Annotated in this window: 45 protein-coding genes (2 of these 45 cut by a window edge); 1 reads left to right on the top strand and 44 read right to left on the bottom strand. The window is 39.5% G+C overall.

From position 1 onward, the window contains the following. The 8 genes from G601_RS22830 to G601_RS0110110 form a co-directional block, all read right to left on the bottom strand. On the bottom strand, nt 1–513 hold the start of the coding sequence (locus G601_RS22830; RefSeq protein ID WP_051205733.1) for a glycoside hydrolase family 1 protein. It extends 810 nt beyond the left edge of the window; the window shows 513 of its 1323 coding nt (coding positions 1–513); it begins with the start codon at nt 511–513; the stop codon falls past the left edge of the window. 81 nt (nt 514–594) lie between these two features. After that, nucleotides 595–2004 carry an MFS transporter gene (locus G601_RS0110145; RefSeq protein WP_051205732.1) on the bottom strand — a complete coding sequence of 470 codons (1410 nt, stop codon included), beginning with the start codon at nt 2002–2004 and terminating at the stop codon, nt 595–597. Nucleotides 2005–2267: 263 nt separating this feature from the next. Next, nucleotides 2268–2408 (bottom strand): hypothetical protein, encoded by a 141-nt coding sequence (locus tag G601_RS26120; protein ID WP_155834510.1) that lies wholly within the window; start codon nt 2406–2408, stop codon nt 2268–2270. Between the two features lie 145 nt (nt 2409–2553). After that, nucleotides 2554–4341 (bottom strand): ABC transporter ATP-binding protein, encoded by a 1788-nt coding sequence (locus tag G601_RS0110130; protein ID WP_026665270.1) that lies wholly within the window; start codon nt 4339–4341, stop codon nt 2554–2556. A gap of 3 nt (nt 4342–4344) precedes the next feature. Further along, nucleotides 4345–6129 carry an ABC transporter ATP-binding protein gene (locus G601_RS0110125; RefSeq protein WP_051205731.1) on the bottom strand — a complete coding sequence of 595 codons (1785 nt, stop codon included), beginning with the start codon at nt 6127–6129 and terminating at the stop codon, nt 4345–4347. 157 nt (nt 6130–6286) lie between these two features. Then, entirely contained in the window at nt 6287–8680 is a 2394-nt protein-coding gene (locus G601_RS0110120) for an HD-GYP domain-containing protein (protein WP_026665268.1), read from the bottom strand. Between the two features lie 101 nt (nt 8681–8781). Next, nucleotides 8782–9744, bottom strand: a complete 963-nt coding sequence (locus G601_RS0110115; protein ID WP_035790621.1) for a methyl-accepting chemotaxis protein — start codon at nt 9742–9744, stop codon at nt 8782–8784. A gap of 19 nt (nt 9745–9763) precedes the next feature. Continuing rightward, nucleotides 9764–10822, bottom strand: a complete 1059-nt coding sequence (locus G601_RS0110110) for an FIST signal transduction protein (protein WP_026665266.1) — start codon at nt 10820–10822, stop codon at nt 9764–9766. A 204-nt stretch (nt 10823–11026) separates the two neighbouring features. Between G601_RS0110110 and G601_RS24995 the strand changes: the two genes are divergently transcribed. After that, on the top strand, nt 11027–12085 hold the full coding sequence (locus G601_RS24995) for an acyltransferase family protein (RefSeq protein WP_051205730.1): 1059 nt from the start codon (nt 11027–11029) through the stop codon (nt 12083–12085). A gap of 176 nt (nt 12086–12261) precedes the next feature. Here the strand turns inward: G601_RS24995 and G601_RS22820 are convergent, their stop codons facing one another. The 36 genes from G601_RS22820 to G601_RS0109925 all read right to left on the bottom strand — a co-directional run. Further along, nucleotides 12262–13836 carry a bifunctional metallophosphatase/5'-nucleotidase gene (locus G601_RS22820; RefSeq protein ID WP_035790620.1) on the bottom strand — a complete coding sequence of 525 codons (1575 nt, stop codon included), beginning with the start codon at nt 13834–13836 and terminating at the stop codon, nt 12262–12264. A gap of 65 nt (nt 13837–13901) precedes the next feature. Next, a complete protein-coding gene (phnE, locus tag G601_RS0110095) occupies nt 13902–14711 on the bottom strand; it encodes a phosphonate ABC transporter, permease protein PhnE (protein ID WP_026492570.1) in 810 nt (269 codons plus the stop codon). A gap of 15 nt (nt 14712–14726) precedes the next feature. After that, nucleotides 14727–15548, bottom strand: coding sequence for a phosphonate ABC transporter, permease protein PhnE (phnE, locus tag G601_RS0110090; protein ID WP_026665265.1), 822 nt, complete (start codon nt 15546–15548; stop codon nt 14727–14729). Nucleotides 15549–15553: 5 nt separating this feature from the next. Next, on the bottom strand, nt 15554–16342 hold the full coding sequence (gene phnC / locus G601_RS0110085) for a phosphonate ABC transporter ATP-binding protein (protein WP_026492572.1): 789 nt from the start codon (nt 16340–16342) through the stop codon (nt 15554–15556). Between the two features lie 108 nt (nt 16343–16450). After that, nucleotides 16451–17584 (bottom strand): phosphate/phosphite/phosphonate ABC transporter substrate-binding protein, encoded by a 1134-nt coding sequence (locus G601_RS0110080; protein ID WP_026665264.1) that lies wholly within the window; start codon nt 17582–17584, stop codon nt 16451–16453. A 180-nt stretch (nt 17585–17764) separates the two neighbouring features. Next, on the bottom strand, nt 17765–18130 hold the full coding sequence (locus tag G601_RS0110075; RefSeq protein ID WP_026492574.1) for a DUF1667 domain-containing protein: 366 nt from the start codon (nt 18128–18130) through the stop codon (nt 17765–17767). Between the two features lie 3 nt (nt 18131–18133). Beyond that, complete coding sequence (locus G601_RS0110070) at nt 18134–19396, bottom strand: NAD(P)/FAD-dependent oxidoreductase (protein ID WP_026665263.1); 1263 nt, start codon at nt 19394–19396, stop codon at nt 18134–18136. Further along, complete coding sequence (locus G601_RS0110065) at nt 19393–20841, bottom strand: NAD(P)/FAD-dependent oxidoreductase (RefSeq protein ID WP_026492576.1); 1449 nt, start codon at nt 20839–20841, stop codon at nt 19393–19395. Before G601_RS0110065 ends, G601_RS0110070 begins: the two co-directional genes overlap by 4 nt. A 100-nt stretch (nt 20842–20941) precedes the next feature. After that, nucleotides 20942–22441 carry a glycerol kinase GlpK gene (glpK, locus tag G601_RS0110060; protein ID WP_026492577.1) on the bottom strand — a complete coding sequence of 500 codons (1500 nt, stop codon included), beginning with the start codon at nt 22439–22441 and terminating at the stop codon, nt 20942–20944. 98 nt (nt 22442–22539) lie between these two features. After that, on the bottom strand, nt 22540–23697 hold the full coding sequence (locus tag G601_RS0110055) for an ROK family transcriptional regulator (RefSeq protein WP_026665262.1): 1158 nt from the start codon (nt 23695–23697) through the stop codon (nt 22540–22542). 22 nt (nt 23698–23719) lie between these two features. Then, the gene (locus G601_RS0110050; protein WP_155834508.1) at nt 23720–23980 is read right to left on the bottom strand and encodes a hypothetical protein; all 261 of its coding nucleotides are present in this window, start codon (nt 23978–23980) and stop codon (nt 23720–23722) included. A gap of 8 nt (nt 23981–23988) precedes the next feature. Beyond that, a complete protein-coding gene (locus G601_RS0110045; RefSeq protein WP_026665261.1) occupies nt 23989–24216 on the bottom strand; it encodes a hypothetical protein in 228 nt (75 codons plus the stop codon). Nucleotides 24217–24558: 342 nt separating this feature from the next. Next, entirely contained in the window at nt 24559–24801 is a 243-nt protein-coding gene (locus tag G601_RS0110040) for a hypothetical protein (protein WP_026665260.1), read from the bottom strand. A gap of 102 nt (nt 24802–24903) precedes the next feature. Beyond that, nucleotides 24904–26301, bottom strand: coding sequence for a serpin family protein (locus G601_RS0110035; protein ID WP_081673484.1), 1398 nt, complete (start codon nt 26299–26301; stop codon nt 24904–24906). A 42-nt stretch (nt 26302–26343) separates the two neighbouring features. Further along, on the bottom strand, nt 26344–26970 hold the full coding sequence (locus G601_RS0110030; RefSeq protein ID WP_035786642.1) for an NUDIX hydrolase: 627 nt from the start codon (nt 26968–26970) through the stop codon (nt 26344–26346). Nucleotides 26971–26972: 2 nt separating this feature from the next. Then, complete coding sequence (locus tag G601_RS0110025; RefSeq protein ID WP_026492584.1) at nt 26973–27671, bottom strand: metallophosphoesterase; 699 nt, start codon at nt 27669–27671, stop codon at nt 26973–26975. Nucleotides 27672–27802: 131 nt separating this feature from the next. Further along, the gene (locus G601_RS0110020; RefSeq protein ID WP_026492585.1) at nt 27803–29167 is read right to left on the bottom strand and encodes a transglutaminase domain-containing protein; all 1365 of its coding nucleotides are present in this window, start codon (nt 29165–29167) and stop codon (nt 27803–27805) included. Nucleotides 29168–29303: 136 nt separating this feature from the next. Further along, nucleotides 29304–30833 (bottom strand): hypothetical protein, encoded by a 1530-nt coding sequence (locus tag G601_RS0110015; RefSeq protein ID WP_026665258.1) that lies wholly within the window; start codon nt 30831–30833, stop codon nt 29304–29306. 37 nt (nt 30834–30870) lie between these two features. Continuing rightward, nucleotides 30871–32388 carry an O-antigen ligase family protein gene (locus G601_RS0110010; RefSeq protein ID WP_026665257.1) on the bottom strand — a complete coding sequence of 506 codons (1518 nt, stop codon included), beginning with the start codon at nt 32386–32388 and terminating at the stop codon, nt 30871–30873. 126 nt (nt 32389–32514) lie between these two features. After that, nucleotides 32515–33090 (bottom strand): leucine-rich repeat protein, encoded by a 576-nt coding sequence (locus G601_RS0110005; RefSeq protein ID WP_026665256.1) that lies wholly within the window; start codon nt 33088–33090, stop codon nt 32515–32517. 212 nt (nt 33091–33302) lie between these two features. Continuing rightward, a complete protein-coding gene (locus G601_RS0110000) occupies nt 33303–35099 on the bottom strand; it encodes a DUF6020 family protein (RefSeq protein ID WP_026665255.1) in 1797 nt (598 codons plus the stop codon). Nucleotides 35100–35102: 3 nt separating this feature from the next. After that, the gene (locus G601_RS0109995) at nt 35103–37112 is read right to left on the bottom strand and encodes an HAD family hydrolase (RefSeq protein WP_155834507.1); all 2010 of its coding nucleotides are present in this window, start codon (nt 37110–37112) and stop codon (nt 35103–35105) included. Between the two features lie 16 nt (nt 37113–37128). Beyond that, nucleotides 37129–39294 carry a hypothetical protein gene (locus tag G601_RS0109990; RefSeq protein ID WP_026665253.1) on the bottom strand — a complete coding sequence of 722 codons (2166 nt, stop codon included), beginning with the start codon at nt 39292–39294 and terminating at the stop codon, nt 37129–37131. A gap of 14 nt (nt 39295–39308) precedes the next feature. Then, nucleotides 39309–40532: a glycosyltransferase gene (locus G601_RS0109985; protein WP_196808857.1), complete on the bottom strand. Its 1224-nt coding sequence runs from the start codon at nt 40530–40532 to the stop codon at nt 39309–39311. 47 nt (nt 40533–40579) lie between these two features. Next, nucleotides 40580–43381, bottom strand: coding sequence for a YfhO family protein (locus G601_RS0109980; protein ID WP_026665251.1), 2802 nt, complete (start codon nt 43379–43381; stop codon nt 40580–40582). Nucleotides 43382–43444: 63 nt separating this feature from the next. After that, nucleotides 43445–45688: a hypothetical protein gene (locus G601_RS0109975; protein WP_026665250.1), complete on the bottom strand. Its 2244-nt coding sequence runs from the start codon at nt 45686–45688 to the stop codon at nt 43445–43447. Then, the gene (locus tag G601_RS0109970; protein WP_026665249.1) at nt 45685–48249 is read right to left on the bottom strand and encodes a YfhO family protein; all 2565 of its coding nucleotides are present in this window, start codon (nt 48247–48249) and stop codon (nt 45685–45687) included. Before G601_RS0109970 ends, G601_RS0109975 begins: the two co-directional genes overlap by 4 nt. Before the next feature lie 87 nt (nt 48250–48336). Then, on the bottom strand, nt 48337–50151 hold the full coding sequence (locus G601_RS0109965) for a glycosyltransferase (RefSeq protein ID WP_026665248.1): 1815 nt from the start codon (nt 50149–50151) through the stop codon (nt 48337–48339). 78 nt (nt 50152–50229) lie between these two features. Continuing rightward, complete coding sequence (locus tag G601_RS0109960) at nt 50230–50979, bottom strand: ABC transporter ATP-binding protein (RefSeq protein WP_242834406.1); 750 nt, start codon at nt 50977–50979, stop codon at nt 50230–50232. Nucleotides 50980–50993: 14 nt separating this feature from the next. Beyond that, complete coding sequence (locus G601_RS0109955; RefSeq protein ID WP_035790619.1) at nt 50994–51758, bottom strand: ABC transporter permease; 765 nt, start codon at nt 51756–51758, stop codon at nt 50994–50996. A gap of 116 nt (nt 51759–51874) precedes the next feature. Next, the gene (locus tag G601_RS0109950; RefSeq protein ID WP_026665245.1) at nt 51875–52441 is read right to left on the bottom strand and encodes a hypothetical protein; all 567 of its coding nucleotides are present in this window, start codon (nt 52439–52441) and stop codon (nt 51875–51877) included. 16 nt (nt 52442–52457) lie between these two features. Beyond that, nucleotides 52458–53612 (bottom strand): hypothetical protein, encoded by a 1155-nt coding sequence (locus G601_RS0109945; RefSeq protein WP_026665244.1) that lies wholly within the window; start codon nt 53610–53612, stop codon nt 52458–52460. Further along, a complete protein-coding gene (locus G601_RS22815; protein ID WP_051205728.1) occupies nt 53609–54424 on the bottom strand; it encodes a polyprenol monophosphomannose synthase in 816 nt (271 codons plus the stop codon). Before G601_RS22815 ends, G601_RS0109945 begins: the two co-directional genes overlap by 4 nt. 166 nt (nt 54425–54590) lie before the next feature. After that, on the bottom strand, nt 54591–56000 hold the full coding sequence (locus tag G601_RS0109935) for a hypothetical protein (RefSeq protein WP_026665243.1): 1410 nt from the start codon (nt 55998–56000) through the stop codon (nt 54591–54593). A 1-nt stretch (nt 56001) separates the two neighbouring features. Further along, on the bottom strand, nt 56002–56814 hold the full coding sequence (locus G601_RS22810) for a glycosyltransferase (RefSeq protein ID WP_035790616.1): 813 nt from the start codon (nt 56812–56814) through the stop codon (nt 56002–56004). A gap of 53 nt (nt 56815–56867) precedes the next feature. Next, on the bottom strand, nt 56868–57671 hold the 3' portion of the coding sequence (locus tag G601_RS0109925; protein WP_035790614.1) for a glycosyltransferase family 4 protein. Its footprint extends 333 nt past the window's final position; only the last 804 of its 1137 coding nucleotides appear in the window; the start codon falls outside the window, past its right edge; it ends in the stop codon at nt 56868–56870.

Genomic DNA, 57671 nt, shown 5'->3' with positions numbered 1-57671 from the left:
CATGGCCTGACGAATATAAATAGAAATAAGATTACCCATGTTTGCTTCATTTATGGTGCAGATATATTTGATATCTTCATTTGACAGATTTTTGGCAACATACCTGGTGTAATTGACAAATGCATCTATTACTTTCTCTGATTCCCAGCCGCCCTTTTCAATAAGCCACTTGGGTGATGAAAAATGGTGAAGTGTTATCACAGGTTCAATTTTGTTTTCCTTGCAGAAGTGAACCATATCGAGATAGTGCTGCATTTCCCTTTCATCAAAAATACCTTCTGAAGGTTCAATCCTTGCCCACTCGAAGGAAAAACGATAAGCATTAAGCCCTGCCTGTTTTAATAAAGAAATATCTTCCTTATATCTGTTGTAGTGATCTGCAGCGACCAGGGATTTTTCAGGATATCCACCATACTTCATCTGCTCCATAGCCCAAATGTCACTGTTTGTATTATTTCCTTCAACCTGATGTGCCGCAGTTGCTGCACCAATTAAAAAATCTGAATTTCTCATTTTAAACCTCACTTATATTATTAAAAAGTTGCCTACAGCTATTTTGCGTGCTGCAAGCAACTTTTATTGCTGACATTTTTATCACACTGCTTCTTTATTAACTACTTCTTCTGAATGCATTTTTCTTTTCATCTCTTCGATCTCATTCTTGTACTTCTTGATAGGTCCGAAAACTACGCATGCGATTACGATAAGACCTGTAATGCAGGGAGCTCCGAACTTGATGAAGTTAAGTGCAAACATTGCTGACTCAGGCTGCTGTCCAACAGCTCCTGCCACATATCCTGACATAGCAAGTATTGCGAGGATACCTGAATTAGTTACTGTGTTACCGCACTTCTGAGCAAAGCCCTTGATTGATGAAACCAGGCCGTTTGCTGACTTTCCTTCCTTGTACATAATGAAGTCGATTGTGTCGTTTACAAGGATGTTGACAAGTGCGTTCTGCATAGCGCCTGTAACTGAACCAATGAATGTAAGTACGCACAGGAACGCAAAGTTAGATTTTCCAAAGAAAAACAAAATCAGGTAAGTCACGATTGTTGCTGCCTGTGAGAAGCAAAGAGCTCTCTGACCTGTCTTAAAAATCTTAAGCACGATAGGCATTGCAACTACCATTGAAATAAGAGCACCGATTGAGATAACACCCATGTATACAGGAATGAGATCAGGTCTCTCATAGTAGTACATCATGTAATAAACAGATGATGCGAACATAAGTCCGTAACCAACTGAAGCCATAACCCAGGCGATAATGTTGGGATAAACCTCCTTGTGCTTAAGCACCATTCCGATTCCTTTCATGGGATTTTTTTCAGGCGCTGAGAGATATCTCTCCTGTCCCTCTGATGTCTTGAAAAGTCCCCAGAAGGATACAAATGCCAGAACTCCGCAAACGATCATGAAAGGAATATATCCGTTTGAAAATCCAAGTCCGTTAAAGAAGCCTGTAATATTCTGTGTGAAGGTATTACCGATTGTGAATGCGAATGCGCAGCATCCTGCACCCATGGTAATGATCTTGTTTCTCTCCTGATCCTTCTTAACAGCAGCAGGGAGAATTGCCATCTGCGGCATTGTGTACATGGTAACTGTCATTCCGTAACCGATGTACATAACAAGAATATAGATTGCTTTTGCAGCACTGCTTGTAAATCCCCAGTCTATCCAAACCATGGTAGCAAAAAAAGTAAGCAGTACCGGTGCAAATAAGAAATAAGGTCTGTAGCGACCGATCTTTGTGTGAGTGTTGTCTGCGATTACGCCCATGATAGGATCATTTATCGCATCCCACAATGTTGCGATGAACATGATAAGCGAGCAGGTAGCTGCAGGTATTTTCAGATTATCCGTCATGAAAGGTGACAGATAGCTCGCCAAAACTGCAGCTATCATCATTGCTCCGCCATTTACTGAAGTAGCATGGAACCAGCTAAAGGCCTTGCTCACTTCCGAAGTATTTTTAGTTTTTGCCATTGTATTATTCCCCATTGTCCTTCTCCTTTATTACAATGTGTTTTACTGGATAAGGGAATAATATCATCGGACGTTTTATGTCTCCATGTAATATCTTTGACAACATCCGACATTTTTTAGATGAATTATTTATCAAATATAGATAAGGCGCCCCTCTTCAAAGCCCTTGATTCCCATTCCGGGTTCATCCGAAACTGTAATTACTTTCAATACGAACATAAAAACGAGCAGTGTACTTTAATTTGTACACTGCTCATAATTATTTTTATATCATCTCCTTAGTTAAACTTCAGAGAATCGATAATTCCTGCAAGCGCATCAGATACCGGCGTATCAATCTCATCATCACCGCATCCTGTCATAGCGAGCATTGCTGCAAATGTAAAAGCGATTCCGATTTTTGAAATGTTCTTTCTCATATTTTTTATCCTCCTCAGATAAGAAAAACTGTTTTATTTAACTTTCTGAGTTCAGTATAAACACCCCTGTCCAACAAATGTCCCTCAAGGATAAAAATATTTTCAAAATTTTTTATCGCCCTGAAAAGGCGCATATATCTGTTTCTTACGCGGAATGTGCCATATCCCCAATCTGTGCGGTATACAGATGATAATAATCACCCTTCTTTGCCATGAGTTCCTCATGGGTTCCGCACTCTGTAATTCCGCCATCGTTTATGTACATGATCTTGTCACAGCCCGTGATGGTGGATAATCTGTGGGCGATAATGAAGCTTGTTCTGCCTGAGAGCATCGCATTAAGTCCGCGCTGTAAGTCCTTCTCAGTCTGAACGTCTATACTTGAGGTTGCTTCGTCAAGAACCATAATCCTGGGATCAGATATCAGAGTTCTCGCAAAGGATATAAGCTGCTTTTGTCCCTGTGACAAAAGTGCACCTCTCTCCTTAACCTCTGTGAGGTACCCCTTACTTAAGCCTGTTATGAATTCGTCAGCGCAGACAGTTTTTGAAACCTCTTTAATCTCCTTATCTGTGGCATCGAGCTTACCATAGCGAATATTGTCCTCAATGGTTCCTGAAAAGATGAAGCTGTCCTGAAGCATGATTCCCATCTGATCACGAAGTGATTTAAGGGTCACCTTGGAGATGTCCTGTCCGTCGATCAGAATCTTTCCACTGTCCACGTTGTAGAACCTTGAAACCAGGCTTACGATCGTACTCTTACCTGCCCCTGTGGGACCAACAAGAGCAACTGACTCACCGGGCTCTACAGTAAAGGACACGTCGTGTAGAACCTCCTTACCCGCTTCATAGGAAAAGGATACATTCTGAAATTCCACTCTGCCTTCTACGGGCTTCAGTTCAACAGCACCGGGTTCATCCTTAACTGTCACAGGCTCATCCATGGTCTCAAAAATTCTCTCAAGGTAAGCGATATTATTTATAAAGCCGTTAAAGATATTACCAAGGTTCATGATAGGCTGCCAGAATCTTGAAGCGTAGCTCGATATTGCAACGATGGTTCCAAGGCTCTGATGTCCGTTTGCGAATAACACAAGTCCGAAGAAATAAATAGCTGCTCTTACAAACACAGATATAGTGTCGATTCCGGGCCACACCAGAGTACTGTAGTAGATGGCCTTCATCCAGGTCTTTCTGCAGTCATCGGAGAGACCTCTGAAAATTTTTGCATTTTCATCCTCTCTTGCAAATATCTGTGTGATCCTGGCACCCACGATATTCTCCTGAAGATAAGCGTTCAGGTTGGAATTTTTATTGGACACCATCTGCCATGCCCTTCTCTGTCGGTTCTTGATCCAGAACATGAAAACCATAAGAATCGGAACACCTGCCATTACCACAAGGCTAAGCTGCACATCCACAAGGAACATGAAGATTATGATAAATATCAGGTTCAGGAATTCCAGCACGATATTTATAAGTCCGTTACTTAGCATATCCGAAACGGAATTTACATAGTTTACTACTCTTACAAGAATCTTTCCGTGAGGTCTGTCGTCGTAGTACTGAAACGGCAGTTCCTGCAGGTGCCTGAACAGATCATTTCTTATCTGGTAGATGATATCCTGACTCACATTCACCATGATTTTGGATCTTATCAGTGAAAAGAGCATGCTAAGCACATAGAGTACAGCGGACAATATCACCAGCTGGAACAGCATCTGTCTGTTACTCTGAGGTATCGCTTCATCAAGCGCTTTTCTTACTATGACCGGATTTACCAGTGCCGTGATTCCTGCAATCGCAGATAACACCAGTGCCACGATCATAGCTCCCAAGTGTTTCTTAATATATCCCGAAGCCCGAAGCAAATGCTTTATGTCAAAGGGCTCCTCCAATAATTCATCCTGTTTATATGTATTTCTGGCCATTTTTTATGCCCCCATCTGAAGTTTTACAAGCTCAGCGTAGTAGCCGCCTTTTTCAATAAGTTCCTCATGTGTACCACGCTCAGTTATCTCACCGTGCTGCATGATAAGTATCTGGTCCGCATCCTTGGTGGTGGATATTCTCTGGGCGATTATTATCTTGGTGCACTTAAAATCAAGATCTCTGAGGCTGTCCTGAATAGCTTTTTCAGTCTCAAGATCAACCGCTGATGTCGTATCATCAAGTATCAATATCGAAGGTCTGACAGCAAGAGCTCTCGCAAGAGATATTCTCTGCTTCTGTCCGCCGGATAATCCGACTCCTCTTTCGCCGACTATTGTTTCGTAGCCTTCCGGCATTTTGGCGATAAAGTCAGAGGCCTGAGAGTACTTTGCATACTTCATGACATCCTCCTTGCTAAGAAGCTGATCACCGTAGGCGATATTGCCGTCGATGGTGTCTGAGTAAAGGAGCACGTCCTGAGTAGCCAGTCCTATGTTTCTCCTAAGCTGGTGCAGAGAAATGTCCTGAACATCAACGCCGTCCACAAGGACCTTTCCTCCTGTAGGCTCGTAGAATCTTGGAATAAGGTGAATCAGTGATGTTTTACCACAGCCTGTCTCACCCATGATAGCGATGGTCTGCCCCGGCTCAGCGGTAAATGAAATGTTCTTAAGAACAGGGAGCTTACCATCAGAGTACTGGAAGCTCACATCCCTGAACTCCACCCTGCCATCGAATCTGTTGGGCATAAGAGCTGTATACTCCTTATCCACGATCTCAGGCTCTGAGTAGTAAATTTCCATAACCTTAACTGATGCTGCGGAGAATCTCTGGAACTCGTTCATTACGTTACCGAGCTGTCTCATAGGGTTGGCAATAGCCCAAATCAGACCTGAAAAGGCAACGTACTCACCCATTGTCATCTGACCGCCCATGAGGAAAAGTCCGCCCACCAGAAGAAGGATAACGGGAAGCAGATTTGCAAAGGTCTCTATAACAGGGAAGAACTTAAGCCATATCATGGCTGTTTTCTTATTGGTGTCCCTGTAATCCCTGTTGCACTCGTCGAAGGTCTCTATCTCGTAGTCCTCCTTGGCAAAGGCCTTAACAACACGGTTACCAGATATGTTTTCCTGAGCCATGGTGTTCATCTTCGCAAGCTTTTCCCTGAGGAGTGCATGCATGGGAGCAACCTGCATCTTAAAGGCCATTATTACAAAGAAAATAAACGGAGCGACTGCAAGAAGGCACAGTGCCATCTTCCAGTTCATGAAAATAAAGTAGATGCCCACAGCAAGAATCAGAGAAAATGCTTCAACAACCATTCTCACAACCCATGCGATCATGTGTCTTACAGCATCAAGGTCTCCGGTAACTCTTGTCATAAGGTCACCTGTCCTGTAGGTGCTGTAAAACTTCATGTCCTGTCTTTGTATTTTGTCGTAAATGAAATTCCTGATCCTAAACAGAACTCCCTGGGATACCTTCTCATATCCCACGCAGTCCACGTACACGATGATTACCCTGAGCAGGGTAAAGGATATCATCATGAAGATCAGTCTGTAGAATTCATCGGAATGCGAGCCAAAATAAGCCCTCGCCTCCGGCCCGGACAGAAACTTATCAACTATCTGTGCGGAAAAATAGGGAACTGTAAGCTGCATCATGTTGTAGACAAATGTACCTGCTACAGCCAAAATATAAATCGCCCTGTAGCCCTCCATATTGTCCCACAGCCACTGCAGTCTGGTTCTCGGAAACTGCCAGTTTTTATCAGCGCTTTTCATAATTCTCCTCCAAAACTTTTTTAGCGTTAAAGGGTATTTAATCACGCTACAAGACATAATTCTAACCATTTTTTGTCATGCCATAATCAATTTTTGTCGTATTATTAGCAAAAAACACCATCGAGAGGGTATTCCTTACCTCGATGGTGTTGTATTTTTATTCGTATCTGATATTAGTCAGTGCTACCTGGTCACCTGAAAGTGCAACATATATCTCTTCCTGAGTATCAGGAACGATAGTCACGTTTCGTATTGCAATTCCGCCATTTTCTGTGGTAATCGTAACCTTATTGCCTACGCGCTTAAAGTTAACCTCACAGTCATAGCCCTTCTTATTAATCTCCTTCCAATCATCCCAGGATTCGAAATCATCCAGAAGGTTAGTAACCATTTTATTTTCAGATGAGCCATTGGATGCCCAGTGTTCTCCATCAAGTCTGACAAGCGAAAACTCTCTGTAGTTTCCTCCATCTACCTTTGCATCATCTGAGTAAAACAGAATGATGTGCGGGCAGTGCCATACTCGTCTTGAAGTCGGAAGACTCATGGTGTGGAACTTGAGCTTCATACCATCTGTAACTGCATGGCCATCGGTAATTGCAGAATGGTAATCATCAACCTGAATGCTGGGTACATCGCCCTCAGGGCCATCAAGATAGCTGATCTCCTCAGCAATTCTGGGAATGTAGGTGCTTCCAACCTCCTCCTCTGACTGGTCGATCGATACATCTGTTATGTGGCAGTGCTCGCCAGTAAGTGCCAGGTACAAAAATCCTGATGAATCAGGAAGCGCTACAATAACTTCAACCGTTCTGTATCTGCATACGATTCTTATAAGGGCATGATCCTTATACTTAACAGCTTCGACAACAAATTCTGTCTCGCCTTTTTCCTTCTTAAGAAGATCAAGCTTTTCCTTATCGAAATTCCTTACCTCGGTTCTCATATCTCTGGCATTTCTGCAGACTGTTTTGCCGTCAAACCAGATATCACCATATTCGTGATAATTAAACAGCACTATCTTCTTTTCATTGGTGTAAATATGTCCGTCAAGTGAGTCAAACAGGAGAAGTGCCGGCATTGTGATCTGACCTTCCTGAACATCTCCCGGTCGGCAGTTCATGTGAATCTTAGTTGTCTTCTTGGTAATAAGTATTCCGTCTGAAATATCGCTTCTGTATTCCTCGGGATTAAGACCGCTTTTTCCGGAAAGCTCCTTAACCTCTGCTCTCTCCTTCATCTGATAGTTGGAATCCATGTCGATAAGATAGAGCATAGTCTTGGCAAACCTGGGGTCAAACTGAGTTCCGGTTCCCTTTATTATCTCCTCGCGAACCTTCTCCTGTGGAACAATATCCTTATATTTTCTTGTGGAGGTCATGACGTCATAGGCATCTGCAACCGCAATAATTCTTGCAATTTCAGGAATGTCATCACCCCTCAGGTTATCAGGGTAACCCTTGCCGTCATATCTCTCATGGTGATATCTTGCACCGATACGAAGATACGGGAAGCCTGTGATACTCGCCAGGATGTCATCACCGATGAGAACATGCTGCTGGATTTCCTCGTATTCATCATCTGTAAGCTCACTGTTTTTCAAAATGATCTCGTCAGATATTCCTATCTTACCAACGTCATGAAGAAGTGCTGCGTAGTAGACTTCGTCGCATTCCTTCTCGCTCTTTCCGTTCAGCTCAGCAATTTTTCTGGCGTACTCAGCCACTCTGGAGGAATGTCCGTGGGTATTTTTATCCTTGGCATCGACTGCGTTTACCAGAGCTCTCGCCGTCTGTTCAAACAGGGTCTGCATACTCTCACGCTCATTTTTCAGGTATTCGATCTCTAAGGTATTGGCGCGGTTAGCCGTCTCGTAGAGTTCCATCAGTGAAAAGGTGTAAACTACCACGATCATCAGCGTGCAGGCGATATTTATAAGAGCAAGTCCATACAGGAAAATCTGCGCAATAGCAGCAATAATCGGAACTATCGGGAACAAAAGAAGGGCAACTCTTACGCGTTCACCGAAGTATTTGTAATAGTGAATGATAACCGTCATCTGAATCACCAGCGACAGTATAGGGAACAGGAAGCTTAATAGAAATCCCGGAGCCCGCTGGTAGCGGTTAAACTCATCCACTGTATAATAAAGTCCTGTAAACTGGGAAATTATAAGAAGAACTTCTCCAACAGAAATGAAGATTTCTACAAATCTCAAACGGAGGGGTGCGTCTTTAAGTCCGCCCTCAGTTTTAAGCATATTGGAAAGATACAGATTAAAAGCGTGAACGATGGAAATTGTAAAGAAATAAACTAGGAAATTACATACACGCACCATCCAGAACGCCAGGGTGGACTGATCTCCGCGGTACATATATGCAAATCTGTCAGCCAGCAAAAGAAGCATTCCTGACAGGGACAGATACACAACATAGCCCTTTCTTCTGCGAGGCATGTTCTGCGACATCATTGAAAAAAAGGAAATAATTCCGCAGATTCCACTTAAGAAAAGCATTATATCCTGTTGGTTCGCCCTAAAAAACTCTATCATTACCATACTCTCCAATAAAAATAATCCCCTATCTATGAAGTATAGAGGATTATTCTTAATTTTTAAAGGAGTTATGTATGTAAATTCAACTTATTTTTAATTTATTTCTTATCTCTGACAATAGGCTCAATCTGAGATGTCAGATTATCGATGTGCTCGAATACGCTACTCTTTGTCGTTCCAAGAGCATTTACTCTCTCAAGCTGGCTTACAAGGGCATCATACTTATTGTTGATATCCGTGAAGCTGTTGCCGATTCTTCCAAGCTCATCGGATGCTGCGTCAGCTGTATCAGCAATCTCCTGCTGAACTGCATTTGCTCCGTTTGCACTCTCGATGATCTCATCGAAGGTTGCATTGGTCTCCTCAACCTCCTGGATACTCTTATCCATGGCAGCGATTGAATTCTGGATGTTTTCAGAGAGTCTCTCACTTTCCTGTCCTGCTGCATCTATGGAAGCATTAACCTGGCTGATCATTACCTTGATCTCATCTGCCAGCTCTCTAACCTCTGTTGCAACTACGGCGAAGCCTTTTCCTGCAGCACCTGCTCTTGCAGCCTCGATTGAAGCATTAAGGGCGAGGAGGTTAGTCTGTGTTGCGATTCCGATGATCTTTTTCATGTAATCGGAGATCTGATCAACGGCGTTCTTGAAGTTTTCATAGCTCTGGGTCATCTCATCAAAGGTTGCTCTAACCTCATTGGAGCTGTCCTTAAGCTCTGCTACCTTGTTCTGTGCATTCTGAACGCTGTTAAGAATATTTACCTTAACATCCTCGAATTTGCCTGCGCTTTCATTGACAGCTGCAAACATCTCATTGAAGGCATCCATCTCGCTTCTCAGCTGAGTGTTACTCTCAATTACGTTCTCAACGGCTTCTCCCATATCATGGATTTCCGTAAGAGCAGTAACCTCATTATGTACAAGCTCTTTCTGGAAGTTCTTTATAGAATCGGCAATATAGATAAGGGAATCTCTTTTTTCCGCATCGATTTCTCCCTTTACCGGCTGGACTTCGGCTATCGGTTCTTCTGTTTTCTTTTTAAAGATATCTGTAAGCATATTATTCTCCCTCTGTATATCATTCAAATACAACGCATGTCATCGTCTGATTTACGAACTGGCTGTTATAATGCTCTCCAAATCCGATAAGTCCGCAGGATGGTCCAAGGGATGCTACCTTATTAAGATAAGTATTCATCTCGCCTCGTCCATTTAATACAAGATAACGGAATATGCAGTTTACGGAATAAATGCCTGAAATCCTGCTGAAATCGCTCCTGATCCTGTCTATGGTATGCTGAGCAACTTCCATGGGTTCCTTCATCTCAAGGAGTGTGAGAATGTCAGAGTCATTGATCTGTCTGTAAAGTATAAGTCCGCTTCCTGAAACGTCCTTAATAGAGCATATGCACACGTCTTTTCCGATCATCTTTCCAAGAGGATTCTGGAAGGTCTGGTCTATGATCTCCTTATCGGTTTTTACTCCGGTGAGATCCATATAAACCTGCTTTGCAGAACGGCCATTAAGCTCTCCAAGATAATACTTTGCCTTATCTGTCTTGGATGCAACCAGCTGTCTGTTATCCTTGGGCTCGTAGATATTCTCCTTATAGGTCTTAACCTTTCCGCCCTCATTTTTGATGACTGCATAGGTCATTGCATCTTCATATACCTTACCGTTAACGGAAACCTTGCCGGCATCACCAGTTGCTCCCATAACCTGAAGACTATATTTATCAATAAGTCCTCTAAGGGTTGTAAGAACAGCAGCATCATTTCCTGCACAGAAATCAATTATCGCTGTATTCTCCTTACCGGGCTTAATCTCTTCTATATTCTTCTGCAATCTGTGGATATAACGGGCAGGCATTTTTGATACGTTCTCAAGGACTCCAGTCTTCACCTTTACGCCTTCAGTAAAAGCGGTAACTAAAATGCCCTTCTCGAGCATAGCTGAATCATACGACATTCCGACACAGCCGATACTGGGAACACCTGGGAATTTCTTTTCAATCTCTGCTACGCTGGCATCAAAATGGTCAGCGTCACAGGTAAAAATAAGTAACTTTGGTGCCGTCACTCCTTTTACAGCTTCAGCCACATTTGCTGATGCACTTTTTCCGTTTATCATTTTCATAAGGCATTTTCTCCTATAAATTTGGAAACACTGCATATGCTAAAAATAACGCTTACTCCAATAATAATTTTATCATCATTATATTATGAGTAACAATGCCCTAAAAACTATATTTCATTAAACAATCTCTTAAAATTTCATAAATTCACCCCAAATGTGGTAAAATTATAGTGTAAAAATTTAATTATTAGGACTATTTAAGCTATGCCAAGAAAAGACAACAATGCTTTTTACCTAATTAGATATTTCGCTGCCTTCTGCGTGATGTGCCTGCACTTCACCGGATACATGCGTATTCGCGTGCCTGATCACTTCGGTACCATCAGTGTTTTCAGGTCTGCAATCGACTTTTATCAGCCAACAGTTATCCTGTTTGCGATAAGCGGTTTTCTTATATCCGCATCGCTCGAGCGCTCAGGTCCTGATGCTGCAGCCTTCTTCAAAAAGAGGTTCCTTCGTCTGTACCCGGAGCTATGGCTCAGTATGGCTGTTTATCTTGGTGTGCTGTTTCTGGTTGTTCCAAAGAAGTTTGATCTATCAATAATTCCCTGGATTTTCATTCAGGGTGTAGGCTTTGCCCAGACGCCCTATTGTATGGAGAAATTCGCCACAGGCAGCATAAATGGCCCCATATGGTACATTACAGTCATTATCCAGCTCTACATCCTTATATTTTTGTTTAAGCTTATTACGAAAAATTCGAAGTCACCACTCCTATACGGAGTTACCTGCTTCATCCTTTCTCTGGGTAATATAGCTGCCTTCTTTTGCAAGGATTCGCTCTCAGAGATGGGACAGAAAATCCTTGAAAGAAGCTTTATTCCTTACGCAGTGTGGTTTTTCATAGGTGTCCTCTGTCAGACCTTAAGGCTCTATAACAGGAACTATACGAATCTGGTTCTTGCTATTTTGTTAATGCTCCACTCCGTCATAAGAATCACGAGATTTGGAGATCAAGGCTACTACACAGGACTTATAACAGGCATGGCCGCAGCAGCTATTGCTGTCCTTGCAGCCCACCTCATTCAGCCTGACAAATTCAAGCCCTTTATAAAAAAGCTCCTAAGTCCTCTGGAAAAAATTGATATAACCTACGGCATGTATCTTTATCACTGGCTTTTCCTGAATCTCCTTCTTCACTATAAGCTCTACGATAAATACCATTGGACTGTATGCTTTTTAATGTACCTTGCGGCAACTCTTATATTTGCCTATGCTTCCCACAAGGTTTGCAAAGTAATAATGAGTTCCATAAAAAGATAAAAGCTTCCCGTATCTGATATGTGATTCAGATATGGAAAGCGTTTTAATATCATAGGAAATTGCTTTCCTATGATATTAAAACGCTCCGCGTGGATGCGCACTCGCGCGAATGGAATATGTTGCATTCTGCAACCGCGCTCGGCGCGAGAATTTCGCATGCGAAATTCTTTCTTGGTTTACATTATGCACTTAAATCTGCTGTTTACTACTTCTTTAACAGGAGTATTTCTTCTGACAAAGTCTATTACGAGATCAGGCATCTCCTCAGGATAGGTCCTGATGGTAGGACAGTTACCGATGCACTCATATCCGCCTGTTCCTGTAGCTCTGTAATTACTGGTTACAAGCGTGTATTTATCGGTATCTGACAGCTCTGTTCCGTCTATCTTTTTCATAACCACAACTCTGTCTCCCACAGGTCTTCTTAAATCAAACTCATACCAGAGACCTGCATAGAAATCGTAGTTATAATGCTCTACCTTGGGCTGAAGGAACACATCTGAGATCTTAACCTCACCGCTTGCTTCATCATAATCGAAGTACTCGGCGCATCTCTCTAACGCTGCCTTAAGGTCAGCCTTGGTAACCTCCTTGACCTCCTCGGTGTTGGCAAACTGGTATATTCCAAGAACATCCCTTACAGTGATCTCCTTGTGAAGTCCAAGGGGCTCATTTGCAAGGCTTGTGCATGAAAAATCAGCACCAGTGAGCTCTAGCTGAACCTGATTGAAAATTGATGCAACCTTACTTCCGTAAAGGGCTGCGTCAAGCTTTGCCTCGGGCAGTATCTCCTCTTCAAGGCAGCCTATGGGCTCATCAAGCCACACCTGAAGTTCTCTGTTCATATCCTCCATGAAGCTGTGGTCACCTATTATCTTCTGATATTCTTCAGGATCCTCACAGACTGTAACGAGATCTGATGTTACAACATAGCCGTTTGTTGTAAGAGCTGCTCCCTCTTTGCTAATAGCTTCATCAGCCTTAGTAACTTCCATCACACAGTACTTCATAGCCTTGTCCGGAGGCTGTACTCCATAGGTTCCATCCAGCATTACACCATCTACAGACATGTGCTGATGTCCCGTGAGAATGATATCAAAATCAAGCTCTCTTGAAATTTTGCATGCAAGGTTCTCTTCAGTCTCTGAGAGCTTCTCACCTGACTTAAGGTCCTCCTCGAAGCCGCCGTGATAGATGCAGACAGTGATGTCTGAGAGAGGCTTTAATTCCTCAAGTTCCTTTGCAAGTGCGCTTACAGGGTCTGTTATAGTAAGCTCAGTTAAGTTCTTCTCCTGCTCCCAGACATTTACATAGCCTGTGACAGCGCCGGTTATTCCAACCCTTGTGCCATCCTCCAGAGTGTGAATCACATGTTTCTTAATTCCAAGCTCTCCTCTCTTATCCTCTACGTTTGCGCAGATAAGAGTTGCCTTCATAGCCTTTGCAAAATCAGCGATGGCATCGTAGCCAAAGTTAAAATCGTGATTACCAAGAGTGTAGTAGTTAAGTCCCATGGCATTGAAGCCCTCAGCCATAGGATTAAAATCGTACTTATCCATTCTTCCAAGATAGAATGCCATGAGCGGTGTTCCCTGAAGGCTGTCACCACCATCGATAACAAGAGTATTGCCGTCGATCTCATTTTTTATCCTGGATGCTATACGAAAAAGTCCTGAATTCTCCTCTTTATCGGTAGCATAGTTTATTGGATATACATGTCCGTGTGTATCTGATGTAAAAATAATCTTCATTGAATTCCTCGCCTAAGTCCAGTTAACGCCTTCCCTATAAAGAGAAGGCGTTAATATTTTAGTTTTTATCCTCTTGTAAGCTTAACTCTAATCTTGGTTGAAATGAACTCAATTACAAGAATGAGCACGATAAGTCCTGCCAGGATCGCACCTGCTTCGTTCCAGCGATAAGCGTTCATCGCGAAGATAAGAGGCGCACCGAAACCACCGGCACCAACCATACCAAGAATAGTTGCATCTCTTAAATTGATATCAAATCTATAGATAGCTGTTGATGCAAAGTTAGGAAGAAGCTGAGGAAGGATTCCGTAGCGGATCTTCTGCCAGGTATTGCAGCCTGCTGCATCAAGAGATTCTACAACGTGTGTATCAAGGTCCTCAATAGCCTCAATGTACATCTTACTGATCATTCCGACTGAGCAGACACCCATTGTAAGAAGACCAGCGAAGGGTCCGGGGCCTGTAACACGGATGAACATAAGACCGTAAACAACTGCAGGGATGGTACGAACAGCCATGATGATTATTCTTCCTGCAAAGGCAATCGGCTTGGGAGTAAGGTTTGATGCTGATATAAATGCAAGCGGAACTGAAAGGATCGCACCTACGATTGTTCCAAGGAACGCAATACATATTGTCTCAAGCATCAGGTAAGGAACTCCCTTAGTGGTAAAGTCAAAAAGGAATGAAAGATCAGGATTAAAAATACCTGCCAAAACATTCAGCGCTATCTGACCGCCATCCATTGTGGTTCCTGCCGTCTCAACAGCGGTACCACTCCATACCATAAGACCTACAAAAATAATTGCAATAGCAAGGTGATATATCCAGGTCTGGGGACGTTTATCATATGCTTCTTTTATTCTCTGATTCATATTTACCTCCCCTCCTTAGACAAGCTTCTTTCGAAGCATTCTGCTGATTGATTCGATAATAAATACAGCGATAAACAGCGCAACAAGTACTGTTCCAACGCTTGAATACTCTCTCCAGGAAATCTTCTCGTTAAGAACAAGTCCGATACCGCCGGCTCCAACATAACCAAGAACTGCTGCGTATCTTACGTTACCCTCAAAGTTGAAGAGGCAGTTTGAGAGATAGAAGGGAAGAACCTGAGGAACTATAGCTGAGATAAATGCTCTCGCTTTGGTAGCTCCCATAGCTTCCATAGCCTCAAAAGCGCCCATATCTACTGTCTCTATCTCCTCGTAGGTAAGCTTACCGATGTAAGCGAAGGAGAAAACAGCAATAGCGAAGGTACCTGCCAGGGTTCCAAGTCCGAACACGAGAGTTGCTACAAGAGCGGTAACCAGTGTAGGAAGAGTTCTGATAAGTGAAAACATAACTCTTACAACTGATACGACTACCTTGTTAGGGCACACATTTGTACTGGCAAGCATCGCAAAGGGAACTGAAATAAGAGCTCCCAGAACAGAACCAAGAAGTGACATCTTGATTGTATCAAAGAGAGGACCCATAACCTTTTCAACAAAGCCCATGTTAGGTGGGAACATCTCACCGAGAATTACGAAGAACTGCCCTATTCTCTGTGATAATATCTTCATGTCAAAGCCTGTGACTTTAACTGAAAGTATGCACATAAGAAGAATCAGTATAAAGTAAATCGGCATTCTGGATGCCTTCTTTTCTACAGACTTTCCATTAGGCAGTGTATATACTTTAGGTTTAAAAATCTTATCGTATACACTCATGCTGATCACCTCTTTTCATTATGGTCATTTGCATCGAGAACGTTGCCTTCGTCATCCACCTTACCGTTATAGATAGAAGCCAATACGTCCTTATCTACTTCAGATGCAGGTCCGTCGTAGACGATCTCACCTTCTCTTATTCCCACAACTCTTGTTGCATACTTAAGTGCAAGATCAACGTGGTGTATGTTTATGAGGATTGTAATTTTCATCTCCTCATTGATTCGCTTAAAGTCGTCCATTACCTGCTTAGCTGTAACAGGATCAAGAGCTGCAACAGGCTCATCAGCAAGAATAATCTGAGGATTCTGTGCAAGAGTTCTTGCAAGGGCAACTCTCTGCTGCTGTCCACCTGAAAGCTGATCGGCACGAACAAAGGCCTTTCTTAAAATGCCCACTTTATCAAGGCACTCAAGAGCCTTCATCTTTTCTTCCTTTGTATAGATACCGAAAGTGGATCTGAACCAGGACATATCAGGAACGAAAGCTGTAAGTACATTCTTTATTACAGTTGTTCTTGTGATCAGGTTGAAGGACTGGAAGATCATACCAATCTTTCTGCGAAACCTTCTGAGCTGCTTTCCGGACAGACTCATCACATCAACACCATCCACGGTGAGTTTTCCACTGGTAACATCGTGCATCCTGTTGATGGTACGAATGAGTGTGGATTTACCTGCACCTGAAAGTCCGATAATTGCTACAAATTCACCCTGCTCAATAGTAAGGTTTACATGCTTTAATCCCTCAAATCCGTTGGGATATCTTTTTCCTACGTCTTCAAACTTGATCATTGTAATTCTCCTGGCGATAAAATAAAGTTTTTGCTCCTATATAAAGGGGAAGGTATTTGATCACCTTCCCCTTAGTTTAAAAATTATTATGACTGAATCGGTGCTGTATTAGTTCATTGACTTGATGAGCTCCTGAGCAGCTCTCTCTGAATCATAATCTGCTGAATTAGCCTCTACATAACCGTTGTGGTTGTAGATAGAGATAACTTCCTTACCTGCGTCTGTGTTACCGATGTTGATGAATGCCTGTGAAAGTGCAGCCTTGAAAGCATCGTCCATAACAGGTGAAGTCTTGCTCACACTGATTGTGTCATTATAGATACCGTCTGTAACGCCGATAACGTTTGTCTCATCCCAGATGCTGGCTTCTCTGCCGTACTCTGAAGTCCACTTGTCCTCGTTGTCACGTCTTGCGTCTGCATAGCAGCAAAGAACGTCGATCTGACCAGAAGCAAGTCTTGCGAAAGCATTACCATAAGAATCAGCCTGAACAGCATGTGAAAGGTCTGTTACGTGCTTCTCATAGTTAGCCTGAAGCCAAAGTGAGGGATAAATATATCCTGCTGAAGATGAAGAGTTCATTACGCTCCAGTTAAGACCATCAAGATCTTCCCATGTAATCTCCTCGCCTGCGTTAACCTTAGCAGCTACAGCCTGACCAGCCTCTGAGGGACCTGCAATAATAAGTCCGCGGTAGAAAGTTACCTGCTCATCTGTGGGCTCTGTGGGCTTGTTGTCGTTCCAATCCTTAGCATTAGGGCTCTCGATTGAAAGACCGTCTCTTGTTGCTGTAAGAAGAACATCGCATCCGTCCTCGTAAAGTACATAAGTACCACCAGGGATAAGACCTATATCAATAGTACCTGCTGAAAGGCCCTCACCAACTGCTTCGTAGCTGGTTCCAACTGTGATGTCAACCTCGCCAACCTCGTAACCAAGTGTAGCAAGCTCGTCTGTAAGAAGTGCCTTAAGGGGCTCTGTAGCAGTTACGATCTCATCGGGCTCACGTGAAGGTACGAAACCAATTGTAAGCTTGTCAATCTTAACTGCCTCAGCGGGTGCCTCAGTAGCCTCTGCTGTCTCCTCTGAAGCTTCCTCTGTTGCAGCTGCATCTTCTGTAGCCTCAGTTGTCTCAGCAGTCTCTGTAGCCTGCTCTGTGGTCTCTGTGCTCTTTGCGCCGCATCCAGCGAGCATTGATACACAAGAAACGCCTGCGATCATCATTGCGAATAATCTCTTCATAATTCCTCCTACGAAAATTATAAAATTTTGCTCATAAAAAGAGCCCTTGCGGAATTCCACAAGAGCTCCTACAACTACAGATGAAATTATATTTGACATGAAAAATTATGTCAATGCGGCGTAGTAAAGCAAAACTTAAGAAATTCTTAAGTTTCCTCACCGTTGCTGAAAGTAGCGGTTTTACTTAACTCCAATCTCCCTTGTTGCGATAACATCAACTCCGGTTCCCGCAACATTTTTTACAAGAACGTCGCCTATATGAACAGGTGCCTTGGCAACAGTACTGTCGATTTCCTTCATGGCATCGAATATCTTATCCTTTGGGATGTTGCCTGCAGTTTTAACAGATACGCGGGGCTTATCGCCGCCCTCTATAACTGCAGTTGTTGTAACTGTACGCTCAGGATGTGTTACTTCGTTTCTGGCATATTTATCACCGATGGCGCAGGTGTTACCCTTTACGGAAATAACTTCACCATCCTCTAATTCAACTGTGATCTGGCAGCCCATAGGGCAGCCGATACATGTAAGATCTCTCTTTTCCATGGTTTACTCCTCCGCCTCGATTTTAATTGTTATCTTCTTAGGCTTTGACTCCTGAAGCTTTGACTTCTGAAGAATTACCTGTTCCATTTCTCCGGGGGCCATAATGCGCTTTTTATTGTGCATTACACGCTCGTCATCGAAGAATACACTCACGTATGAGTTCTTGAAAACTTCACCGACACGGAATCTTACGGTTAAGAGATCATCCATGCGATCTACGTTTATGGTTGAAGGAACTGTATAACGAGCACCGTCTGTAGCGAAGAGTTCAATCACTTCGCCGCTCTTTGCCTCGCCTTCCTTGACGAATTTTGCTGCGTTAGCACCTGCTCTCTTTGCTTCCTCGGAAACATAGTCAACCAGGTCATGAACGTGAAGAACGTTACCGCAGGCAAATACGCCGGGGATGTTGGTCTCAAGTGACTCATTTACAACAGGGCCTGAAGTAACAGGGCTCATCTTAACGCCAGCTGACCTTGAAAGCTCATTCTCAGGAATAAGACCACATGAGAGAAGGAGTGTGTCACAGGTATACCTGATTTCTGTTCCCAGAATGGGCTTTCTGTCAGGGCCAACCTCAGCTATAGTAACTGCTGTAACATGATCTTTTCCTTCAATGTCAACAACAGTGTGAGATAACTTAAGCGGAATTCCATAGTCATCAAGACACTGAACGATGTTTCTCTTAAGGCCTCCTGAATAAGGCATAAGCTCAGCCACTACCTTAACCTTAGCGCCTTCAAGAGTCATTCTTCTTGCCATGATAAGTCCGATATCACCGGAACCAAGGATGACTACTTCACGACCGGGCATATATCCCTCGATGTTAACAAGTCTCTGTGCTGTACCAGCTGAGAAAATGCCTGCGGGTCTGTATCCGGGAATATTGAGGGCTCCTCTGGGCCTCTCTCTGCATCCCATTGCAAGAATTACTGCCTTAGCAGGAATCTGGAACATTCCGTCTTCTCTGTTCATTGCTGTAACTGTCTTGTCTGCTGCTATATCCATAACCATGGTGTTGAGCTTGTACTCGATACCAAGATCAAGGACCTGTTTGATAAATCTGTATGCATACTCAGGACCTGTGAGCTCCTCCTTGAAGGTGTGAAGTCCGAATCCATTATGTATGCACTGGTTGAGGATACCACCAAGCTCGTGGTCTCTCTCAAGAATAAGAATACTGTCGTTTCCAGCCTCTTTTGCTGCTACTGCTGCTGCAAGGCCTGCCGGTCCGCCTCCGACGATTACAATGTCATATGTTTTCATGAGTGGCTTACCTCCCCTTTAGTTCTCTCTAAAATAATATTGGATTTTCCGCCGCTCTTTGTAATCTTCTCATACGGAAGTCCTAATTCTCTGTTAATTATTTCCATGGTTCTGGGGCTGCAGAAGCCTGCCTGACATCTACCCATTCCAGCTCTTGTTCTACGCTTTACACCGTCAAGTGAACGTGCTCCAAGAGGTCTGTGGATAGCATCAAGGATCTCACCCTCTGTGATGGATTCACATCTGCATACGATTGTTCCATAAGCGGGATTCTCTTTAATAAGAGCGTTCATCTCTTCTATTGAAAGACCCTGAGTACTCTTTATTCCCTTTCTTGTAGCGATCCAGTCTGCCTTTTCCTTAAGTCCCATCTTGTCCCTGAGCATGTTGCCTACCATCTTGCCAATAGCGGGTGAAGCTGTAAGTCCGGGAGACTCGATTCCTGCTACATCTATAAAGTCAGGAGCGTCCTTAACCTCCTCGATCACGAACTCGTGTCTCTCAAGGTGAGCACGAAGTCCCGCGAAGGAAGTGATGACATTTCTCAGAGGAAGATTCTTTACACTCTCATTAGCCTTGGCTGTAACTTCACCAAGTCCCTCTGCTGTTGTGTTGTTTCCTTCCTTATCCTCAATGTCGATAGCTGTAGGTCCAACAAGGACATTGCCGTGAACTGTAGGGGTTACAAGAACGCCCTTACCATACTTGGTAGGCTGCTGGAAAACTGTGTGAGAAACAAATCCGCCTACCTCTTTATCAAGAAGAAGATAATCTCCTCTTCTCTCGATGATATGCATCTTGTCCTCGCTTACCATGTTATGAATTCTGTCTGCATAAACACCTGCAGCATTTACAACTACGCGGCTCACATACTCACCGTTATTGGTTCTGATGTGCCATAAGCCATCCTCGCCCTTTTTGATATCTTCTACTTCAGTGTTAAATCTGAAATCAACGCCGTTCATGTTGGCATTTTCAGCCATAGCGATGTTGAGCTCGAAGGGACATACGATTCCACCTGTGGGTGCATAGAGAGCTCCGACAACCTCATCTGAAAGGTTGGGCTCCTTCGCAATGGCTTCCTCTCTTGTAAGGATCTCAAGACCCTTAACTCCGTTCTTAACACCTCTGTCATAGAGTGTCTTAAGTCCGTCTATCTCTTCCTCGTGTACACATACAACAAGGGAACCGTTTCTCTTAAAAGGAATGTCGAGATCCTTGGAAAGCTGATCCATCATCTCGTTTCCTTCAACATTCAATTTTGCCATAAGGGATCCTTCAGCTGCGTCAAATCCGGCATGTACAATTGCTGAATTAGCCTTGGAGGTACCCTCACATACGTCTTCACATTTTTCAAGCACACATGCAGATACGTCATATCTGGAAACTTCTCTTGCTACAGCGCTTCCGGAAACACCTGCACCTATGATTACGACATCATATATCATTTTTGTTTATTCTCCTTCTCTCTAATGGAAGTTCTGGTCTCAGGCTAAAGCCTTCGACAGAACAAGCTTCGATCACGCAAATTACAGATTTGCTATCTTAGCTTTTAGCCCAGCCTCTTGTTGAAGCTACTGCCTGCTTCCAGCCTGCGAGCTCTTTTTCTCTCTTCTCACTGTCCATAGTGCTCTTGAATTCCTTATCTACGGACCAGTTATTAAGAACGTCTTCCTTGTTCTTCCAGTAGCCTACTGCAAGACCTGCGAGATAAGCAGCACCCATCGCTGTTGTCTCTACGTTACTGGGTCTTACAACGCTTGTATCAATGATGTCAGCCTGGAACTGCATAAGGAAATTGTTCCTGGAAGCACCACCGTCAACTCTGAGACTTGTGAGCTTTTTACCTGTATCAAGCTCCATAGCCTTAAGTACATCTGCTGTCTGGAATGCCAGGGATTCAACTGTCGCCCTTATGATGTGGTACTTATTAACGCCTCGTGTAAGTCCAACGATCGCACCTCTTGCGTAAGGATCCCAGTAGGGAGCACCAAGTCCTGTAAATGCAGGAACAACGTAGCATCCGTTTGTATCCTTAACTCTTGTTGCAAAGTACTCTGAATCGGGAGCTGAGTCTATTGCTCTGAGCTCATCACGAAGCCACTGGATAGCAGCTCCTGCCACATACACAGAACCCTCGATTGCGTATGTAACCTCTCCGCCGATTCCCCATGCGATTGTTGTGAGCAGGTCATTCTTGGAATAAACAGGCTTGTCACCTGTGTTCATCAGCATGAAGCAACCTGTCCCGTATGTGTTCTTTGCATCGCCTTCCTCGAAGCAGGTCTGTCCGAAAAGGGCTGCCTGCTGGTCTCCTGCTGCGCCGGCAATTTTGATCTCGCCACCGAAGAACTCAGGATCTGTCTCTCCGTAAATGCAGCTTGAGGGCTTTGCCTCAGGAAGCATGCTCATGGGAATATCAAGGATCTCGCACAGCTCCTTGTCCCACTCAAGTGTATTGATATTAAAAAGTAATGTTCTGGAAGCATTAGAGTAATCTGTTACGTGAACCTTACCCTTTGTGAGCTTGTAGATGAGCCAGGAATCAACCGTACCAAAGCACAGCTCCCCATTCTCTGCTCTCTGTCTTGCTCCTTCAACATTATCCAAAATCCATCTTATTTTTGTTCCTGAGAAGTAAGGATCGAATTTAAGTCCTGTCTTCTGCTGGAACTTCTCAACGATGCCGGGAACCTCTTCCTTCATCTTCTCTGCGAAGTCTGCAGTTCTGCGGCACTGCCATACAATTGCATGAGATATGGGCTGTCCTGTTTTTCTGTCCCATACAATAACTGTCTCACGCTGATTGGTAATACCGATTGCTGCGATATCCTCGAATGTTGCATCTATCTTGCTCATAGCCTCACGAGCTACAGACAGCTGCGTCTGCCAGATTTCGCTGGCATCATGCTCAACCCAGCCGGGCTGAGGGAAAAACTGCGTGAATTCCTTCTGTGCACATGAGCAGATCTTGCCCTTCTGATCGAAGAGGATGCATCTGTTACTTGTTGTGCCGGAATCCAGCGCCATTACATATTTTGCCATTACTGTTGTTACCCCACCTTCAAGTTTTTACTAAATTTTATCTCGTTTTACCCTTTAATACTTGTCATATTCCACAAAAAAATAAGCATTTTAAACTACTAATTCTGTGTCAAAAGCACCTCGTTCAGGAAAACCGCAAGTCCCTCTGTATGGTCTATGCTCTCTGAAAGAGTACTCCTGACGAAAAAGTCATCCGATACCAGAGGATCGTACTGTTTATATGCTTTTATAAAGCGCTCCACACATCCCGAAATCTCAAACATGTAGCCAATAAGAACCACATTCTTAGGATCCAGCATGGTGATGACGTTTCTGATATTTCGGGCAAGCATGTCAATCTTGTCATCTATGATATCGCTGGCCTTCGGATTATCAAAAAGCTCTGAATTGAAAACACTGTCAACGTTCTTACCAAAAACGCTCTTAAGCTCCTGCTTTATCGCCTTTGTAGATACATAGGTTTCAAGGCAGCCCTTTCGCTTGCAATTACAGTCACGACCATCCTTAATGGCAATCATATGCCCTATCTCAGCTGCCATCTTGTTTGAACCCTGGTATATTTTTCCATCAATAATGATTGATGCACCAACACCGGGTCCCCACTTAAGGACGAAAAGATTGTTGACTGTTCTCCCAAGTCCGAAATAGATCTCTGTCTGGGCGTAGGCCTTAAGGTTATTCTCAACAACTACAGGAATTCCAAGCTCCTTCTTAATATAAGAAGCAACCGGTATGCTCTCTGTCCAGATGTTGTAGCTGTTAAGGCTTACTCCATTTTTCCTGTCTACGCTTCCTGGAATAGTCACAGCAGCTCCAAGAACCTTTTCCTTGACGATGCCGTTTTTCCAGAACAGCTTCTGACATTCATCAGTGATGTTCTTGAAGAATTCCTCAGGATCGATCTCCTTATCTGTCGGAAGTGAAGTGTTGCAAAGTACCTTTCCCTTCATGTCGGTAACAGCTATATACGTGACATCTGATTCTATAGCTATGCATAATACACTTCTGTATCCCGGATTGATATCGACAAGAATCTTCTTGCGGCCTGCTCGCTTTTCTTCGTTCGCTTCGCCAAGTTCGACTATCAAACCCTCTTCCATCAGCTCTGAACATATTAATGTAACAGAGGCGGCTGTTAAGCCAACCGTCTCTGCTATATCTTTCCTTGACATCGCCCCACTATTGTTGAGCAATAGGAGGATGGAAGAACGGTTACTCAGTTTTACGTTTTCTAAATTTATCCCCTGATATTTCATAAACTAAATCGTATAACACTCATTAGTAACGTACAACTTCTACATCAAGCATATTGCCCAATTTTTCGAGCTCTTCTGCAATATTCTTGTAAATTACTACGTAGTGCGGCTCCCATCCGTTTTTGATTGTTTCTTTAACAATTTTCTCTGCAGACTCGTTGGTCTGAACTACTATTGATGCACCGTTGAACTGCTTGGGCTTATCCATTACATTTCCTTCAGCGATGAAGAATCTGAACTTGCTCCGAATAGTTCTCTCCGCATCCGTAAATATGCTCGTCACGAGAGGTTTTAAAGGTAAGCCAGAATCTGTTTATCTTTGAACTCCCCCCCCGCATCTGATGTAAGCTCAGCTACGGTTTTACCTGAAACTGTCGTAACCTTAAGTGTCAGCAGTTCTCCGGTTTTGTCACATCTGTATACAAGACTTTCGCCATCATCTGTCTTAGCAGTTTCTACCAGGTTGCATTCCTGTTTCCAATTAATTTTATGCTTATATTTAAAGCTCCCACGCTTCATGGTGAATCTATTTTCGCCATTACCTACTGTTAGAGCAATCCTGCTAAAATCTATTGTTATCTCCTCCCTATTAAAAACAAACTAGAGGTTGATTAATTCTCTTAATCAACCTCTATCATTCTAATGTATGTATTTTGTTTTCTCAATTGTGAATATATAAAGAAAAAAATCCATGTAAATTGTGCATAAATAACATCCGCATATCCAGTAAATATGCGGATGTTCGAATATGCTCATTTATTGGTTAAATGTAGGAACAATTCAACAAGGAAGTTCTGCTCTCGGGCTATGCCCGAGACAGAACAAAGTAGTACACCGGCTCGAAAAGACCTCGCCTGTTGATTACTTTTTACTATTGTCAGCCATCATAGCGAGACTCCTTGCAATGGAGTCAAATGTATCATGTGTATTTGCTGAATCTCTGTCAGCGATCATAGCAAGGGTCTGGGAGATATCATTGAGAGCCATAACGATGTTCTCAAGGGAAGCCTTGGTAATCGCAGACTCATCACCCTTTTTTACTATCTGATCATATTTTAACATTCTTGCCTGCTGTAATCCGGATACTTCAGATACTCTGCTCATAATTCAAACCCCTTTCACTAAGAAATAAGTTACTAAGTTAATGATAATCCAACACATTGAAAAAAACTATTAAATAAGAATTATCTATTATTAAAATATGTATTACTCAACTATCTGACCGTAGAACAGGACCTCCTTTACATTTCCGGAGGTCATAATGTAATACTTGAAGGGCTTGGTGGCGAAGAATTCCTTAGGCGGATTCTCATCAATATCAAGAGCCGCTCCAACCATGGCCATTTCCGTATCCGCTGAAGCTTCAACACCATTTTCATCAGTAATGATCTTCGTCTTCTGGATGATATCAGAAACGAAAAATCCCGAATCACTACTCATTGCAGAAAAATCCGCCTCCGGTGCAAATGCACTCTTTGCGCCTCTGCTCTGAAGGAAATGAACAAGCTCCTTCTTTTCAAAGGAGGTCTCTGTCTCAAACTTGGGTAGCATCACATGAACCTTTTCATCCGATGCCTTAGACAGCTTGCCCTGGAAGCCTTCGGTATCACCAAGAATGCAGGCCATCTCCACGTCTCCGCTTAAGCTCATAACAAGAATCTTGGACTTGGGATCCTCGTAGAATTTGTAGTGATCTGTCTTATCCATGAATTCCTTCTTGATGCAGCATCCGTCATAGGACATAAAGTCGTCCTCCCCGGTAGCCTCCTTCTCGAACTTCCTGATCCATGATGACTTCAGATAAAGTGTATTCACAAGGACTAAATCCTTTTCAGACAGATCATTTGCAATCGTGGGAATAAGGCCATCTGTTCCTTCGTTTACCCAGTTGTTAACAGCGTCTGTGATTTCATCAGCGGCAATATCCTGAGCCTCTGCCCCATAGTGATTCTTAATATAATCCTTATAATCAGGTGAGAGCTCACCCTTAAGCTTACTATTGTGCCACGCGGAATTCAGCATCTTAAAGGCAAAGTCATCAGCAGAGGTATCAGGCGCATTCACCATGGCGTTGTACCACATATTCATCTCTGCTTCATTCGAAAAACCGGCAGCCTTAAGCAGCTCTGACTTAGTATCTGAATCAGCACCCGCCACAGCAAGCCCGATAACCGCTCTTAGGGATGCAGGTGAAACCATATAATTCTCGTTTCTGTAGCCTTCATCCTCAAGAAAATTGATAAGTCCGCGGTCAAATTCAGACAGCTTAAGCTCACCATTTCCCGTGCTGAAAGCTATACCGGCAGTCTCTTCCTCCTCTTTGGGCGCAGGTTCCTCGGCAAGCTCTGCAATAGCACTCATATCTATTTCATCCGGATCGGAAGTCTCCTCCTCAGCCGGCTTTACAGGCTCAGGCTTTACAACCTCCATTTTGGACTCAGGAGCTTTAGCCTCATCTGCATTATTTTCGGCTTCTTCAGAGGTCTCTTTTTCCTCATCCTCTTTTAATTTATGACCCAGATATATGATGGTTACGAACGTTGCAAAAACCAGGCCGCCACAGGCCGCTACAACCAACAGCCACTTTAGAATTTCGGTCATCATTTTCCCTCCGTTTTTTCATCTGACAGCTATCTCCTCGGATGTTTATTCCCCTCTTTTTTCCTTTGCCAAAAGCCACGCCATAATGTGCACGCTCTGCTGAAACTCTCCTCTTTTTATGATTTCTTCAAGATTCTCTCTTGTGTTTATTTCAACGTTTAAAAATTCCGTATCATCAAGATTTTGACCCGACACCTTTTTGCAGTTCGTTGCCATATAAACATAGGCATAATTATCTGCTATCGTCGCATTGGAAGGTACCGTTAACAGATGAGTCCATTCATCTGACACATAGCCCGTCTCCTCAGTAAGCTCGCGCTTTGCAGCATCAAGGGCAGCCTCACTGTCCTCAGAATCATTACCAAAGCTCCTGGCTGTCTTAGCAGCATTATCCCTGTACTCTTTTCCATCGTTTCTCTCAATGCCGCCTGCCGGAAATTCCGTGGTCACTTCACGAATCCCCTGTCTGTACTGACGCACACAGATAAGATTCCCCTCAGTATCAAAAGGAACAATTACCACATAATCTCTTCTGCTGTAGCTGTAATAGGGCTCAAACTCTGAGCCATCCGGGAATCTGAAGGCAGACTCCCTGAAATCAATCCATTCATTCTGAACAAGATGCTTTGTTCTTACCTCTTCCCATGCGAGGTCTTCTCTTTTTCTATCCATAATCAGTCTAAAATCCTTTGCGGCATAAAATCTAAATAATCGCCCGAAACCAGGCTGTACTTTATTCCATCAACTTTTCCCAGAAGGCTGTCGTGGAACCTCTCTTTTCCGTGACAGTGAGCATATATCACCTGCTCTGCACCATAGGCTCTTGCCATCAGTGTGAATCTGCTCTGCCTCTCACCTATTTCAGTGGGCGGGTAATGCAGGAACACGATGAACTTCTCGAACCCTTCAGCCCTTGCAGCTTCGAATGAAGCTTTAAGTCTTTTGGCCTCGCGCTCTATCAGCATGTCCGCGTGCTCCCTGGTATCAAAGCCCTCATAGCAATAACCCTTTGTTCCCACTATCGCATAGTCCTTGTAAGGATAAAAATTGTTTTGCAGGAAAAACAGCCTGCCCTTATATAAATCGTTCAGCTTCTGGGTTTTCTTTGCATTCCAGAAGTTATCGTGATTGCCTCTTATAAGTATTTTTCTGCCGGGGAGATTCTCAATAAATCTAAGGTCCAGCTCGCACTGCTCAAGTCCCTTTCCCCAGCTGTGATCCCCCACAAGAACAAGGGTATCCTCTTCAGTCATTATTTTATTGCAGTTCTTTTCTGTTTTTCTCTCATGACCTCTCCACGCCTTGCCAAAAATATCCATCGTCTTATCCGACTGAAAGGCAAGATGAAGATCGCCCAGTGCATATAACGCCATAACTACTCCGGTTCTACACATTAAACTAAATCCGGGTAGTACATCCTGAACCACCCGGATATAAGTTATTATCCAATATAATTATGCACGTGTCAAAAGGTCCTACTGCGAACTTAAATCCGCTTGTTTTCTCACTCTGCAGCTGCTATAAAGGTGCCTTCATTGCACGCCGGAAGATATACGGAATTGAACATTCTCTTGTGCATATAGTTATCTGCATCCGAGAGGTTATAGTAGTCATAAACCGTAGGATCCTGGTCATCCCAGGTGCAGTCTACATTGTAGTAATTGCCATCGAGCTTTATGATATTCCAGGCATGGAGCTCTCCCGCGGAGCCTGCGCAAAGGTATGTGGGAACACCCAGCCTTTGCATCAGATACTGGAAGGCTTTTGCATAGCCAGCACATACTGTATTATTGCCAACTATGGCGCTGTAGGCACTCTGATCCAGCGGATTGTGCTTATAGGTAAGCTTATTAGCCAGAAAATCGTGGATATACAGCTCCTTGGAATAATTGTCAGGAAGCCCTGCTGCCCCTGCAACAATAGCCTCTACCTGTGACTGGAACTCCCGATTGGCTGCCGGTATGTTGTTTATTCTGTCATAGTATCTAAGTCGCAGCTTTATCGCTGCTCCGTTGTAATCAAACTCCTGATAAAAAGTGGTATCAAGCCAGAAGAGCTCCGGATGATCAAACACAACGCTAAGGATTATCATCTGCATTGTATTCATATTCACCTGCTCTATCGGCCTGAAGGTTGTATTCAGATTAAGGGTATTGGCATATATCTGTCTGTAAAGAGCTTTTCCCGTATCATTGAGCATGTGGTAATAGGGATAGTACTCCGTGCTGAAGTCAAACTCATCACCGAGGTATCCATAATCTGTACTGTTGATCGCCTGATTGGCAAGTCCCGGATCAGTAAGCTCTACAATATCAGGTTCAAAAGCTGCATAACCGCTTTTCCCAGCAGGTATTCCAGGTGCGTAAACGGGAGTCATCTCTTCCTCTGATGCCTTTACGTCATCCGATGATTTCGTCTTGGTTGATTCAGTCTCAATACTAACTGAGATTTTCTTTTTGCCTTTTCCTGTAACGGCATTGGCAATGGCATCAGCAGCATTCGCAACATCCTCAACAGTAACATCTCTCTCTGCGAGGTTATCCACATTTGTTGCTTCCAGCTCATTTATCGCATCTGATAATCCGTTTACCGCATTGGTTATCATCGCGCCAATTCCCGAAGCATTCTCGGTTTCCTCAACCTCTACCTTCTCTTTCTTTTCTCTCACACCATATATATAGTCCCAGTCAGGAACCTCTACATAGTATTTATTCGAGGTATCAACCTTTACCTCTTCCTCGTCAGCAGGCTGCAGTAGCTCTCCTACCCACACGCCAATATCGGGGTTTGCAACACACGCAAGTATCGCCATAACCCCGGCCGTAATAAGCCCTAATATTCCATAAGCTAAGCTCTCAACTACCTTCATAATAATCACATCCTTGTGTATGAAATGTTAATCCGTTAACCGTAACCCCTCTAACAAAAAAGGGAGCAATATGCCCCCTTTTCACTATTATTATATGAAATTACGTATTCCTTTGATATTAAATTACTATAAAAAATCACTTAACCTTTTTATACAGATAGTAGTTAAATTCCATACCATCCCACCCATAAACCTCTTTGTCAATGCACTCGTAGTGGTCGTTTATGGAGGCAGGGATGTGATCGCGGACGAGGACGTAATCTATAAGTCCCTCACGAACGTATCTCTCCTGCTCAAGGTATGGATTATTTTCAGGTTCCTCAATGCTCAAGGTCTGTGTCTGGAACCAGCGGCAGCTGGGAACGATATCGCATAAGGTATAGAGGCCTGCATCAAGACATCCCACATTCAGGAGCGTCGGATTCTCATTTTCCATAACCTCATCACGGAAGCGGTACATAAAATAATCATCCCGGCTCACCTTCCTGAAGGGTACATTCATTGAGTTAACATCCACGAAAATCGTAGCAAGTGACATGCATATCAGAGCAGTAATAAATCTCATGCCAATTCTGTCACTTCTTGTTCCCTTTTCAAGAAGGTGCTTCGCAGCAAGTCTTCCTAAAAGAGCAAAGCCCATCACGGCAAAAACTGAAAGCGGCAGTGAATAATAGGGAAGGTCCCTTCCACCTCCAAAGAATCCAAGGAACATGAACACAAACAGTACCGGTACAACCAGTCGTGAAAGCAGTTTTTGTCCCTTATTCAAAATGCCATACACCATCCCAACTATCACGAATACGAAGTATTGCCAGTCATCAATGATAAGCCAGTACAGGGTTTTGATAAGATACATGACTCTTCCCATTATGCCCGCATCTGCTCCTTCAACCTTGGTATATACAAAGACATTCACATAGACGTAGCCCCAGTACCACTCATAGAGTCCGCCCTGAACACCGAAGTAGATTAGCCACGGTACAAATGGTAAAAACATTCCAAAGAGGAAAACCAAGCAGGCCTTGATGCCCCTTACAATCTCCTTATGTGCAAGGTATGAAAAGAACACCATCATCATCCATGCAAAGTAAAATCCAAGTCCGGTGAATTTGATATTTGCAATAAAACCTGCGAGAATACCGCCAAAGAAAACCGCCTTAAAGGGCATCGTTTCTTTATTGTATCGATTTTTAAAATAGTCCAGAATCAGATACAATCCCCACACATAAAAGGGAAGGCATATTTCCTCAGCTGCACCGCCCCACCAAAAGCTTCTGGAGCAGACAACTGTTGCAAAGGTAAACACAGAGAAAATCGCAGAGGATACTATTCTATGTTTTCCCGTATATAGTCTTATTATTCTAAAAAATCCTATCGCATCAAAAAGCCCCAGAATTATTTCCAGGATATAGACTCCTGCAAATGTGGTGTGAGACACAAGATAAGCCAGGCCATAGAAAAAGTACAGATACATTCCCTTTTGGTCGAACACATCTCTGTAGGGCATTTTCCCGTTAAAAATGGCTTTCCCCATAGAAAAGTAACTGTTGGCATCATCCCAGTTGTTCAAGGGATATAAAAATGACGATCTCGATGCCAAAAGAAGGCAGAGGAAAACCGAGAGCAGCATATAAAAATATATTCTTAGCTTTGTCTTTTTAGGCATAACGGATACTCCTGGTATGTAATCAAAAGCTTCCCCTTCATGATTTAGAAAGTGTACTTCTCCATATTGCCAGAAGCACAAAAAGCATTGCTGTTGTAAGGGGATGCGGGCCGTTCATCATTGACTGAGCTATGTATCCAATAATACCTATTGATGCATACACCCTCCCACCTTTAATATCTGTGTTTTTTATTACACCTTTTAAAAAGTCCACAATGATACACAAATATATTCCAAGATAAGATAACGCGCCTAATGCTCCTGTAGTCAGAAGATATTCTATAAGATCATTATGAGCATTATCCAGGAAATAGAAATCTCCATAGGCTTCTACAATTTCAAAATAGAAATTTCTTGAGATCTCATCTATACATCCCGGGCCAATTCCAATCAGCTGCTGCAATAGCTCATTATCCCAGAATGAGCTGACTGCTATATACCACAAAAGTCCTCTTCTATTAAGGAAATACATATCAAAGTTCTTTACACAGTGAACAACAACTGCAATAAATAGAACAACAACACACGCCAGGTAAATCCAAAGCCCATAGCCCATTATTTTTTCCAGTTCCTCGGCTTTGAACTTAAGTTCCAGTGCCATATGGATAAGTAGAAGAACAAAACATATTCCTCCAACAACCATATGCACATTATGTCCAAGCAAAACAGGTGAAACAACATCCAGCTTTATCTCTGGTCTGTAAAGGATAATGACTCTCGCAGCAAATCCTGCTACGGCGAATAATATTCCGCTAATGAGTAGCCCCATATATCTGTTCACTTTTCTAAGACAAAAGGCAACAATAAAGATATAGGCTGTACCAACTCCGATATAAATACTATCAGCATGGGTGAGGAACACATTAAGATATCCCAAAAACAAAACAATAGCCGCTGCTGTTCTCTTAAAACCATTCTCTGATGAAACAAATATTATTACCATTATAGGAATAATAATTGAAAGGTACCCGCAGAACTGATTTGCATTCCCTAAAGTGGAGGTATAATGATTTTTCCAGATATCCTCAACACTAGCCAATGCTCCAAGCGGGTCAATCCACAGATCATTTAATACAGCTATGATCATCGCTATTGTTCCGCCAAGCATCATTCCATAAAAAGGGAAAATGTCATCTGGCTGCTCTTTGGATGAAATAAAATACATTATACAAAGAGCTACCAGCATAGCTCCGCCAACGTACCAGGCTCCAAGACCTGATAAAGCTTCAAATTTGTATTCAGACAATGCAGAAGAAGCAAGGCATACTATTCCAAATATCCCCACAAAAAAATCTAAAGCAGATATTTTCTCTTCAGAATCAGAAAGCAGCTCCTTAAACGCATCCTTAAATGAGCTGGATTTCATTTTGACGATGAATTCCTTTATAAATAGTGTAAGGAACATCGCCACCCCTACTCCAATACTGAACCAGACAATATTTGCTTTGTCCGTCAGAATCTGTTTAAAGCCTTTGGTCATATACAAAGGCGCCACCATAAGTATCAATAAAAAATAGACACGTGAAACGGTCTTTCTGGTAAGTGAGATTTTCAAAGAACTTCCTCCCCAACAAAACTATTTACATAAAGAATAGCACAAATCCTCCAAACAAAGAATAAGACTGACAGGCTAAAATAGCCTTGCCAGTCTTATTTGTAATTACTTTTTTAAGAGTTCTGATTATTTCTCTCTCTTGAATGTAACCTGCTTGCCAGCGCTCTTCTTAAGCTTATTAACGATCTTGTTAAATTTCTTCTTGCTTACGCCCTTGATAACAATCTTCTTACCCTTGAAGCCCTTAAGAGCCTTTGAGCTGATCTTGCTAGTCTTAAGCTTCTTAGCATTGATCTTAACTGTCTTAGCCTTCTTAGCGCCGCTGAACTGCTTCTTTGCGAGCTCTTCAAGTTCGCAATCTCTTAAATCGATTGTCTTAGCCTTTGAGCAGTTTTTGAAAGCCTTGGAGCTGATCTTTCTTACCGGTAAACCGTTAACAGTACCAGCGATCTTAACTGTCTTAGCATCACTCTTAACTTCAGTAATTGTAACTGTGTTGTCGGCTTCCTTCTTAACGCTCTCTTCTACTGCGCCATCCTTAACCGTAGCAACTTCACCCTTATCAAACTTTTCCTGAGTATCCTGTTCAACAGTGACACTTGCTGTAACAGCCTTGAAATCAACGTTTGCTGCGTTTCCTACTGCAGGAGCAGCAGTTGCTACGAGTACTGCCGCAAGGGCAGCTGCAAAAAATCTCTTCATAGTTCTTTTCTCCCTTACAAAAAAATTTGTTTTGTGACATAAAACATAATTTAAGTATAATTTTCTGACAATACGATGTCAATAGTATCTAATAAATTTTATTACTTTTTTACGTTAATTTCACAGCCACATCAAAATGTTTTTTCCATAAGAATTGCACTATATTTAGTGTTTTCATCGAACTAATTACATATATTTTTAGTATACATTATTTATTTCTCACGATGAATCATGGCAGCTTTAGTTCCTGCTAACAGCACCATCAATACCGGGAATTCCATAAGATAATAGTAGACATACCTGAAAGCAAACGCTATTGGGGTTGCCATCATTATAACCACCCAGTTAAGGAGCATCGGAAAAAGAATTATTACATATCTCTTTTTGCCGTATAAAAATAGCGAAAGAATAATAAAGAAAAGCATCCAGGTGTAATTACCTGCAATTCCTATAATGCTCCAGACAGCTCTGTAGTAATTACTCACAATGCCATCAACTACCTCGGGTAGTAACGATACCTGGTAGATTCCAAATTCATTTTCTTCAATATCCGTAACACAGGACTGCCATAAGCCTATTTCTTTATCCTCCCAAAAGCCATATGTATTTAGGAGATATGCCTCAATGCAAAGATCCGGATTATTTATAAATACTCTGAAATAAGCTCCTAAAAATTCCATTCTATGAGAATTTAAAAATGTGGAATTCAAGCCATGATCAATATTATACTTTAAATTGTCACTACACATCGGTGCATATGAAACATTAGTCTCTGAGTCCGTCCAACCGCCCTCTTCTGGAAGAATCTGGTTCAAAAACTCCCTGTCATCAGGTTCTATATCTCCATCATAAGCGTATACCATCGCTATCTGCTGCAATATAGGTCCCACGCTCTCCGCAAAATTATGCTCTACTCCTCCCATAAGCCCTCTGGTTAGAAGCATCACTACCGCAACGCTAACACTTCCGGCTATCGCATACTTTCTTCTCATATTTTTTGAAAATAGTATAAGAGTCAAGACTAAACAAGGAGCAACTATGAATCCATTATTTCTTGAAATCATTGTAAAGATAATGAGTACGCAGAACATAATCATGCGTAGTTTCTGATTTTGGAAGCTGCCTGTAGCCTCTTTATACATAAAGGGCAGCCACATAAAAATCGCCAGAGAATACCACATATCCTTAACCATCGTAAAGGATAAAAGAGCATAAATTGGATGTAATGCAAAAAGTGCCCATACCACAAATACCATTACAGGACTTTCAACTTCACCATAAAGCCAAGTAATAATGTATGAAAAAACCACTGCCGTTATTATCATCTGCAAAACGCAAAACAAGGCAACGCCTAAATTAGGATATCCTATAAGCATCCCCAGTTTTATACAGCCATACACAGCAAAGTTGAATATTATTGGTGACACATCCGAAGCCCTGACAGGCCCAGCCCTTAAAGCATACAAAGCATCATATCTTATTATGGTCCCGGGAAAAAATGAAAGATATCCAATTCCCCATATAATCAAAAATGAGCAAAATAAATATAGAAACAGCTTCTTTTTATCAAGGAAATCGTCAAGCTTAACCTTAGCGCACACCTTTCTGATCAGCTGCGCAACGCATGGCAATACTCTGATAAGCCCTCCGACCATTGGCATTAAAACAAATGCCCCAACAAAGATCATTACTATGTCTATAGCCCATATTTCATCCATATAGTTCTCAGATACTGAGGCGTTGAGATTATCAGTCGCTGAGACCTTTTCCCTTACAACCACCATAAGAGAGTATAGCAGGCAGAATACTCCTATAGGTATCATATTTGCCTTTTTTATCTCATGGTCAAAGTCACCGAGAATACATATAGTACTAATAAAGATCAGACCTATAAGAATATAAGCAGATCTTATATATGCATAGTTTTGGAAAATTATAAGTAATGGAATATAAACTAACAGCTTTACAAGTTTATTTTTATGTAACCAGTCTTCTGCTGTAATTCTCACCCCTTAGTTAACCCCCAATTCAAACTCAAAAAGCTGCTCTATGGATTTTAAATATTCGGCTTTATTGCCATAAACCGCAAGTAACGGTGCATATGCATCTCGTCCACTTATTCTGAACATATAGCTATAATTCTTAAAGTATTCTGAATATGTCTTAGAAAAATCAAGGATACCTTTCTGAATTTCCTTCATACCTTCAGAATTATAGTCCGCTTCTCCGAATGAAAGATTTGTCCTATCTCCGCTGCAAAAGCCCTTAAACTGAGGTGTAGGCGATGATAGCAACAGTTCCCAATATACATTGTGATTAACGTTAGGATTATGCTTTTTCCATACATCACGGTTGTATCCGGAAGAAAACATATATGCACAGAGACTCCCATTCTGTAGGAAAGCTTCTGACACATCAGCCTCAAAATTGTTAATAGAATTAGTTCCCGCAACTACTCCTATTAGCTCGCATGGAATATGCCATGCATTCTTGACAAGATATTTGAGAGATACAAAACCGCTACCGGCCCATCCAATGTCAACAACTGCTGCCCTCTTGCTACCTTTAAGAGCATCCTCATAGTACTTTTTAGCAGCCTCCTGTTGCACAGAATATTCCGATATAACTTCATCCCATCTGCTCTCAACAAATACTCTAAGCTTTGCCTTGTTATTGGATGTCAATTCTTCATCCAGCTTCATTCCGCCCTCACCGACTAACGGAATAAACTTATCAAGTTCCATGGAACGCAGCACATTTTCTATACTGCAACCACTTCCAACCTTATGATCCACAAATCTTCTGAAATAATCATGCCTGTCATAAGCTGCCATCAGCTTAAGAGCTGCCTTCCTGGACCAATATACATAAACAGTATTATCAGGTCCATATATATTATCATAGACCTGCTTCAAAATATCTCCATCTCTTGAGAGAAAGAGAATTTTGTCTATGCCACGATTTTCAAATAACTCATGAATATAATAACAATACCCAAGCACAAAAAGCCCGCCATAAATAAATCCATATTCATATTCTCTTGAAAATATCGCATTTCTATTATATATACTGGTATTAACAATTCCTCTGTAGGCGCTCCCAACTATGTAAGACATATCACCCGGTCTGTATATTCGGCCTTCAGCGTTAACATTAGGATAATGAATTGCCTCTATTCCACTCTTTCTGGCATTCAACACATCAGAAGCATCGTTGTCGCCGATATGAACTATTGATGTGGTCCCCATATCCTTCTTCACATGTTCATATAAGGATCCCGATGCTTTATTTATCCGAAGATCACATGACAGATATAATTCTTTATAGCCATCAAAGCCCTGACCGCGAAGAATATCATCAAGAAGCTTCGCAGGGAGATACATGTCAGAAGTGATAATAATTGTCTTACCTTCCATTCTAAGCTTATCCCAAAGCTTCTTCATAAAAGGATTAGCTCTACATATATCCAGCTCTGTCTCGCATTCGGCAGCCATCCCGTTTTCAATATCCCAGCCAGTCTCTGCATTTAATTCTTCCCATATTTCTCTCAAGGTAACTTCACTATGCCCATTTTCTACAAGCGACTTTTGCCTTGCCCGTACTTCAGCTTTTTTTCGCTGATTCTTAAAATCCATAAGATCAAGTTTCTCACCTATAAGATAGAAAACATCCGTAGGATCTGAAAATGGCCTAAAGATCAGCGTATCAAAAATATCAAAGGACACTACCTCATATTTACCAACAGCTTCATAAATATCATCAATAGTAATAGCTGGGTATTTCTTAGCATAATGCTCAGATTCGCTTATTCCTACAGGAGGCTCAATGGTCTCATAAATCTCTCTCCCCGGCATAATTTCATACTTTTTAACTCGTAGTACACGATAAGCGAAATTCATCCACAAAAGATAAAACCACGACAATACCTTTCGCACGCCTGTGGCTTCATCATGATACTCGTGGTATCTGTAATTTATCCCCGGAATTTCATTGACTAGCAAATTATAAATTTTAAGTCTCATTCTCTCCACCAACAACTCATTCTGCCAATTCTAATAAAAGTCTGTCTGCTTCATAATCATCATCTCTTGTCAAAATCAGTTTTTGAGTTTTATCATCCAGAGCAAGATAATATTCTCCATGCATTAGATAATACTCACCATCATCTTCGGAGAGTTCCCACCTTTGTGCATCTGAATAGTTCTTTTTGAATACCTGGATTTTTTGTCCTTCGAACACATTCCCATCAGGGATATCCAGCATATAGGTCTTACTTTTATCTGAAATATAGCAATAATTATCATATTCAGAAAAGGTTATTTGAACGGTTTTTGCAATATTAGTTGATATCTTTAATATACCATTGTTTTTCTTATTCTTTGGTTTTTCTATGTCAACTGCCTTCCCATCTGAACTCACTATGTAATACTCTCCATCCGGTAGCCTTAACATTTTACTCTTCTCAACATATTCTTCATATTCATCCGTATCCTCTCCCCTTCTCAAAACAGCATCTATAATATTGATGTTCCCAAGTTCTATTACTAATACAATAAGAAAAAGAATGTAGAAAAAAGGTGCCTGCTTTTTTACACAAGCTGGAAAAGTCGGAATACAAAACCTCCCCATTCCCTTTTCCTGCTTTCCCCTATTTTCAGAAGCCAAAATGACATCCCTAAACATAAGAATTGATTCTCGATATCCCAAAACAGACAATGGTAGTAACAACATAAAATAAGGTAAAGTATATTGTCCCTTAGCTTCCCAGAAGGTATGGAATACAAAACCTCCAATAAATGTCAAGGCAAATTGAGTAAACACAACACTTTTCTGTCTCCTAAAGCAAAGATATAACAAAGCCCCCATAAGAATTATGAAATGCCATATATTTACTACTATTAGCATCCTGGACATTCCCACAACTGAGTCAATTCCCCTAAATATCTTTGAGTAATTGATATTACTGCCCATAACCTTATTGATCCAAACACCTTCAAAATCAGGATTATTCCATTGAGAAGCATTCTTCCCACCAAAAAATGCAATGGCCATTTGAGGATTATCCAAAAATTCCTTTGTTCTTTTCTCAAGATATTTAGTCACTAAATCTTTTTGTTTATCCGTATCATATCCTGCCTTTTTATATGTTTGAGAAAGATAGGAATTCCACCAGCCGTCGTACAGTTCATCATTCTCCTGTAATCCTATTGCCAAATATGCCATAGGAGTCATTCCTTTGCCAATTTTCTTCCCTGTAATATCTGTTGCAATTTTATTAACAAGCATGGTATTAAATAGCAATATCAAGACAAGTGCAGCACCAATTACTAAAATCCTCTTTTTCTTACCGCCATTTTTAATAAACAAGATGATAGAAAAAATAATATTAGCAATAAGAAAAATCATATAATTGCTTTTTATAGTAACAGCAACTATTGATGCCATAATTATCAATAAAACATATCTAAGCTGTCCTTTTTCACTAAATATATACAAATATTTTGTTGCAATGACCGAAAGGCATAAACCGATAAGTGTACCGTATACAAAAGTCATATAATAATAGACCGGCAAAAACATAAATGAAAATAGTAGTATCAAAGCACCCGTAATTCTACTGTTTCCATTCAGATCAGACATATCTGTGAACACTTTAAATATCAAAGTAGCAGCTACAACATTTAATATTTGAAAGACAAGATAATTATTCCCACCCAAAATATGATTTCCAAAATATAACATGATAACTATTCCCAACTGGTGAGGACAAGAATCAAGGTAACCACCTTTATCCAGCGCAGAATAATCATGATGCATCCACTCATTGGCTATATCACAAATTATGCGCTGATCAGCACGCGGCACATTTTGGAGCAAAATCACTATAAGCAGTCCCAGAATAAAAAAGAAGCTCAAAAGAACTTTTTTAATTTTTTTATAAAACTCTTCATCGGTATTTATACGATGAACAAACCTCTTACAACGATTTCCTTTGCAATAAACCGTACCGCATATAATTATAACTAAAAGAGCAGCTACAAAATTAGTAACAAAAGAATCCTCGCACAGATATGCATGTTCAACTGTACGACAAATATTTATGATTGTAGTGGAAAAAGCCGCTAGCAAACAAAGATACCCCACTAAAAAAATCATTAAGGCATTTATGCTTTTCATCACAATTCCATATATTTTTTTAAACATTTTAATTCCCCATATTATAAATTATTAGTAGCCCTTACAACCAAAAACCTTTTTTCCTTTTCACGCTTTTTCTTCCAATATAGCCAGGTGACGATCCTCCAAAGAACCGCATTTTTATATCTATTTCCACTTAGCTTTGAGAGCTTTTTATGGTATTTTTCTGAATCCAAACCATTCAGATAATCGATTCCTTTAAGATAATCCGCCATTCCAAGAATCCCATAATATTCCGCCATATAGTCACCTAGAGCATGAAAACATGAAATCTTATTAAACCACCACTCATACTCTTCCTTCCTAGAATTCCATAAATTGTATTTCTCATTTACATATAATGGATTACGTAAATCATAATATTGAATTATCGAATTTTGCCTATAAACAGCAGTCTCATGCCACACCTGAATGCCATTTAAAATAATAGGGCTGCCGCCACCTGAATTAAGGAATCTTAGCCCATACTCAACATCGTCACAGTGAAGAAAAAATGGAACAACATCATTATCTTTGCAGAAATCATATGGGTAACAGCAAAACCACCAACCACCATATTCTGCATCCATGGGTTCATTTATACTTTCAAAAGAATCACCTTTCATGTCCTGCATAAAACCTACATGCATAAGATTACTGTTATTCCAAACCTCCGCAGCGGTGTATTGAACTGAAGGCTGATCCAAGCAAAACATCCTACCTGCAACACTTCTATAATAATGCTTGGGTTTCATATATGTTAATAACGCAAACAATCGATAAAAAGTCTCCGGCAGAAAATCCGCATCATCATCCATAAAAATCACATGAGTAAACTTATTATGCGAAGCACGAATCTCCTCAAGTCCCTTTTGAAACCCTCCTGATCCCCCAGTATTAACATTATGAACAACTCTGAAAAAATCATTATTTACCTGTTCTAACTCAGCTCCATTGTCTACAATAAATACGTGAAGATGTCCATAATAATCTGCTTCATCCGGATTAAAAAACTTCATTGTCAACAGTCTAGCAATATTGCTTTTAATCTGGTTTACCCTATGGTAGGTACATATATTAAGAGCCATCGACACATCTCTGACCGAATTTATTTCTGCAGGAAGATACCCTGTCTCACCTGCTATATCAGTCTCCCTGACCCACGAAGAAATTCCAGTATATTTTTGCCATGTATCCGAATCAAAATAATTCAGATAATCATTTATATCATTGCATATTTCGTTTTCAGTAATTATATGTTGCACAAACATAAAAACTCCTGTTGCCAGAATATTAATTCTTTAGAATCACATCATTGCAATTTCTCATGTATCTTATGCTTTTTACTCTTATAGAAAAATATTACACAGATGTACATCACAATCCCCAACAGCGAAAGCAGTATTCCTTCTTTTTTGTAGGGTGTTCTATAATAGAACAAGATTTCATGTTCTCCTTCATCTACTAACATTCCGATGTAATGGGCATTAACAAGCAACACCTCTCCTTCCACGCCATCAATGTACCCTTTCCATCCCTTCGAATAAGGTGTCGCTACACATAGTAGCTTTTTACCATCAAGATTACACTTCCCATAAATTGTATCAGTTGAAATTTGAATATTATCGAGCGTATCCTGCTTCAATCTTTCTATTTTTTCTTTGTAATCTGCCATTGGCACTGTATATACCGTAAGACTGTCAAACATGTATCTACCACGCTTTGGAAATGTAATCGTTACAGTAGTCACAGTTTTTTCCGCATATCCCAAATTGGTTATAAAATCATGTCTTCCACTTGAAAATCTTGCTTCAGGTTGCAAATAGTTTATTTTTTTCTTGCTTCCCGTATCAGATTCAATACTAACATTCACATTAACTATAGAATTCCAATACTTTTTTTCCTGCTTTATTTCAAATTGCCTATTGCGATCTAATTTATCCCATGCAGTCTTATCATATAAATTATTGGGATCAATTTCTTCATTTCCAAAATATAAATCGTATTCCGGTGTACCATAAAACCTTAGTCCTTCAAAACCAACATACAGTTCCTCCTTATCAATCTCATGTTCAAATGTCAGGACCATTCTAGTATCATCAGCTGTTGTTAATACCCCTTGATCAATAAAGGATATTTCTCCCTCTAATCCAGCTGAATATGGAACAATGTAATCATTCATCTCATTAGTATATTCATTTAAATCTTCAAAATCCTCCTCAACACAGGCAGCATCCAATAGCGTTTCTTGTTTTTGCACTGGGTTAAGTGTATCCCACTCGTAATCAGGAATGTATGAATCATAAAAATAGCCTAACGGAAGATCATATTTATTTTTGTAAACTGTATATTCTTCATCCTTATCAACGACGTCATAACCATAAGGAATAATATTTTCTTCTTTATTATGAACAACGAAATACTTAGACGCTGATAAAGTCAATGGTGTTGTTCGATCATCATATCCAACATATTTGTAATATTTTGATTCTCTCATTTCAAGATCTTGCCGATATTCATTCATATATGGATTGCTATTTGACCAATAATATTGTGTAGTTGAAACTTTATTTACCATATTTGTATTAATATCAAGATTATTTCCCGAATATCTAACATATGCATCATCTGAAACAGACTTAACTTTTACTGAATCATTATAATTCCAATCGTCCCATATCTTTCTATTTTCTTTAAACTCTTTAACATAGTTAGCTGTTTCAGGAGAAAAATGCCAAAATGCAACATTAACAATGCTAATCATTACCATAAGTAGCAAAAAGCATTCCTTTATATATCTCTTAGAAATAATAATATCATTATGAATTCCTATCAAAGTTATAAACAATAAAGATATTGCAGAAAATGCAGCTGTGTTTCTAGACTTTCCACAAATAATACAAATCACATAGAAGCCAATCCCTCCTGCAAAAAGCGCTCCCCATCTCCTATTAGACAGTTGTAACAGTTCATCCCATTCCTTAGCCAAAATATATGCACACAATAAAGCAAAGGCCCAAATCCACCGGTTTGTCGCATATTGCATTCCATTAAGAATACGTCCTCCCAAAGGAAACAAAAGCACCAACAAACTACATATAAATAATACTTTAAGGATACCGTCTGACTTCTTAAAAAAAAGAATAAAAACTGCTAATACAACCGGTAACGCAAACCCCATACATGCCCAATTTGGAGCGTCATATGTAATTATAGCCCCTGGTAGCATACTATAATGTATGGGTTCGTAAACCCAATGAAACGGCTGTGAAATTGACAATCTACTATCTGACATAAACATCATCAATACCGGCAGAAATATCATACCAGCCATACATACCCCAACCACAGCGTATATCCCCAATTTGAGCAATTGCACTAATAAGCTCTCAATACTCTTTTTATAAATAAAAAGCAATCTTATAAAAACATATACAATTGTCAGTATTACAATCATGTAAAAAAAATAAAGATTACAAATGGCTGCTATGGCTATTGAAATAATAAAAAGATACGGTTTTTCTTTTGATATTATTTTCTCAATTCCTAATAAAATGATTGGAAAAAGAATCATAGGATTCAAAAAATAAGGATGTCTAGCTGCATTTAAAAGTCCGAATTCACAAAAAGAATATGCAAGTGATGCTGCTAAAATTCCTTTTTTACCAATTGATTTATTATGAAAGCACAATTCAGAAAAAGCCATTCCAGAAAGATATAACCGAAAAATACAAGAAGCCGAATAAAAAATATGCATATATTCATAAGGTACCAAAACGGATAATAAAGCTATTGGGTCTCCTATAATATAATAATGCAACGTACCAAGAATATCTGCACCTTCACCAATATAGAAATCCCAATCAGGAATAACAATATGGTGCTCCCTGACTAAATGATGTAAGATTTCCTTCAGATATTCTGAATAATATACTAACGCTTTAAAATGCTGATCCCAACCGTCTACCATCCATATCAAAGATCTTCCAGTAAAAAAGAACCACGAAAAGCCACATAAAGCAAGTATCAAGAAACACAACGTATATATGGAATAATATCTTTTTTCCCAATCGTTAGTGAATAAATTCTCTAATTTAGCTTTCACTCCATTCATCTCCAGCTAACCTCCAAAATAGCCTCTCTATCAAACATATTTATTATCAAATCAACAAAAATCTTACTTTTGCAATCTTTTATATTCTATACTCGAAATCACAACCTGATTTTCGCCTTGAACTATTGCAAGAAATTCAACTGCTTTTCCACTTGTAATCTTAAATGGAAGTTCTAAGGATAATTCTCCTTTTTCGTCAAAGTCACTCCTAAAAATATCTTTTTGAGAAATCGTGTTCTGTCCCCAATACGTATTTATCTTTATTTCTGCCACTTCGTAATTTGTTTTATATGGCAATGGATTTATTTTTAGTTTATAGGTGGCAGTATAATCCCCTTTGCTCATATCAATATAGGGTCCATGGATTAATGAATGGTCTTGCCCCTCCATCAACAACTCTCCATTCTCCGTCATAGGTAATTCATTAAGAACACTTAAATTATCTAAACTAACATTTTGTATATCACTAAAAAAATTAGTCATGTGATTCCCTTTGTTCTCAAAGGCATTTATCACTCCTATATCATTTGTATATATTGCATCTGTGTCTGATATAGGCATATACAAAAAACCTGCTTTAAAAAAGCAATTTGAGTCAAAATTTCTATCAACTAAAACAGTTACATTTTTGTAGCGTGCAAGATCTTCTCCGTTAAAAAAAGATCTACTTATATTTTTAATTTTCCTACCATATACTTCAGGATATTTATCAACGTAAAACTTCCCTAGCGAATTATTCTGAATCAATGCTATAGCATCATAATTATCATCTATACGAGTAGTCATCCACCCACTTATTCTATCCACCATAGCTACTGTTTTACTCGCAGCAGCAAAAAGAAGCATTACGCTCACAAGGCTTAATGCAATATACTTGCGATAAATTATCTTTCCATCCAGATATTCTGTCAGTACTTTACCAAAGCTGACTATAAGCAAAATAACCGATACAAATATCACAAATAAAAACAAAATAACTTTTATAACTTTATTCCCGCCATTTATATAACTATAGCCAATAAATGCCGTTCTTAACCACGAAATAGCATAAGGAATAGCTAATGCACATATCATGATGGCGATTGCTATATAAACTGCAAATATTTGTTTTTTCTTTCTATTTTTTCCCTCCCCCCACCATACAGAAAGAGAAACAGCGCTGTTATATTCTGTTTTCCCATAGTCTGCAAAAGGTAATACAAGAAATATATTATAGTTAATTTCCGGAAAATGATGCTCGGATATAGAATGAACTGCAATAATGGCCATTACGAATGCAAGTCTCATATTACCAGCCTTAATAACCTTCACCATCATGTATATCCAAAGAATAGATATTACGACAAACGTAATCCATCCATATCTTATAAGAATGAGTGGATAACTTGAATCTATAAAATTATATCGAGTGTCTTTTACAGTAGAAAACCCCCATCCAATCAGATCAAATGCCGTGCCAAATGGTTTTATACCATAATTATTTAAAGCGTCTATCGATAGCCCTAACCTATTATGTGTATATCTATTAAAATCAGATACTGAAATATAACCACTATAGCCCAAAAAAATAAGCCCAAAAACGAATAATGCACATATAGGGAACACCCCAATAAGCATCCCCTTGCATATTTTCATGTATTTCTGATGAATAGAATGGTTATCCTCTGTTTTTTCATACAGCGTCATATATATAACAGCAATAGAAAACAATAATAAACATACACTACTAGTTATACTTCGCGTAATAAAAATAGATATTCCCATTCCCAGAATTATCGGAATAAAAAAAAATGAAGCTGGCACAGTCAGCAGCAAAGAAAACGCAACCATTATCAAATACACTATAATTGATGCAAAATCAGTAGGATAACATATTCCCCATGAGCTTCGAATATTCCCATTTGCAACAGGAAATACAAGATTGGAAATCGTTCCACATAGCGATGCCGATACTGCTAAAATAATAACTGACGCAATCACTACAAGATAGCATTTCAGAATCCTTTTATAATTCACACCTACACAGCCTATTGTTATTAAGGCTAAAAAAATCAGAAAACTATATCTAACTTCTTTCCATGAAAGAAAATATACCAGTGCCACCCCTATTGCCGGAATCAAATTTTTGTCACGAAAATTCAGTATAACTTTAAAAATCACTAGTAACATCATAACTTTTAATATTTTATTCTCTAATGAACTAGGATAAACAAAATTAAAAGTAGTTATTTGAGTACTGCAATAAAAAAGATACACCCCCATCATAACGATCAGCACTTGATTCGTTATGCTTTTACATATTTTCATAATTTGCCCCCATAAAAAAGCAACAATAATATTCCTAATACCGACAAACATATCCCCGAAACAAATAATGGACAAGAATATTTCATAGAAACATCATTATATCCTTCATCAAGAGGTATTATCATTAGACAATCCTCTATAAATTCCGGCTCAACTATTTCTTCATTAACCTTAACAGTCCAACCATCAGCATATGGGATAGAAGTAAATAAATAATCACCTTCATCTGCCTCTATCGTTCCTGTCACTTTTGTATCTGTAACTACAAGATTTTGCAAAGAGTTCTTTCTTGTCTGGTCGCTTACTTCTCCTAAATAATTCAAGTCAAGCAGATAAAACTCCGGTTTATCAAATGCATCAAAATTCTCAGCACTAACATTCACATAAGCACTAGTATCTCCCTCTGAAATAGGCACATAAAAAATACCTAATGAATGAATCACTGAATATTTCAAATTTAATCTTCCATTAAGATCAAGCGTAGCATTTGCATCCCATTTCCAGGGAATATTTCCATACAGTGCGTAATTACCTTTGGGAATATCAAATACATATGACCTTTGATTTCCCTCTCTACTTTCTTTGTATTCTATTGAAACAAAAACATCTTTTTCTCTACCACTTATATAATTAAAAAGTTGGTTATTATACAGGAATGCATTTTGTTCATCGGAATAAAACTCATCATCAGCTTTATATTTAAAAATCATAGGCATATAATAAGGGTTCTCATATATGCTCTTATCATTATGCGCACCAAGATCTTTTCTATAAATAAGTCCTTCATATTTGTATGGTGATGCAATATATTTCACCCCCAAGAGGGAATCTATTGTCAAAATAGACATTGCCTTTTCAACAAGTCTGGACATATAAACTTTATAGCCAATTTTGTCATAAAAGTTTATCAATCCAGCGTCAGGCGTAGATGTATAATTTTCTAAGCCCCAATAATTAAACCCCATTGCTTCATCAAGATTAGCAAGTGAATTAATGTTTTTTGCTCTAGCTGCGGTCTGCGTTATTCTATAATATGACTTATCCTGATTCTTGATTTCCGCTATCATATTCTCCTGTTCGTTTTGATATACTTCAAAATCTGAAACAGAATCTATAGATGGATATATCTTCATTAATAAAGATGCATTATAAGAAACATCAAATACTGTCAGAATCAGTATCATCAATGAAAAAACTGTTCTCTTACAAATAGAAGTCGATCCATTTCTAAAAAATAGAAATAGCAAAAATGCAACCACCACCAAAACTATTACTGTATATAATTTCAGTTCCCCAACTTCCGAAGTAGAAGAAAAACAATTTCGTAATAGATACACAGCAAAAACAGACACAAAAATAAATACCTTCTTCCAAGAAACATCTGCATTATAAGCAAATAAATATGCCCCCATAAAAAGCATTGCAAACGTCACTATGTATGAAAATCTATAGTAATAGCTACTTGATTCCTGGAACAGAGAAAGTAACCAAAACAAAGGTTTCCAATAGCATGAAAAAACACATATACCAAGGATAATACTTGCACTTATCTTTATTCCTGTTGGTATTGTTTTTGCACACATAAAGCAGATACATCCAAACAATAACAATCCTCCGGAATAAACCCCAAGCGCCCCTCTTTCACTGATTGCTCCATATGAATATCTATCGAAAAAATTCAAACAGTTCCCCAAGATCTCCATTGTTAATTCTTTTTTATCCGCACTACCTCTAGTAGCACATCTCATAATATTTAACGTTGGAAGTATTATAAACATGCTTAACAAAGCACCAGAGATCATAGCATAGCAATATCGAACAAATGCTTTGATTCCAGCCATTATATTTGTCTCGTTTTTGCCATCACTATATAATATAGAAAGCTCCAATATGAACAGCAGAAAAGAAAAAAGACAATTTATCCCCGCAGTATACCAGTTAAACAATATTGATGCAGTAAATGATATAGCCAATAACTTAGGGTTCTTCCTCCTTATCAGCTTATATATGCCTAGGGCCATAATTGGTAACATATACACCCCATCAAGCCACATAGGGCATTGTGCTTTAGAAATATTGTAATGCATAAAAGCATAAGAAAAGGACAATGCAATATTTATAATAAAACCGATTCTTTTCTCAAACCTTTTACTCAAATAAAAGGAACATGTAACAAACGAAGTTGCTATTTTAAGAGCTACAACAATATCAAAAAAACTATGTAACTCTGTTTTATCAAAAAAGATAATTATCAGATTCCATGGTGATGCCAGATAATACATAAAAACCGGAAGTGAAGCCTGTCCTAATCCATTACTCAAAGCGTATAACACGCTCTGTTTGCCAGTCAAAACATCTTTATAATAACCAAAAAAGTCCATGTATTGCCAATATCCATCATCAGCGGCTAAAGACTTATCCCCAAAGGGGGCATAACCAACCACCGCTAAGATAACAAGCATAGCTAAAAAAGTCACCCCAAAAGCAATACAATAAAATAAAAAAGTTATCGTTTCTTTACTGTCATCTGAATTAACTACATTAGCGTTCTCAACATTCATGTACCAAGCATCCCATATTTCTATATGTTTTCTTTATACAACATCCTGACTATTCATTATATGGATGCCATTTTCACCAAATAGCAATCACTCCATCATCAAATACTTCTTCCAAAACTCCTCAGATGTAAGATTCTTTTTCTCATCTCTATACTGTTTAATAATTTTAGGCTTATTTTTTAAATAATACTTCCTTACTTTCCTATAACGCTTATACAAATCCATAAATCTCTTTTTATCAATCGTAAGCATTTTGCCTGTTTGATCATATGGATTCACCTCCAAATGATTCTTGCATAAAGTCATCTTTTCTGGCTGGTATGTATCGTCGAAAGCAATCACAGCAGGATTCTTCTTAAGCCATTTTATAGGTATAAAATAATGTCCATTATATGTTAATCTTAATAGCCATTTATTCTTAAATGTTCTTGGCGGATCATAATAGCAATCAAACAAGTTCTGCATATGAACACATCCAAAATTTGATAATGGCTCTAATTTATCATTCAGCTTCATATTTTCACGAACTATTTCTTCGCCCCTATTTTCTTTCAAGAAATCCGGTCCCTTGACATAATCCTCAAATGCCCGCAAAACCAATTCAGCTGCATCATAATTATACTTTAGCATCTGAGTTCTAAAGCTCCGATGGATAAATATATCGAGATCCACATTCCCCAACATTTCTGAGCATGCTTTATCAATCAACAAATTTCTACACTGTTGATATTTATCAAATGCTCCATTGTACTTTTTAACAAACCCCATATGCCATACTGCGATTCCATTCATTGTTAAAATATTAGCGTTACAACGAAGAGAATATTCTATATCATCACATCTTATAAAAATTGGCAACGGCAGACCATTTTTTTTAATTACTGATATAGGAATACAGCAATACCACCAACCTGCATATTCATTTGGCTGCTTAATGAAAAAATCCTCATTTGCAAGATTATCTTCAATATCTCTATGGTCAAATTTTGGCTTCAGCGGAACAAATGTACAGTACGGTGTAATTGTGCCAATATCTTCGTGCTGGCTATATGGCTCTTCATAATATAGCATAGCCCCACTAATAAAGGACTCTTCATACTCATTCTTAAGCAATTTAAGTAAAAAATATGTTCTACGAATACTCTCTGGAAGTATTAAAATATCATCGTCCATTAGCAAAACATGCGTTGCATTTCTCTCCTGATGCATGGACTCAATCATTCCTCTGGCAAACCCACCAGCACCTCCAGAATTGCTATTGGGATGAAGAAATATATTTTTACCACTGATTTCCGTCTCAGAAAGTGTCCTTCCATTATCTACAACGTGAATAAAAAGATGATCACTAATTTCTTCGCCACTATCAATTAGCTCACTCCGAATGAGGTTAATATTTTTTTCTATAAATTTCTCCTTATAGCAAGTTGGTGTTGCAATGCAAAGATTAACCTCATTCAGCTTATCCTCCTCGCATTCAGCTGTATAATAGCCTCCATAAAAAACACATCTGTCTTTAGCAAAAAGTTCAAATCCATTCATATATTCATCATTATTTGGATACTGATACTCGATTATAGTTCTTTCTGTATTATCATTTCTAATAAGAGCATAATCTCGCCTCTCGACATCACAATTATTTCTGCTATATCCCACAAACTGAATATTGCATTTTCCTTCTACCTCAAGATATATTTTTAATATTCCAGCATTTGTATATTCCTTCCATTTTTTATATGAACAGGCATTAATATATGTTGTAAAATCAACTTTCTGTCCATATCCAAGTACAAGAGAATGATTTTCATCATCTACAAAACCACTATCCTCCCTATAAAAAAGTTCTCTACATTGTTTATGTTTAGTCTCGCTTGGTAAAACAATATTCTGAATTCTATATTCCATATTTCTCTCAGTATGATAATCCTTAATCAGACTTCATACATTCCTCCCAATAAGCATTCCCAGACAATTTTTTTGCGATTATACGCCAACCTCGGATTCGCTGTAAGAATCACACACAGCTCTTACATCTCCATCCATGCGCTTCACACCTTTTTCAATCCAGATAACACGGTCACAATGATCTCTAATCGTTTCCATACCATGACTGACAAGAAGCACTGTTGAGCCGCCATGAATCATCTCTTTAATTCTCGCAAGACTCTTTTTTCTGAAGAATTCATCTCCAACTGACAGCACTTCATCAAGAAGCAAAATATCAGCAGCATCTCCTGCTGTAGCAATTGCAAATGCCAATCTTGATACCATACCTGAAGAATAATTCTTGACCTTCTCTTCCATAAAGTCCTTAAGTTCAGCAAACTCAACTATGGAATCATAATGCTCATCCAGGAATTTTTTTGAATATCCAATTATCGCACCATTTAGATAAACGTTTTCACGTCCGGAAAGCTCCATGTCGAATCCGGTACCAAGAGTAAGCATCTGTAATTTCTTACGATTCACTTTTATCTCACCCTCTGTAGGATTTATAGCTCCAGCAATAAGTTTAAAAAGCGTCGATTTACCTGATCCGTTTGTACCTATGATCCCAACCACTTCGCCTTTATATATATCGAAGGATACATCATTTAGCGCATATAGATCGCGGTGACTGATTTCATTTTTTATACTTTTTATGAAATACTCTTTTATTCCGGATACATTAGAAGTACTTATCTTATACTTCATAGATACGTTCTTAACCTGGATAATTGGTTTACGTTCCATTACAACCTCCTGCATCAGATAACCTGCATTATTTCATTTTCTCTTCTTTTAAATATCAGATATCCAAGTAGATAAGCTGAAACTGCCCATAGGATAACCTTCGCCCATAATCCCGCAGAAGGAAATGTAGCATTAATCATAATCTCCCTTGCAAAACGCATATAGCAATACACGGGATTAGTATTTATTACAAGCTGCATTGCTGCCGGAACTTCATCAATCGGATAAAAAATTGCTGATAAATACATAAGAAGTGTAAGCATTACTGAATACAAATATCTGATATCAGCAAAAAAAACATAAAGAACGGAAAGAATATATCCTATTCCAAGGCCAAACATTACACATAGCATCATATCTATAGGTAATAATAACATTGTAATTGAAGGCTTTATCCCCATAAGAAAAAGCAGTGGCAAAAAAGCCACTAAGCTATATAAAAAGTTAACTAATGCAGTATAGCATCGTGATAGTATAAATACATTTTTGGGCACCTTAACTCTTAGAAGCAGACTTCTATTGTCAACCAAAACAGTCATAACACTATCACTAATCTGAGCATAAAGATTCCAAAATAAAAATCCGGTTAAATAATAAAGTGGAAAGTTAAGGATACTCCCCTTGAACATTGTGGAAAAGACCAGGCTCATTATCAACATATAAAGAAGTGGACTGAGCACACTCCACAGAATCCCCAGATACGATCTGGCATATTTTCTTTTTATTTCTCTCCCCGTAAGCTCCCTGATCACAAACCAGTACTGCTTTATTTCTTCCATACTATCCCCATTACTATAGTTATATATTTAGAAATCTTTTTGTTATATCTACACTATAGTACTCATTCAAGTATATATTCTTACTAAAGAACCGTCAAACTAGCGGACTCATATAATCATAATGATTTTAATGTAATAGTATTTACAAGAATATTCAATTTTCGCTTATCTCCAGATTCAGCATTTTTCTCATTATACGGTATCACTTCTTCATCTGATACAATCTCAAATTTGTTAAAACCATCTGTAAGATATTTATCTATTCTAAGATGATATTCATTTTCCCCTGGAAGTATTGTCCCTATTTTTTCTCCATTCAAAAACAAATTATTTTTATATCCTGCCCCATCATTAATTTTAATCTGAAGATCATATAAATCATCGGGATTATTTACAAGAATAAAGAAGGTACTATTATTTCCTATAGACCATGTACCATTCTCTTCAGAATTATCCCATCCCCATCCCAGGTTTTTATTATTCCCATCTTTGGTATATTCAAACACCACATTTTCACAATATTCAAGCAATTCCTCCTCGGCAGAATAATATTTCAATTCCTTTTGCAAATAAAATAAATCATATGAATCATCTACATTTGAAGTATCCATACTCAGAAACAAAACCCAAATATATGCAAAAAGTAAAATAGCCGAAGCAAAATAAAATAATATTTTTTTCATTACCATACACCTCAAGTCAGCATAAATAGCCGTTCCAATGAATCCATTCTCTGACTAATATCATTTCAAAAACACAAACCATGCATAGAATGATTATCCTGGCACACTTATTGAGTTTTGAAAAATGTTCAGAAAAGCACAACACAGGAATGAATGCTCCTACCATAAATCTAGGTATAGACAGCAATCTTGAAGAAGCGCCCAAATAAATAATTATCAGTGGATACACTAGCTCATAATAGTTTTTGCTAACGAAAAATGAATATATCAGCACAGCCAAAAAAAACAATAAAACTAATCCAAGGTAATCAGCAGGAAATTGTTTAACGACAGCATCGTATAAGTTCTTAAAGACACCAACGTTTTCTCTTCCCCAGGCATACTGCACATGAACAAAAGCAAATCCATCCCCCAGTTTAAAATGCAAATAAAGCATATATGCAAAAAGTCCGGATGGTACCATGAATGTACCAAGCACAAGCCGCTCCTGCGCAAAAACATATTTTAAGAATCCTATAAATAATCTATAGAACTTATCTTTATGGCTTTCTAAGTATTTCATGATCTGATAAACAAGTATTACAAATACAAAAAAGACACCTGCATTACGTGTTGCAGATAGTAATGCGCCAAACAATCCCATACGTAAATAATTACCTTTTACCATATGATAAAAGCAAAGAACCAGTAATAGCAAAAATAATGATTCGGTATACAGAATTGAAAAATAAAATGAATAAGCACCAAATGACATAAATATTATGAAAGTATATGCCACTTTTTTATCATTCCTGGTGTACATAATATATTTATATGCCCAGAATTCTGCCAGCATAAATAATATAGAACTCAGTATTGCCCCAACAGTATTCACAGCAACCATTCCACCCATAAGCCTATGGCATATGTTCACCAATAATGGGTATAAAGGAAAAAAGGCCCATGGAGCCATACCATTAGGTCTCATTCCAACAAATTCATTAGTGTAGAACAAATCCACATAATATCCATACCATTCAGAATCAAATACAGAAAGGCTTTTAATAATCTGTGCCGGTGCTATTTCACCAGTCAAAGAATGGCAAACCCAATAGATTATCATTCTTGAGACTACAAAGGCCCCAATGATAAATAGAATTATCCTCTTTTCTTCGGGCATTATTTTTTTCATGCAAACACCTCATTGACAGCTTCTTCCATTTCAGCGCTATTCCACCTCACCACATCAACCTTGTTATGAATATATCGTTTCCTCAACGAAAAGCATTGCTGCAAATATTGGAATGTAACTTTTCCACTCAATTTTGATTCTCCTGAAAATCTATCCTGAAAAGAATATGGAAGCTCCACAATCGATTCATATGAAGTGGTTGCAAGTACCTCTATCATAATCTTCCATCCAATAGGTCTCATATCAGCTTCAGCAAGTATAGATTTACGGAACATAAATAGGCCACTGGTAGGATCTGATATTTTTCTCAGACATGGAAGCAGCATCTGACCTATTATCCTTGCTGTTCCGGAAATAATTTTTCTATACCAGTTTAATCCGCCATCATACCCTCCAGGTATAAGGCGGCTTGGAATACATAAATCAGCACCACTCTTAATAATCGTTGCATACATATTTTTCAGGATTTCCGGTGGATGCTGTAAATCGGCATCCATTACAGCAATATATTCTCCTTTTGCCATTTGAAAGCCCAGCATTACTGCAGTTGCCAATCCCTTTTCGTTTTCGCGATGCTTATACCGGATATATGGCTTCTGTTTGGAAATACTCTCTATTATTTTGGGAGTGTCATCCGTAGAATCATCAATAAATAGTATTTCCTTTTCAAGCATACTTCCCGCATCATCTACCAATGCAGCATCGATTCGCTTTACTATTTCATCAATATTATCTTTTTCGTTATACGTTGGAATAACAATACTTAATTTACACACCCCTGAACTCCCCTTTAGATAATTATTTACAGACATAGAAAGACACAATCTATAGTGTTTAACATTGCTAATTATACACTATTGACACTATTTTATCTTAGCTTTCCGTTTTTTCCATAAAACAGTAATAGCGCCTTTCATAGATGTGATATTTACCATTTTAATGCCTTTAATTTTTGAATCTATTACTTCTGATTCTGAATCATATTGATTTTCTTATGTACATAAGATAGTTATATATCCTCGCACAAAAAAGACTAAATCCAATATTTTTCCCACATCTGACTATGCTTCCATAAATCCAACCGCTCTCATGAATCGCAGGCGCCTTTATGCCAAGCTTGGACATTGCCCAGATAACTGTCTTGTGTAATAGTCTTAAGTTGCATATATCAGAATAATCCAGTTGCGCAGCTATATCCTGCGCATCCCCCTCCAGGACATCATCACAGAATTTAAGGCTTCCGTAGTTACTGGCCTCCAGTTCATCAGGTCTTGCCATTAGCCTTGAGAGAATTTCTTCAGTAATTCCTACTCCGTTATCACTTATGCATTCTTCAGAATATACCTTAGCAAAGAGCTCAAGATAAGGCTGCATGGTATCCAGATAATTTTGATTAAGACTTCCATAGTCAGCAGTCACCGGAACAATCACATCTCCACGATCCAAGTAATTTTCCTTCCGATATTCCAAGGTCATACCCGCTGCCTCTGAGCTCACCGCCTCAAAGAGGCAATTACTAAAATAGACTTTTCTTTTGATACTTCCTTTAGGTTCAAAATAGAAAGCGTGATAGTTCTCTTGTTTCATATCCTTTGGAATTTCATACAGTCCAAAATAATACCCATTTAATTCTGTGCCAGGCTTTACTGAATTAAGCAGCCTTAACAGACTCCTCTGAGTAGTCCCTACCCACCCACTGTCAACTACTGCTATTTTTTCACCGGAAAACATTCCTTCCTGCTCAAAATAAGAAATTACATTCGGAAGTCTTTCCTCAGCCTTTTTTTTCACAATCTCCCACAATTCTTCCTTATGCTTCTCTGCTTTTTCTTTCCAATTAAGAATCTGAGGTCTTGCTATGATGTTATCCAGATCATCCGCATATCCTATTATCCTTGTAAACTCAAACATCTCTTTTTCATCAAGAGCACCTCTGCTCAGTATTTTCCTCATGGTTACATCAATTCCACTAAGAAACATCATGTTTAGGAAATCGTCTCTATCCACTGCCATTTCAGGAACGCGGAGAGCATACCTGGACACACGCAAATATCGAAGTGTAGGATATTCCGCATTCTTCGTAGCCTTACTGTCTGCAATTTTCATTGCTGCTCTGTACACAGGCCATGCATCTCTGGAGAGAAAGTACAATGTTTTTATCCCATCTTTCCTAGCGCTCTCAAGAACCCACTCCGCAAACTCTGTCAATACCGGAGCCCAGGTATGTATGTAATGAGTAATGTTATCTTTTAGTTCTTTAGTTTCCGTTTGTTTATCTGCATCAGAAAAAAGAGGAACCTTAATCAGTTCCTCCATACATTTACTTAATGCCCTGTCATATCCGGGATTTTTTTCTAGCACTTTTTTGTAATACAAAAGTCTGTCCATGCTATATTGCCGCCCTTTTATGCTTAATAAACTCAATCATTTTTACCGGAACAAAAGCCCCTGCTATAGGCCTCATGCAATATAACCATCCAAACGGAAACAAGAGACCCATTTTTCTGAAGTTTTCATAACGAACCTTCATCTCATATATTCTGTACTTAAAGTCTCTGTTATGATAATTTTCCCTGTCAACATGATACTTAAAGAGAACTTCCTGCATGTTGCATCCCTTGAATCCAGCCTGATACAGCCTCATGAAAATCTCGTAATCTTCACAACGAAGAGTTTCCTTTCTTGCCATATATCCGCCGTTTTCTATAAGAGCTGATCTTCTGTACATAACAGAAGGATGAATGTATGGTGAATATTTTAGATAATCCTCTGCAGTAGGATGAGCCGGTCTTGTAGTAACTCCCCAGACTCCCTCTTCATCGAAGATTTTTGCATTGCATCCACACCAGTCATATTCAGGATGAGCTTCCAAAAATGCCCTTTGTCTCTCCAATCTCTTGGGAAGAGATATGTCATCATCATCCATTCTGGCAATATATCTACCCCTTGCTTTTTCCAAACATTTGTTAAGCGAAAATGCCAGTCCGTGATTTTCTTCACTTCCAATAACTATAATCCTCTTATCTCTATCCCTAAGACCTTTTATAAATTCTGAAGCTCTAGGATTAGACCCATCATCATAGATGATAAACTCAAAATCCCGAAAGGTTTGGGTTAATATAGAATTCACTGCACGGTCAAGTTCATTTGTATTTTGTCCGCTAAAAACCCCCATTATGACGGATATTTCTACCGTCTCCATACGTCATCTCCCCATCGTTATTACTTTTCTATAACTGTGATTCCCGCCTGGCATCACACAATCTTACTGTATATCTCGCGCATCGTCTCTTTGGACTTTTCTTTTGAGAAATCTGCTGAAAGCTCAAGCGCTTTTTTAGAATACGCTTCTCTTATATCCGAATTATTTTTAATAGTTACAATAGCTCTCTCATAGTCCTTAATATCTTCAGCTCTGCAGACTATTCCGTTCTCACCGTTTTTCATATATTCTCTGGTTCCACGGTTATCTGCAGCGATAACAGGGACAGCACAACTAAGTGCCTCTACTGCAGCCATTCCAAATCCCTCTCGCTTGGACGGAAAAGCAAACACATCAGCTGACTGCAGAACTCTCTCCATATCTTTCCTATAACCAAGGAGTTTTATATTCCCAGCCATTCCGTTTGTTTTCACAAAACTCTTTAACTCCTTGTATTTGCCACCTCTTCCACAGATACTGTAATATATATTCTCATCATCCAGTTCTCTGATTGCTTCGATAACTGCCATCTGATTCTTATTGTTATTCAGCTCAGCAGCTGTCACGATATGGAATCCGTTCTTCGGTATTCCAAGTTCCTTCCTTACAGCATCCCTTTTTTCCGGCATAGGATGAAATCTTTTAGTATCAAGCCCCACTCCATGCAAAAGTTCTACATGACCACCTTTCCTAAGTTTAAATCCACATGCACGCTTATAATCTTCCTTATTAATCGTTATGATCATATCTGTAAATCTGGCAAGAAAGCGCTCTATCGGATAAAAAATCAACCAATACGACTTCGGAGCGCCTTTAAAAAAATGAAAGCCATGAGAAGTGTAGATTACATATGGATG

The sequence above is a fragment of the Butyrivibrio sp. FC2001 genome (genome assembly GCF_000424125.1).
GTDB lineage: Bacteria > Bacillota > Clostridia > Lachnospirales > Lachnospiraceae > Butyrivibrio.
The sequence above is the reverse complement of the archived record's forward strand: the minus strand, read 5'-3'. Positions and strand labels throughout refer to the sequence as shown.

What these genes read in the sequence shown, in the direction of transcription:
- G601_RS0110045 (WP_026665261.1), bottom strand. Translation starts at nt 24,216, where the DNA reads ATGAAGCGTGGGAGCTTTAAATATAAGCATAAAATTAATTGGAAACAG.
- G601_RS0109950 (WP_026665245.1), bottom strand. Translation starts at nt 52,441, where the DNA reads ATGAAAAAAATATTATTTTATTTTGCTTCGGCTATTTTACTTTTTGCA.
- G601_RS0109955 (WP_035790619.1), bottom strand. Translation starts at nt 51,758, where the DNA reads ATGGAAGAAATAAAGCAGTACTGGTTTGTGATCAGGGAGCTTACGGGG.
- G601_RS0109960 (WP_242834406.1), bottom strand. Translation starts at nt 50,979, where the DNA reads ATGGAACGTAAACCAATTATCCAGGTTAAGAACGTATCTATGAAGTAT.
- G601_RS0110025 (WP_026492584.1), bottom strand. Translation starts at nt 27,671, where the DNA reads ATGGCGTTATATGCACTGGGCGATCTTCATCTTGCCTTTCAGTCGGAT.
- G601_RS0110015 (WP_026665258.1), bottom strand. Translation starts at nt 30,833, where the DNA reads ATGCCTAAAAAGACAAAGCTAAGAATATATTTTTATATGCTGCTCTCG.
- G601_RS0109965 (WP_026665248.1), bottom strand. Translation starts at nt 50,151, where the DNA reads ATGGAATATAGAATTCAGAATATTGTTTTACCAAGCGAGACTAAACAT.
- G601_RS22820 (WP_035790620.1), bottom strand. Translation starts at nt 13,836, where the DNA reads ATGAAGATTATTTTTACATCAGATACACACGGACATGTATATCCAATA.
- G601_RS0110110 (WP_026665266.1), bottom strand. Translation starts at nt 10,822, where the DNA reads ATGAAAATGATAAACGGAAAAAGTGCATCAGCAAATGTGGCTGAAGCT.
- G601_RS0109995 (WP_155834507.1), bottom strand. Translation starts at nt 37,112, where the DNA reads ATGAGACTTAAAATTTATAATTTGCTAGTCAATGAAATTCCGGGGATA.
- G601_RS0109935 (WP_026665243.1), bottom strand. Translation starts at nt 56,000, where the DNA reads ATGGACAGACTTTTGTATTACAAAAAAGTGCTAGAAAAAAATCCCGGA.
- G601_RS22810 (WP_035790616.1), bottom strand. Translation starts at nt 56,814, where the DNA reads ATGGAGACGGTAGAAATATCCGTCATAATGGGGGTTTTTAGCGGACAA.
- G601_RS0109980 (WP_026665251.1), bottom strand. Translation starts at nt 43,381, where the DNA reads ATGAATGGAGTGAAAGCTAAATTAGAGAATTTATTCACTAACGATTGG.
- G601_RS0110035 (WP_081673484.1), bottom strand. Translation starts at nt 26,301, where the DNA reads ATGATGACCGAAATTCTAAAGTGGCTGTTGGTTGTAGCGGCCTGTGGC.
- glpK (WP_026492577.1), bottom strand. Translation starts at nt 22,441, where the DNA reads ATGGCAAAATATGTAATGGCGCTGGATTCCGGCACAACAAGTAACAGA.
- G601_RS0110120 (WP_026665268.1), bottom strand. Translation starts at nt 8,680, where the DNA reads ATGATAGAGTTTTTTAGGGCGAACCAACAGGATATAATGCTTTTCTTA.
- G601_RS0110055 (WP_026665262.1), bottom strand. Translation starts at nt 23,697, where the DNA reads ATGAAATATCAGGGGATAAATTTAGAAAACGTAAAACTGAGTAACCGT.
- G601_RS0110125 (WP_051205731.1), bottom strand. Translation starts at nt 6,129, where the DNA reads ATGAAAAGCGCTGATAAAAACTGGCAGTTTCCGAGAACCAGACTGCAG.
- G601_RS0110115 (WP_035790621.1), bottom strand. Translation starts at nt 9,744, where the DNA reads ATGCTTACAGATATCTTTAAAAAGAAAACAGAAGAACCGATAGCCGAA.
- G601_RS0110070 (WP_026665263.1), bottom strand. Translation starts at nt 19,396, where the DNA reads ATGAAAACATATGACATTGTAATCGTCGGAGGCGGACCGGCAGGCCTT.
- G601_RS26120 (WP_155834510.1), bottom strand. Translation starts at nt 2,408, where the DNA reads ATGAGAAAGAACATTTCAAAAATCGGAATCGCTTTTACATTTGCAGCA.
- G601_RS0110040 (WP_026665260.1), bottom strand. Translation starts at nt 24,801, where the DNA reads ATGAGCAGAGTATCTGAAGTATCCGGATTACAGCAGGCAAGAATGTTA.
- G601_RS0109990 (WP_026665253.1), bottom strand. Translation starts at nt 39,294, where the DNA reads ATGTTTAAAAAAATATATGGAATTGTGATGAAAAGCATAAATGCCTTA.
- G601_RS0109975 (WP_026665250.1), bottom strand. Translation starts at nt 45,688, where the DNA reads ATGAAAATATGTAAAAGCATAACGAATCAAGTGCTGATCGTTATGATG.
- G601_RS0110020 (WP_026492585.1), bottom strand. Translation starts at nt 29,167, where the DNA reads ATGAAGGTAGTTGAGAGCTTAGCTTATGGAATATTAGGGCTTATTACG.
- G601_RS22815 (WP_051205728.1), bottom strand. Translation starts at nt 54,424, where the DNA reads ATGTCTGTAAATAATTATCTAAAGGGGAGTTCAGGGGTGTGTAAATTA.
- G601_RS0110080 (WP_026665264.1), bottom strand. Translation starts at nt 17,584, where the DNA reads ATGAAGAGATTATTCGCAATGATGATCGCAGGCGTTTCTTGTGTATCA.
- G601_RS0110130 (WP_026665270.1), bottom strand. Translation starts at nt 4,341, where the DNA reads ATGGCCAGAAATACATATAAACAGGATGAATTATTGGAGGAGCCCTTT.
- G601_RS0109945 (WP_026665244.1), bottom strand. Translation starts at nt 53,612, where the DNA reads ATGAAAAAAATAATGCCCGAAGAAAAGAGGATAATTCTATTTATCATT.
- phnC (WP_026492572.1), bottom strand. Translation starts at nt 16,342, where the DNA reads ATGATCAAGTTTGAAGACGTAGGAAAAAGATATCCCAACGGATTTGAG.
- G601_RS0110030 (WP_035786642.1), bottom strand. Translation starts at nt 26,970, where the DNA reads ATGGATAGAAAAAGAGAAGACCTCGCATGGGAAGAGGTAAGAACAAAG.
- G601_RS0109970 (WP_026665249.1), bottom strand. Translation starts at nt 48,249, where the DNA reads ATGAATGTTGAGAACGCTAATGTAGTTAATTCAGATGACAGTAAAGAA.
- G601_RS0110005 (WP_026665256.1), bottom strand. Translation starts at nt 33,090, where the DNA reads ATGAAGAGATTTTTTGCAGCTGCCCTTGCGGCAGTACTCGTAGCAACT.
- G601_RS24995 (WP_051205730.1), top strand. Translation starts at nt 11,027, where the DNA reads ATGCCAAGAAAAGACAACAATGCTTTTTACCTAATTAGATATTTCGCT.
- phnE (WP_026665265.1), bottom strand. Translation starts at nt 15,548, where the DNA reads ATGAGTGTATACGATAAGATTTTTAAACCTAAAGTATATACACTGCCT.
- G601_RS0110075 (WP_026492574.1), bottom strand. Translation starts at nt 18,130, where the DNA reads ATGGAAAAGAGAGATCTTACATGTATCGGCTGCCCTATGGGCTGCCAG.
- phnE (WP_026492570.1), bottom strand. Translation starts at nt 14,711, where the DNA reads ATGAATCAGAGAATAAAAGAAGCATATGATAAACGTCCCCAGACCTGG.
- G601_RS0110145 (WP_051205732.1), bottom strand. Translation starts at nt 2,004, where the DNA reads ATGGGGAATAATACAATGGCAAAAACTAAAAATACTTCGGAAGTGAGC.